Origin of the sequence: Erysipelothrix sp. strain 2 (EsS2-7-Brazil) (assembly GCF_016617655.1) — a bacterium.
In the GTDB taxonomy this organism is placed as follows: Bacteria; Bacillota_I; Bacilli_A; order Erysipelotrichales; family Erysipelotrichaceae; genus Erysipelothrix; species Erysipelothrix piscisicarius.
The window spans coordinates 57,672-115,342 of record NZ_SCFT01000002.1 but is presented as its reverse complement, the minus strand read 5'-3'; the positions used below and the strand labels follow the sequence as shown (position 1 = coordinate 115,342).

The window sequence follows — 57,671 nt, the reverse complement described above, 5'->3', positions numbered from 1 at the left end:
TACTCAAACCCGAAAAAAGCATCGCGAAATAATAAGAGACATCGTTACACAAACGATGTCTCTTATTACATTATGGAAACAAGGAACCCGCCTCGATTTATAATGTAGGAATTAAAGGAGGATTGAATATGAAAAAAATTGCGATCATTGGTGGTGGGAATGGTGCTCACGCAGCCGCCGCTGATTTAACACTCAAAGGGTACTCGGTTATTTTAATCGAAGATGCGCGGTTTAAACATAATATGCAAACGGTCTTTGATTCACTCCAAATTCATGTGACCGGTGTCGTGGAAGGCACCGCAACCCTGACATCCGTAACAACAGACTTACAAAAGGGTGTTGCGGACGCAGAGATTATTCTTGTTGCCGTGCCAGCCTTTGCCCACAAAGATTATGCATACCGCCTTGCACCATGCTTGCAAGAAGGGCAGATCGTTTTTATTGTTCCAGGGACATTTGGGAGTCTGATATTTAAGAAGGCAATGAATGATGTAGGCAATCATGCCAATATTGTATTTGCGGAATCACATACACTTCCTTATGCTACACGAATCATTGAGCCAGGTCATGTGATGATTATGAGTCGCTTCGATCCACTTAAAGTTGGTGTCTTACCAGCAAAAGAAACAATGCGCGTCTGTCAGATATTATCGGAACTTTATGATGGCATTCAACCTGTGGAAAGTATTGTTGCTTGTGGATTAAACAGCTTAAATCCTATTATCCATGTTCCAGGATGTATCCTTAATGCAGGACGGATTGAAAAGGCCCGTGGGGATTTTTACTTTTACACAGAAGGATTTACTTCTTGTGTTGTGCGTACTACTGAAGGGCTGGATCAAGAACGGATCCGTCTTCTTGAAGCTTTTGAATACAATTTTGAAACGGTAAATAAAGGGGTAGGTGGTCCGGATGCATCGGATGATCTTCATCAAGTAATTTCAGAGAATCCGAGTTTTGCTTCCATTAAAGGTCCTGCTGATGTGAAGGGAAGATATTATTCGGAAGATATTCCCTTTGGACTCGCAACGTGGGCCAAATTAGCACAGCACATTCATGTGGAAACTTCGATAATGAACAGTCTTGTGACATTGGGTTCATCCATATTAAGGAAAGATTGTTGGACAATGGGGCCAAGCATGGCAGATTTAGGGATTCAAAACATGAGTATTCAAGAAATCAAACGTTTCATAGAATAAAAAGAGCTCAGTACTAAAGTACTGAACTCTTTTTATTTGAATAGTGAACCAATAATATTTCCACCGGCAATAAATGTGCCGATTGAACTAAAGAGTGATGTAATTACAAAAATTAGTAAAATACGTAAAACTTTGTTCTTAAACCACATTTTCGGTTGGGTTGCATGCGTGGATAAGGCATCAAAATCTTCGAATGTTGGTGGACGTTGATATGCTTCCATAAGACCTGCAAACATACCGACGCCTAAAACGGGTGAGAGTGTCCCAATCCATGCGGTAAGGGCTGTTGTGAGAATTGTAAGCGGGTGTGCTAGGCAAATGATTGCACCAAGGGTTGCAAGGCCACCGCTTAATGCAAACCACACCAAAAGATCGTTAAGAGCCATGTGTGGATTTTTAAGCGTGAGCGCAACCAGTAATAAAATAATTATTCCCGGTACGATCCAACCTGATAAATTCAATTTTTTCTTTGCGGGGATTTGATTTAGTTCATAAAGCGAATGGTCTTGATCCAGTACCTCAATGATACCTTCAGTATGAGCAGCCCCTACAACAATCACAATTTCTTTTTCAGGTAATGCTTTAATTTTTTCGGCCATAAAAGCATTTCGCTCATGGAGAAGACTTTTAGAAATTGCTGGAAGTTTTTCATCCATTTCACGAACAGACTCAAACAATAAATCACTCTCTTTTAAATTCTCAACATCAACTTCTGAAACCGAATCATCTTCGAAGACACTTAAAATGAGCGTGGAAAGCAAGGATATTTTTTTTAAGAAAGTGAGATTTCCCCAAATGCGTTTAAAGGTTACTTGGACATCACGATCAATATAATGAATCGAAGCGTTAAACGTTTTAGCGCTTTCAATTGCTTGCTTCATTTCTTGACCTACAGATGTATTAAGGTCATCTGCGAGTTTTTTCTGATAGGAAGAAAGGACCAAGGTGGCAATAAAAGCACCAACTCGTTTGGTTTTAATAATCTGCTTAATATCAACTTCTTTATATTTATCAGATTCCATAAGGTTACGAGCCCGGTTATCATCCAATTCGATACAAACAGCCTGTGGCTGAACGGAAGCAATTGCTTCTTGTACATCAAGGACGGATTGCTTGGATACATGAGCGGTGGATACAAAATGCAATGTTTTATCTTTAAATTCTACTGTTTTCATAAGATACCTCGTACCATCATCATATCAAATTCTAAATGTCATCCATAGTACTTGATTTGAATTGACCGCGAAACATTAAGATTACTTAAGAATATAGTCAATGAATGATATATTTTTTTCAAAACTTGTCGATTATAATCAATTTGAGGGGTGAGCACGATGTTAGACTCTAATCTAAAGAAAATACGTTTAAAACGAAAATTAACGCAGCGTGAGCTGGCGAAACGTGTAAATTATTCTCAACAAGCAGTCGCAAAGTGGGAAGTGGGGGTTTCGAATCCAGATATTTCAAATCTTGTAAAGATTTGCGAGGAACTGAATATTTCTGTGGAGTGTCTTCTCTGTCAAAAACCGAAACACATGCAAGATTTTGATGAATGGAGCTTACATTTAGCGTTTTATCATGTGCTAAATTTATGTGGGACGCATCATGAAGTCGGTTTAAATATTCGAGAGTTGGATGAAGAAAACAAAATAAAACTTATCAATGAACTGGTTCTTTTTTTACGAAAGAAAGCCCTTTTAATGAAGTCAGAATTGAAGTCAGAGTTATAGTCAAAATGTGATAAGCGGATACGTCATGTGTCCGCTTGTTTTACATCAAAAAGATGGGCGCTTTGTACATGCATGCCTTTAAATAATTATTCAATCATGAATCTAAACAGTCATGAAGGATAGCAGGGGCTATTTGTTGGAAATATTTAACACTGGAATAATAAAAATCTTGACTTTCTGAATAAAGTTGGTAGAATATCTATGTTATCAATTAACCAAAGACAGTAACGGGGCAACCTTAATAATGTTACCGAGGTGAAAGTATAAAACTTTTGAACCTGTCTTTTGGATGGGTTTATTTTTTTGGTTTAATTTGATTTCCGAGATCGAATGGAGGTGAATCATTTGCGTACAGAAATTTTAGAAAATAAAAAAGCTGTTGTTGCAGAGATTCAAGAAAAAGTAAAGAATGCCGGATCAACAGTTGTTGTTGAGTACCGTGGACTAACCGTAGATCAAATGACTGAACTACGTCGTCAACTTCGTGCAGAAAACGTTGAATTTAAAGTTTATAAAAACTCAATGTTCCAACGTGCTGTCGAAGGCACAGACTTTGAAGGTTTAAAATCCGAATTAACAGGACCTAACGGTGTTGCGTTTGGAGAAGATGCTGTTGCACCTGCTCGAGTATTAGCTAACTTCGCTAAGAAGAACAAAAAGTTAATCCTTAAAGCTGGTATCGTTGACGGTAACTTAGTAGACCAAGAAGAAATCAAAGAACTCTCAGCATTACCAAACCACGATGGCATGATTGCTATGTTGGCTGGAATGTTCCAATCACCAATTCGAAGCTTTGCTTACGCTGTATCACAAGTTGCTGAACAACGTGCAGAGGGCGGAGAAGTTGTTGAAGAAGCAGCAGTTGCTGAAGAAACACCTGTTGTAGAAGAAGTAAAAGAAGAAGCTACAGAAGCTTAATTAAATAGGAGGAAATATTAAGATGGCAAAATTAACATCAGAAGAACTAATCGCTTCCCTAAAGGAAATGACAATCTTAGAATTAAATGAATTAGTAAAAGCAATCGAAGAAGAATTCGGAGTTTCAGCAGCAGCACCAGTTGCAGTTGCAGCAGCATCAGATGCTGGTGAAGAAGAAGGACCAAGCGAAGTTTCAGTAATCTTGAAAGAAATCTCAGGTTCAAAAGTTGGAGTTATCAAAGCATTACGCGACATCACAGGTTTAGGTATGATGGAAGCTAAAGCATTAGTTGACGGCGCACCAACAGCAATTAAAGAAAACATCAAACCAGCAGAAGCAGAAGAAATCAAAGCTAAACTTGTTGAAGCTGGCGCAGTTGTAGAAGTTAAATAATTAACACGTTAAGAAGGATCTTCTGTGAGTCATTACTTTACAGACAATTCTAATTTGAATAAAAACCGGAGAGATATCCCTTTCCGGTTTTTAGACATTAGTTTTTCAGTTATCTCGGATGATGGGGTTTTCTCGAAAGATGGCCTGGATCGCGGTACCGAAGCACTGCTTAAAGTCTGTGTCAATCATCCCTTAAAAGGAAAGGTTGCAGACCTAGGATGCGGTATTGGGGTTGTGGGTGTGATTCTTTCGCATTTCTTTAGTGATATTGAAATGACGGGCGTCGATATTAATCCGCGTTCGGTTGAACTCGCCAATATAAACTATGAAAAATATAATGTGAATGGAATTAATAAAATTCAAGATGGGTTGGATGGCGTGTATGACTTTGTAATTAGCAATCCGCCGATTCGTGTTGGAAAAGAAAAAATGTATTCTTTATTTGATAATGCTTACGATGTTTTGACCAAGGATGGGATGTTTATCTTTGTAATTCGTAAGTCACATGGAGCGAAGTCTGCGCAAGCAAAATGTGAAGCATTATTTGGTAATTGCACGTTATTAAAAAAAGAAAAGGGATATTACATCTATTGTGCCTCAAAGCGTTGACTGTAACCCACATTAGTGATAATATATATAATTGCATAATAGTGGATTTATGCGCGTTTTTTTGGTTGTTATAAAAAGTACAGGAAAGGATGGCATAAATGGAGAAAAACCAAGTATATAGTGTAAAGAAATTTGGTAATAAGGCTACCCGTCGTGATTATTCTCAAGTTAGTGGAACCTTAGAATTGCCTAATTTGGTAGAAATTCAAACGGATGCGTATGAATGGTTTAAAAACGAGGGACTCTTTGAAGTTTTTAACGAAATCTATCCTATTCAAAGCTATAATGAAAATGTAAAACTAAAGTTCATTGATTATTCATTTGGTGAACCTAAATATAACGTAGACGAATGTCGATCACGCGAAGCAAACTATGCTGCGCCACTTCGAGCAACAATGCGTCTAGAAGTAATTAACAAACAAACTGGTGAAGTGATTGAAAAAGAAGAAGAGGTGTTCCTCGGTGATCTTCCTTTAATGACTGAAACAGGTACCTTTATTATTAATGGAGCGGAACGAGTTATTGTTTCGCAAATTGTGCGTTCTCCTGGAGCGTATTTTAAGTCTGAAAATGATGATAAAACGGGTCGTGACACGTTCATGTCCGAATTAATTCCAAGTCGTGGTACTTGGTTAGAATTTATGAGTGATGATCGTAAAGCGGCTAATGGTCGTGTTATCAACATGAAAGTTGACCGTAAGCGTACGATTGTATCCACAATTTTGTTCAAGTCTTTTGGTTTAAGTCTTGATTTACAAGAAGGTGAAGATGCATTTGATACACATTCATTTAAAACGTTCTTAAATGCTATGAATTTACCTGTTTATGATGAATGGGAAGAAATTGATAGTGAGAAACGTGAATTCTTAACTTTATATGCGTTACTCTATACAGCATTCTTTGGAAACTATCCTGAGATTGTGAACTCATTAGTATTAGATAAGACTGTTACGTTTGAAGATTCATTACGTGTAATGTATGAAAACCAACGTGCTGATGAAATCCCTACAACTGACGGTGCTATCAACTTGATGAACGCGAAGTTCTTAGATCCACGCCGTTATGACCTTAATAAAGCAGGTCGTTATAAAATTCATAAAAAACTTGAAGTTTACAATCGTGTAAATGGAACCGTTCTTACAAGTGATATAAAAGATATTAACGGTAATGTTGTTTTTGAAAAAGGAACACATATTACACGTCGTGATGATGTCTTAAAATTACGTGATGTATTACGCGAAGGCGGACACATGAATGTATTCCCACTTAAGAATATCTTCTCGGCACCCGATGTACGTGATATCACGGTTGATGGAACCGTGCATTTAGTTGGACGTATCTTATCGAAAGATGTTGATGGTGATGATTTTGAATTTGAACGCGGAACGGTTCTTACTGCACAAGATCTTGAGACCTTAAAAGGCGAAACGATTCAAATTTACACAGGTATCATGGGTAAAGAAGTTGTGGTAACAAAAGATAACGTATGGGCAGTGTTAAACTACTCACAACGTTTATATACTGTTGGACGTATTCTTGATGCTTCTGGAGCAGATATGATGTCTGCAAAAGGAAATCTAATCGCAGATCGTTTCACACCAAATTACAACGTACCTAAAATTAATAAAACAAATGAAAAACTAATTGTTGATTCATTAGAAGATGGCCCCGTAACAATGTGGTTAGTCGGAGCAGCAATGCAAGAATTGTTTGTTGCGCATGAAGATGATCATGAAGAAATTGTGAAGATTGTTGGTATTGATCCATTACTTGAAAAAACAACAATCGTAGCATCAGATATTTATGCTACATATTCATATTTCTTAAACTTCATTGATGGTGTTGGTAATGAAGACGATATTGACCAATTAGGTAACCGTCGTATTCGTACAGTTGGAGAATTAATCCAAAATCAATTCCGAATCGGTTTAAGCCGTATGGAACGTGTTGTTAAGGAACGTATGTCAATCTCTTCAGATTCATCGAACCTAACACCCAAAAATCTTACAAACGTTCGTCCATTGACCGCAATGGTTAAAGAGTTCTTCTCTTCATCCCAATTGTCACAATTTATGGACCAATTAAACCCACTTGCTGAACTTACAAACAAACGTCGTATTTCAGCTTTAGGACCGGGTGGACTTACACGTGACCGTGCTGGTTTCGAAGTTCGAGATGTTCATACATCACACTACGGTCGTATTTGTCCAATCGAAACACCTGAAGGACCAAATATCGGGTTGATTTCGAACTTAACGTCATATGGAAAAATTGACAAGTATGGTTTTATTCAAACACCATACCGAATCGTTACTCCAGATGGAACCGTTACTGAAGATATTATTTATCTATCTGCAGACGATGAGTTTGAATATGTTATTGCGCAAGCGAACGAAGTGCAAGATCACAAACTTGTGAACGAAGAAGTTGTTGTTCGTTACCGTGGTGAAAATATTCTTGCCCACCGTGACACTGTAGAACTTATTGACGTGAGTCCTAAACAAATTGTTTCTGTTGCGACTGCGGCGATTCCATTCTTGGAAAATGATGATGCTTCTCGTGCCCTCATGGGTGCCAACATGCAACGTCAAGCTGTTCCGCTTTTAAAACCGAACTCACCATTTGTTGGTACGGGTATTGAACACCGTATTGCAAAGGATTCAGGGAGTGCGGTAATCTGTCATGAAGACGGAATCGTTTCTTATGTTGATGCAAACCGCGTTATTGTAAACGGAGTATCAGGAAAAGAACGTACATATTTATTACAAAAATTCAGACGATCAAACCAAGGAACATGTATTAACCAAAAACCTTTAGTGGCTCTTGGTGAAAAAGTTTCAAATGGTGACATCCTTGCGGATGGTCCATCCATGCAAAATGGTGAGCTTGCTCTTGGTCAAAACGTTACAGTCGCATTTATGACTTGGAACGGATATAACTATGAAGATGCGATCATCATGAGTGAACGTCTTGTAAAAGAAGATGTCTATACATCAATTCATATTGAAGAATATACACTTGAAGTTCGTGAGACAAAACTTGGACCTGAAGAAATTACCCGTGATATACCAAACGTAAGTGAAGTTGCATGCCGTCATCTTGATGCACGCGGAATCGTTATGATTGGTGCTGAAGTTAAAGAAGGCGATATCCTAGTGGGTAAAGTAACACCTAAAGGACAAAGCGAAATTTCTCCAGAAGAAAAATTATTACTTGCAATCTTTGGTGAAAAATCCCGTGAAGTACGAGACAACTCACTTAAAGTTCCACACGGTGGATCAGGTATTGTTCAAGATATCAAGATCTTTAGCCGCGCGGAAGGACATGACTTGCCACCTGGAGTAAGTGAATCTGTTAAGGTTTACATCGTTCAAAAACGTAAAATCCATGAAGGTGACAAGATGGCTGGACGTCACGGTAATAAAGGGGTTATCTCTAAGATTCTTCCTGTAGAAGATATGCCATACATGGAAGATGGTACACCTGTTGATATTATGCTTAACCCTCTTGGGGTTCCAAGTCGTATGAACATTGGACAAATCTTAGAATTACATCTTGGTATTGCAGCGAAGAACTTAAATATTAAGTTTGCTACAAGTGTTTTCGATGGTATTGAAACAGATGAACTGTTTAATATCATGAAAGAAGGTAACGTTTCACCTGATGGTAAGATGGTACTTTATGATGGACAAACTGGTGAGCGTTATGATGAACGTATTTCAGTAGGTGTTATGTACATGCTTAAGTTATCACATATGATTGATGATAAACTTCATGCTCGTGCAACAGGACCTTACTCACTTGTTACCCAACAACCACTTGGTGGTAAAGCACAAAATGGTGGACAAAGATTTGGAGAGATGGAAGTTTGGGCACTCTATGCTTATGGAGCTGCAAACACACTTCAAGAAATCCTTACCATTAAGTCCGATGACGTAAATGGACGTACAAAGACTTATGCCGCTATTCAAAATGGTGAAGATATTCCAGAACCTGGAATTCCAGAATCATTCCGAGTACTTAAACATGAACTCCAAGCACTTGCACTTGATGTGAAATTCTTGGACGAAAACAAAGAAGAAATCAAAGAAAGTCTTGTAGATGGTGATGAAGAAGTTGCTTCAGCACCATCACAAGATGTTCCGCAACCAGAAATTGTTGTGGAAATCGAAGAAACTAATGAGGTTGAATCACTAAACCTTGATGAGCAAGCGTAGAAGGAGGCGGTAATCTCATGAGTATTAATAATTTTGACTCGATACAACTCGCTTTAGCGTCCCCTGAGCGCATTCTAGAATGGTCTCATGGAGAAGTTAAAAAACCAGAAACAATTAACTATCGTTCACAAAAACCGGAACGTGATGGATTGTTCTGTGAAAAGATTTTTGGTCCTACAAAGGATTGGGAATGTTACTGTGGTAAGTACAAGAAAGTACGTTACCGTGGTGTTATTTGTGATCGTTGTGGCGTTGAAGTAACGAAATCTGCTGTGCGTCGTGAACGTATGGGGCACATTACGTTAGCTGCACCTGTTGCACATATTTGGTATTTACGTGGTATTCCATCACGCATGAGTTTATTACTAAACATTACCCCTAAAATTTTAGAAGAAGTTGTGTACTTCGTAAAATGGGTTATTGTGGATCCTAAGAAATCAGGATTACAATACAAACAAATTATTGATGACCGCGAATATCGTGAATACATCAATCAATACGGACCGAATGGTTTCGTAGCTCAAGCAGGTGGAGAAGGTATTAAAACCTTGCTTGAAAATATGGATTTAGAAAAAGAACGTAATGAAATTCTTGAGTTATTAGAAAATGCTAAAGGTGACAAGCGTAAGAAGTTAATTCGCCGTCTTGAAACGGTTGAAGCATTTATTAATTCTGATAACATGCCAGAATGGATGGTACTGACTGAACTTCCAGTTATTCCACCAGATTTACGTCCGATGTTACAACTTGATGGTGGCCGTTTTGCTGCTTCAGATGCAAACGACTTATACCGTCGTGTAATCACACGTAATAACCGTCTGAAACGTTTACTTGAAATGGGTACACCACAAGTTATCGTTCAAAACGAAAAACGTATGCTTCAAGAAGCTGTTGACGCATTGATTGACAATGGACGTCGTTCAAAACCTGTTACAGGTGCTGGTGGACGTCCTCTAAAATCACTTTCACACAGTCTTAAAGGGAAACAAGGTCGTTTCCGTGCCAACTTACTTGGTAAACGTGTAGACTTCTCAGGTCGTTCAGTTATCGCTGTTGGACCAGATCTTAAGATGTATGAATGTGGTATTCCTAAAGAAATGGCAATTCAACTCTTTAAACCATTTGTTGTAAATGAGATGAAGGTTCGTGGAATTAGTAATAATGCTAAAGCTGCTGAAAAACTTATTGAACGTCAAGATCCACGTGTTTGGGATATTGTTGAAGAAGTAATTCAAGATCACCCTGTGCTCTTAAACCGTGCCCCTACACTTCACCGTCTTGGTATTCAAGCCTTTAAACCGAAAATGATTGAAGGTCGTGCAATTCGTCTTCACCCTCTTGTAACGCCTGCGTTTAACGCGGACTTTGATGGTGACCAAATGGCGGTTCACGTTCCATTATCCGAAATGGCTCAAGCAGAAGCAGAATTGCTCATGCTTGGTTCACGTAATATTCTTGGTCCTAAAGATGGAAAACCGATTGTTACACCATCTCAAGATATGGTTCTTGGAAACTTCTATCTAAACATGGAAGAATCTCCAGAAGAATTTGAAGAAAAAGCATTACAATGTGAAGCTCGTGGCGATATGGAAGAAGGCGCTAAATGGCGTCGCTTTGGTGAAAACCAAGGTAAAGCATTCCGTGACATCAATGAGGCACAACTTGCATATGAACATGAGTTGATTCACTTACATACACGTATTTGTGTTCGTGCATCATCACTTAAGAAATCAACGTTAAGTGCAAAACAAAACGAAATGTACCTTGTTACAACGCTTGGTAAACTTATCTTTAACGATATGTTCCCAAGTGACTTCCCATACTTAAACGAGGTTTCACCGGATAACTTTAAAGCGACACCGGATAAATTCTTTGTTGCGATGGGACAAGATGTTCGTGAAATTATTAGTGCAATGCCACTTAATAATGACTTCAAGAAAAAAGATCTCGAGAAAATTATCAAAGAAATCTTTGATCGTTACTCAATCGATAAAACAGCTGAAATCTTAGATAACATTAAAGACTTAGGTTTCCGCTATTCAACTGTTGCGGGTATGACTGTTGCGTTAAGTGACATCAATGTTGCCCCTAACAAAGAAAAATATGTTGATGAGGGTAAAGAACAAGCTGCGAAATTAATGAAACAATACAAACGTGGTCGTTTAACAGCTCAAGAGTGGGAAGGTAAACTGATGACTCTATGGGATGGTATTAAAGGACGCGTTGGTGCGGAATTAATGGACGAACTTGCTCGTAAAAACCCTATCAATATGATGGCGACATCGGGTGCTCGTGGTAACGTTTCTAACTTTACTCAGTTATCCGGTATGCGTGGTTTAATGGGTAAACCTACTCAATCAAAATCAAAAGCAGGCTATCAATCATCAATTATTGAAGTTCCAATCTATTCGTCATTCCGTGAAGGTCTAAACGTTAGTGAATTCTTCGTTTCTACTCACGGTGTGCGTAAGGGACTAACCGATACTGCTCTTAAAACAGCGGAATCAGGATATCTTACACGTCGTCTTGTTGACGTTGCGCAAGATGTCACAATCGTTGAAGATGACTGTTATAGCGACAACGGTTTCCTTGTAGAGGAAATTGTAGATCGTAAATCTAATACAATTGTTGAGTCACTCCATGACCGTCTTGTTGGACGTTATATTAAAGAAACAATTGTTGATCCAAAAACTAAAGAAGTTATTATCGAAGAAGACGAATATATCGATGAGTTTGCTGCAAAACGTATTGTGAATGCAGGAATCAAACAAGTTCGCATTCGTTCTGTATTCTCATGTGAATCAAAACATGGTATCTGTAAAAAATGTTACGGACGTAACATGGCAACAGGTGAAATTGTTGAGGTTGGAGAAGCAGTCGGTATCGTTGCCGCTCAATCAATCGGGGAACCGGGTACACAGCTAACCATGCGTACGTTCCATACCGGTGGGGTTGCGGTTGCTGGTGGGGAAGATATCACTCAAGGTCTTCCACGTGTTGAAGAACTCTTTGAAGCACGTTCACCAAAACTGGGTGCTGCGATTTCTGAAATTTCCGGACGTATTACGGATATCCGTAATGCCGAAGATGGTTTCGGTTATATCATCACCGTTGCAAACGATAAAACATCTGTTGAGCACCATACATTACCACATCAACCTGCTCGTGGTTGGTTAAAAGTTGGTTCTGAGGTTTCAGCCGGTGAAAAACTAACAGAAGGTTCTGTAGATCCTAAGAAACTTATGGAATATGCAGGACGTCTCGATGTTCAAAAATACATTTTAAAAGAAGTTAAAAAAGTTTACCAAAGTGGTGGTATCGAAATTTCTGATAAGCATATTGAAGTTATGATTAACCAAATGATGCGTAAAGTTATTGTAATTGATGGACAAGATACAGGAATTTCTCCTGGTGTTCAAATGCATGTTGATAACATGACTCAAATCAATGAAGATATCCTTATGGAAGGTAAGAACCCTGCACGTTATCGTCCAGTGTTACTCGGTATTTCTAAAGCTTCTGTTGAAACGGAATCATTCTTATCAGCTGCTTCATTCCAAGAAACTACAAAAGTTCTTACGGATGCAGCTATCAAGTCTAAGATTGATCCACTCATGGGTCTGAAAGAAAATGTTATCATTGGTAAGAAAATTCCAGCGGGAACAGGTTCTGAATTATACCGTGAATCAACTGAAATGGTTAAAGAAATGGCTGAACTCAAACGCCAAGAACGTATTGAACGAAATACAATTGAGGAAGAGGATTCCGTTATTAGCGAAATTATTCGTGGATAATTGAGGTTTATAAATCAATGCATTTCTAAAATTAAGGTCCTACACTCATCGATTTGAGTGTAGGACTTTTTTTATATGTACATATTTATTGATAAAGGTTTATAATGATAAGATGGAGGCGTTAAAATGAATAAAAAAGCAGAATTTACGACAAAACTTGTACGTCAAGCCGGAGAACGCATTAAAACGATGATGCAGGAATCGATTGATATTAGTCTTAAATCATCAAGATCAGATTTTGTAACGAATGTTGATAAACAAACAGAGATTTTTTTAGTTTCAGGAATCAAGGAAGCTTATTCAAACCAAAATTTCTTAACTGAAGAAAAAACCGTGGAAACGATGGGGAAAGACCATTTATGGATTATTGATCCGATTGATGGAACCACAAACTTTATCTATCAAAAACAAAATTTCAGTATTTCTGTGGGTTATTATCATCAAGGAATGCCTGTATTTGGTATTGTTTATGATGTCATGGCAGATGAGATGTTTGTTGGGATTGTTGGTGAAGGAGCATATCTGAACGGACAAAAATTAGCGATGCTCGACCAAGATATTCAGTTAAAAGATTCAATTATTTCCGGTGATGTCTACCGTCCTGGTTTATTTAAAATGACCCCTCAAGAACTTAAACCACTATTTATTACGCATCGATTTTTAGGGTCGGGAGCTCTAGAAGTATGTCATATTGCGGCAGGGCGATGGCAATCATATGTCTTTCCTAAACTCAAAGTATGGGATTTCGCAGCTGCGGTGATTGTCTTAACATGTGTTGGTGGTACTTACCACTTTGGGGATTTAGAGGATACGCTTTACTTTGATAATGAACCCCGTGTATTTATCGCGGCATCCAATCAAACGATTAAAGAAAGTTTAAAAGCACTACTATAAGGAGAAATGTATGCAATCAAAATTATCATTTGCGAAGCAATTAGTTTATGAAGCAGGAGACTATGTTCGCGAACATATGAAGCAAGAATTAAATATTGATACGAAATCAGCACGCAATGATTTTGTTACCAATGTCGATAAAGGGACTGAGCAATTTTTAGCCAAACGCATTAATGCAAAATATCCAAACCAAAATTTTATTACCGAAGAAAAAATGGTTGCATCGACTGGACTTGATGATTTGTGGATCATTGATCCAATTGATGGTACGTCAAATTTTATTTTTGAAAAACGTAATTTTGCGATATCTGTTGGTTATTATGAAGAACAAAAACCTGTTTTTGGGATTGTCTATGACGTGAGTCGTGATGAAATGTATGTCGGGATTGCAGGCGAAGGGGCTTACCTCAACGATCATAAGCTTCCAATGCTATCTCAAACCGTAACACTTCGTGATTCCGTTGTTTATTCGGATACTAAGACTTTAGAGGTTATGTTTGGGGATGCGGTTAAGGCGCATGATGATTTTATGTCGGTACGTTATATGGGAGCAGCGTCGCTTGAAATTTGTGGTGTCGCTGCAGGACGTCATCAGGTGTATCTCTCACGGCGCTTGAAGGTATGGGATATTGCAGCTGCAACAATCATTCTTGAGGCAGTTGGTGGTGCATTCACTTACGATACATGCGATAATAAGATTATATTTGAAGATAAGAATTTTGAATTTATGTGTGCTTCAAATCCCACAGTGATTCAGGAACTCAAAGATAGGAGATAGGAATATGGAATCTTATTTAAAGATTAATGATGAGGTTTCGCTGCGTTATGCAGCTGATTGTGTTGAAAAACCGAAGGCTATTGTTATTATTAACCATGGTTTTGCGGAGCATATTGGTCGCTATGATCATGTTACAGAGCATTTTAATAAAGCAGGATTAAGTGTGTATCGCTATGATTTACGTGGACACGGTCGTACCGACTCCCCTAAAGGACATATCGATTCGTATTTATCGTTTATCTCAGATTGTAATGAAATGGTTAAATTTGTTAAAGATGAGAATATCGGTGTTCCTGTATTTATGTTAGGTCATAGTATGGGTGGGCTTGTTACGACGATGTATGGTATAGCACATCCCTATGAACTAAAAGGCCAAATTCTATCAGGTCCTGCTGTGGCGCCACTTCCGCCGGTTGAAGGAAATATGGGTAAAGTATTAAATGTAGTCGGTAAATCATTTAAAAAGATAAACATTCGTAATGTTGTGGAAGATGACATTTGTTCGGTACCCGAGGTTGTGAGTGCTTATAAAAATGATCCGGATGTTTTACATAAAGCAACTGCAGGATTTATGCGTGAATTTTTAATTAAGGCACCGGAGTTTGTTGCGAAAAATGTATCCCGTTACCGCTATCCTGTTTTAATTTGTCATGGAGAAAAGGATAAGGTTGTTCCTATCGAAGTAGGTGAATGGCTTTATGAAAACATCAGTTCAAAAAACAAACGTTTTATTGCTTACCCAGACCTATACCATGAAATCCTTAATGAAACGATGTACCCTGAGATTCTAGATACTATGGTTGAGTGGATATTGCTTCAGTTGAGTAAGTAATATGTAATTCTAAAATGACGGTTTCTTATAAATGATAAAGTAAAAAAACATCTCAGTCTGACATCATGTCAGATTGAGATGTTTTTACGTTTTACTTGTTTCTTAGCAATTAAGAGTCTTTACGCTTAAAGAGTAAGCCAAGTCCAATAATCATAAACGCTGCAAAGGATCGTGGTTCTGAATGGATACCTGTTTTAGGAAGTGTATCGGATTCTTCACGGTTACTTTCTGGTTTTTCAGTTGGTTTTGAAGGATCAATGTTTGGCTCTATTTCCACATCTGGCTTTCCTTCTTCAGGCTTTGTTTCCGGCTTTGTTTCAGGTTCTTCTTGGATTTCTTTGAGTTCAAGATGATCGTAGGAGGTTTGAAGTTGATCGCGGCCGTCTTCGAGATCTTCGAGGGTACGATCGGGATTATCAACGGTTTCTTGTACGCGTGATCGTGTTTCAACTAGATCATTACTAGAATCTTCAGTATAGAGATCTAAATCAAGAGCATCAATTGTTTTAAAGAGCGTACGAATCTCTGACACGACAGCATTTTCAAGTGCCTCTGTATCAAGGCGTAATTCGATAATGCTGGAGGCCCCTTCAAGATCTTTGGTATTGATTGTGAATTGGTTTCCATTTTGAGTGATGTTTGAATCCATCTTGGTTACAGATTTGTAGGGACGGGTAATGGTTACCTGAATTTCTTCCTCTACATGTTTTGGATCACTCACTGCAATGGTTAACGTACGGTTGTTTGTAATGTGTGCAGTAACGGATGCGGAACGGTCAACACCAATTCCTTCGAGATTGGCACCATCAACACCCCACACGTTCATTGCAAAGGTTGTATCTGTTTTGATTGCTTGAATTAAGTTGTTATTTTCAAGGATTTCGAGTGTGTTATTTTTAGCGAAGTCTTGAATTTGTGTTTCGGAACTGTTTGGAAGCATGACATACTCATAAGCATCATTGTCTGCGACTGTTCCATGGTTGATGCCCAATTTAAAGAAGTTTGAGCTGTATTCAATTTTGTCATCAAACATTAGGTTTTGATCTACAAATTTTCCACTGTGAACGGTATTACTGATTTCAACATCTGTTTCTGTTGGGAAGTAGTATCCAAAAGTTCCTTTGTCGCCGTTGTTGAGGGTAATGGTATCCCCTTTTTCAAGGCTTAGTTTTGGAGCGCTAATGGATGTTTCGTTGTGCTTGATTTGAGCATTGGCATCAACTTTTCTATTTTCAATTGTTGTTTCAATGGATGATGGGGATGTTCCTGTGATATTTGTTCCGAGTGCAACAATTGCATCATCTAAGAAGAACCATGATTTTTGAGCACGAAGGTCCATACCATTATTAAACGTATTTGTGTTGTAGTACATTCCTGCACTTCCTATTTTACCAGTTGATGAACCACCAACCCATGCTTGTTTGGATAGTTTTCGGTGGAGAGCTTTATTAGCTAATGGACGTGTATCAACGGTTGTTCCTGGAAGACGATATTTATCGACTGCTGCCCAGTAGGTACCATCATATTGATCAATGTCGTTATCTGTGTAAAGATAGAGCATACCACTTCCTGTATGCCATCCTTGCATGTTTTCGTTGTTTATGGATTCATAGTTTGAAATTCGTTTTGAGAACATGCTGAGTGCTGCGGTATAGTCGTGGTTACGATTTACGACGCGATCCATTGATCCATATATTTTCACATGTTGCGTTGATTCCAAGGTTTGGATGGATTCATCTTCAAAAATTTGTTTGGCTTTAACTAATGATTCGAAATCACGAGTACGACTAAAGTAATCGTGGTAACGATCTGATGCGATAATCCACTCTTTGAGGTGTTGTTTGTAAGTAGATTTTAGTGGTTCCGGTGCTGCATCTGCGATCAACATAATATTTGCGATACTTTCTTTTCCTGTATCAAACTCTTGTGCGGTTGGACTCATGTAAGGAGCGCGAGAAATGCTTCGACCATTAACCATTGACATCATTTTCCCTTTATACATAAGTGGAATGTATCCCTCATCAATTAGTGTATAGATATTTTGCATTGTTGCAGGATCCATAGCCCAAGGTGTGTCCGCGACAATCGATGCGATTTTCCCAATTCCCTTTACGAGGTCATTTCCGTAGGTACCAAGGTATGCAATATCTTTATGCTGTACAAGTGATCCATCTTTGTAAAGACCATCACCTGATGATACATATTGAACGACTTCCGGCATCTCTTGGTTTACATAATCAAGAAGTGAAGCATCTTGCTTCATGATCCCAACCCCTAAGAAAATTAGACCAACATCTGTTTTATTTGCACCTGTTGCTGGAGCACCATTGAGGAGCGTGGTGAGGTTTGTATTGTAGACTTCAATTCCTTTTAAATAACGGGTTATGTCCTCTTGGTCGATATAATCATTTACAATCGAGAGGATATCAAGAAGGCGCATTGGGATTCCAATTTGCCAATCCCACCAGTTTCCGTGAGTCGGAACGGTGAATGGACTTCCATACATTTGATCGTTAATGAGAAAATCAAGTTGCGTCGAAATAAAGTTTAAGGTTGCTTCATCTTGATAATATTTACTTCCGTACGTTCCAAATGCAATCGCAATGGACTTTAGATTTGTAAATTGACGGGTGTTATGAGCAGCTACGGTTTTGTTGTCTTCATTAGCCCATGGGAATTCAGGATTTGGACTTTGGTCAAGTGTTGAGAATGCGTCATCTGCTTTTCCATCAACAACCTGAATATAATCTTGAATGTGTTTGTCATTGAGGTTGATGGATTCATCTCCAACAGCACGTTCTTGCCAGCGTGATTCCATCGTTATAAAGTGGGAATCAACCGCATCTTCAGTAATATCAATTGAGATGCTTTGAACGATTTCAGAAGTGTCTTTTGATTTAATGTTTACGGTTGTTTTCCCTTTTTTAAGGCCAAGGATAAGACCATTTTCTGATATCGATGCGATTGCGGCATCGGTAGTTTCAAATTGATAATGGCTATTTGGATCACTGAGAAGTGGCGTAACAAATTTACGATGTCCTTTTTGAATTGTAAGAGCCATTTCTTTTGAGTTTACCGGTTTACTTTCGGTATTAAAAAAAAGTGGTTGTTTCTCGATTAAAGATGTGGGTTCGTCTGCATGGATCAACAATGCATTGGAACTCATTACGAGCGCGAGCCCGGTACATAATAATGTTTTGGTGTGTTTCATGGTATCCTCCTTTTGAATACGCTTACAGATGAATTCTACATTTTACGGTGATGTTGGTCAATCGCTCCATTGAATTCTATAAGTGTTTGGTTGAAAAGTGAAAATGGGTTTTTAACGGTTTTTTTTAACTAAATCAAGGAATGTCTAAAGCTAAAGTTTAGTTAGAAGTGGATATGGATGAAAGAAAATGAGATAATTAAAGTCAAGAGTGAGGCAAGGAGATTGTGTATGATTAAATGGATTCAAAAACATAAATATGGGGTGATGGGCGCAGCGCTTGTGGTTACCGTTTTGGGTTTAGCAGTAATGGCATACATGATGTCTGGTGCTGCGATTCGCATCGTTGATGGCAATGAATTCGTGGTTGAAGCAGATAGTGATGTAGCTTTATCGGTTGTCCACGATAAGATTATCGTGGATCCGAAGACATCTGAGTATGAAATGGTTGTGGTTTCGGATAAAGGGGAATTATCCATTCAAGACCATAATGATGCGATAATTCAAAGGCGAAAGCTTGAATTACAGCCCAAAGGTATTTTAGTAGAAGAAAATCTAAAATTGCGTGTCTATTTAAAAGAAAATCCGAAACGTGACGTCCTTTTGAAGATTAAAACTGAAGATACGAAAGCTCCCGAAATTATTATTACACATGATGGAACTACGATTAAGGGGAACGAACAATCAATTTCGATAGGAGCATCAAAGATTACTGCAGTCGCAAAGGATTATGCTTTTGGATCGTTAAGCGAATCTTTAAAGGTAAATGTGAAAGGCTCGATTGATTATGATGAACCCGGAACCTATGACATGATCTATAGTGTCGATGATAAGACAAACCAAGTTGAACGTAAATTGACTGTTCATGTGTTGAAAGAGCATGCTAATGATGTGGAGGAAGGGAAACCACATGATGTTGAAAATCCTACGGATTATGATAGTGGAACATCTGCAGTGGTGGATTCTCATTCAGAACTTGTTTTGGTAAATAAGCATCGATCATTATCACGGGATTTTTATCCAAACCTCAGTTATATTCCTGCGGATTATGCTGTCAGCGAGGGTTATGAGGCAACCCCTAATACGGTTTCATCATTTGTTAAGATGGTAGATGCTCTTTATGATGAAACGGGTTTGTGGTTGCTTGCTACTTCATCCTACCGAGGTTATGACTTCCAAGAAGAACTGTATACCAATTACGTTGCATCTCACGGCCAAGTTCAAGCGGATTTAATGTCGGCAAGACCGGGACATTCGGAACATCAAACGGGGCTCGTTATTGATGTGGTGACACCAGGTGGGAATATGTTTGCTTTTTCTGAGACCGAACAATCCACATGGGTGAATCGCAATGCTCATCGCTTTGGTTTTATTGTTCGTTATCAAGCGGGCAAAGAACATATAACAGGATATCAACCCGAAGCATGGCATTTGCGCTATGTTGGCAGCAATGCTGCGACTGAAATCTATAACAGTGGTTTAACGCTTGATGAATATTTAAATCAATAAAAAAAAGCCTATCACATTTAAGTGATAGACTTTTTTATTTTAGACCGAGCTTTTGTTTATGCATCGTATCTTTTAACTGCATGCGTCCAGGATGTCGTCGACTCATGCTTTGTTTAATCTGATTTGTGAATGAGTCGATGCGTTTGTTTGCATCACGTAAGTCATAATATTCTGTAACCGTCTCGTCATAGTCGCGCATCGCATCGGTAATTGCATCCATGTTAGGATATGTATTTTCAAAATGCATGAGTTGTTGTGGCATTCGCGGTTTGAGCTGAGGCTTTTGATTCGGATAACCAAAACCAAGTCCCAGTACAGGGAAAACATATTCAGGCAACTCTAATAAGTCAATGATTGCTTGAGCATCATTGAGAATACTTCCTAAAAATACCCCACCCATGCCAAGGCTCTCAATAGCTACCATTGTGTTTTGTGCAGCGAGAATCGCATCGGTATATCCAATCATCATACGATCAAATGTTTCAAGGACTTCGATGTCGTCGATATTTCCTTCGTGTGCAATTTTCCCATTACGATGTTGATCAATCACAAAAATAAATAAGTGACCAACGTTTTCGATATAAGGTTGCGCGCCTATGGTTGCGATTGCTTTCTTCTTTGCTTTATCCGTTACGCTAATAATTGAATAAGATTGCATGTAATTACTTGTGGATGTCGCTTGAGCGACGGAAACCAACGTATCAATAATTTCTTGAGAAATGGGTTCATCCGTAAATTGACGAATGGTACGATGGTTGAGTTGTTGTTTAATTGTACTATTCATAATTCCTCCTTGGTCATATTATACCATGGGGGGCATATTGATGGCGCTCAAATCGCTTAGTCGATACAATATGTATCTAGAGGTGAATGTGATGAAAGTACAAGTATGGTCCGATTTTGTCTGCCCATTTTGCTATGTGGGAAAAAGACATTTGGAAGAAGCAATAAAGCAATTAGATAAAGAAATTGAAGTAGAGTTTATGAGTTTTGAATTAGATCAAAACTATGTTGATCAACCGGATTTAAACATTCATGAAATGTTGGCTCAAAAATATAACATATCCGTTGATGAAGCACGATTGAATAACGAACGTGTAGGGTCCATGGCTCAGACAGTTGGATTAAACTATGATTTTGATGCGATGAAATATACTAATACATTTAAAGCACATAAAGTATTTCAGTATGCAAAGTTTAAAGGTTTAGGAAATGAATACAGTGAAAAGTTAATGGATGCGTATTTTTCAAAAGGTGTTTACTTAAACGATCTTGAGGCCTTAATTGAACTTGGTGTCTCAGTTGGACTTGATGCAGAAGGCATCAAACATGCATTTGAATCTGATGAGTACGGATTAAGTGTTCGTCAAGACGAGCAATGGGCACAGATGATTGGTGCTCGAGGTGTTCCACACTTTGTAATTGATGACCAAGTATCCTTATCAGGAGCTCAACCTATTGAAACATTTAAGTCAGCGCTCCAACATGTTGAGACGCTTAATGCTCAAAAAAATGATGCAATGATGTGTACTGATGGGGTTTGTACTGTTGAATAAAAAAGCTAGGTTATCTAGCTTTTTTATTTGCACTGCGTGTGAGAAATCGTTAAGATATAAGGAGATGGAGGTTCTACTATGAATAAACGCAAATCAATACAAATCGGTATCGTTGTGATTGTATTTATCCTACTTGATATCTGGTTTGGCAATACATATCACTACATGGATATCGGCTCGATGCTCTATTTAAGTACATTTATCTTAGTGATTGCTGGAATACTGTTTATCGACCGTGAAAACTATAAAAAGTTCTTTAATACCTTCGGCATCATCGTAGGGATTTTTGCCATTGTTTTCTTAGTGGGTAGTGTGACATCATCACGTATGATTAATGCGAAACGTTATGCAAATGTATTGGGTCAAGTAAAACCAGTAGAGTTTAAAGATCTCTATGGTGAAAATCATAATATTGAAGTTTCTTATGTAGATAAGGACTCAGCGTTGTTATCGGCAGAGAAAAAAATGGGAGAACTCAGTGAGGTATCATCGCGTTTTGATATTAATACCAATGAATTTACCCAAATAAATTATCAAGGCAAAATGGCGCGTGTTGCACCGTTTGTTTATGCGGATACTTTTAAAAAATATACGAACTTCTCAAGTGGTGTGCCCTACTATGTTCTTGTAACTACAGGGGACGGAAATATGAATGCGAAATCAGAGATTGTAACGTTACCCGCACCCATTAAATATTACCCAGGTGCACCATTACAATATGATCTACGTCGTCATGTGGCTTTACACCATAAATTTAGTTATCTTGATGATTGGAACTTTGAAATTGACGATGCAGGACATCCCTATTGGATTGTTCAATCGATTACAAAACGTGTTGGGATTTGGGGCGCTAAAGACATGGATGCTGTGATTGTTGTGGATGCGGTCACTGGAGAAACTGCACGTTATGAACTCAGTGAAATCCCAGAGTGGGTGGATTCCGTTTATCCAACGGATATGATGTTATCGCATGCGAAAGATCATTTCACTTTAAAGGGAGGTTATTTTAACTCTTTCATGCAACAACAAGGTGTGATGGCTGTAGACCAGCAAGAAGGTTCTTATAACTATGTAAGTATCGACGATGAGATCTATATCTTTACTGGAATACGTCCCATAAAATTAGATTCAAGTTCAACAACAGGGCTCTTATTTATGAATAAGCGAACTGGAGAGACGCTTCAAATGGATTTACCAGGGGTTTCCATTACAGCGGCTGAAATGACTTCAGTTGGTTCGATCCAAGAAAAAGGATATACACCTACAACACCAATTCTACAAAACGTTGGAGGATTCCCTACATATGTGATGTCTCTCAAAGATACATCGAGTGTAGTTCGTGGTTTCTCAATGGTTAATTACCAAGATTACACCAAGTCAGCCGTAGGCGACACCTATCAACTATCTGAGAAGAATTATCTCAATGTTATGGGAAATCAAGTAGGTATTGTTCCAGAAGAAATTGTGGAGAAAACCGGGGTCGTTTCAGATGTTAAACAAGTTATCATTGATGGCAATACGCATTACCTCATTCGTCTTGAAGGGGATGAAGCCATTTATCAAGCAAATCTTATTCTAAATGATGAACTTGCATTCTTGACTAAAGGCACTCATGTAATCATAACAACCAATGGTTCTAAAATTGTGTCCTTTGAATTAGCAAAAGAAAAACCAGATCATTAAAAAAAACACCATCATTTGGAACTAGGTCAGTTCCTTTCACTATGATGGTGTTTTTCTTCGTTTCAATTGATCGATTAAGATTCAAACTCTAAAACAAATGCTTCTTCTTGCTTTTCTTCTTCCGCAAGATTTACGATCCATTTTTCTTTATTCACAAATCGTAATGCAAGCATCATTTTTAAGATATCTGTAGATTGCCCTACAATATAAAGCCAAAGAATGCTTAAGTCTGTTGTGTAGGTTGCAATGCCCACCGCAACCAAATTCACACACCACATATACCCTGAGTCCAGAAGTAATGTAGAACGTGTATCACCACCAGCACGAAGAATAAAGTAACATGTTGTATTAATCACATAGATACTAAATAATGGTGCTTGAATTCTCAAGAATGTTTGAGCGGTCCACATCGCTTCAGCCGATACTGAATAAATTTTCGGTATAAGGAACGTGGAACCTAAAAGCAGGGTGCCAAAGACTGCACTGAGTAATACACCAAATCCAATAAGGCGATACCCGTTTTCGCGCGCTTCGTCGAGTTTATTAGCTCCAAGTGGTTGAGAAACAAGAATGGTAATGGCGACAGACATACCGGCATTCATGGTGAAGAACATATCCGAAACCGTAGTCGCAATCGAGTAACCAGAAATAACTTCCGCTCCACGGGTTGCATAGAAACGAAGTAATAATGCCATTCCTGATGCCCACAATACTTCATTTAAAGCAAGGGGAAAGGCTTTGGCGGTAATTCGTTTTACGAGTGTTTTAGAGATATCAAACATATCACGAATGCGTGTCTTAAACGCATAATTTCCCGTAACAAGGAAATAACTGATAAATGTTAATTCAACACATCGTGCAATAAACGTTCCAATTGCACCACCTAGTACACCAAGACGTGGTGCACCGAAGTTACCATAAATCAAACAATAATTAAAACAAAAGTTTGTAATCATTGAAATAACACTTGCAACAAGAGGAGTTTTTGAATCTCCAGTTGCTCTCATTGAGCCCGCTATGGCCAATGTAAATAGGTTGGGAATAAACGCCAACGCACATACGTAAATATATCTCATACCTTGCTCAATTACTTTTGGATCCTTTACAAAGAACCGGATAATATTTCCTGGAAAAAGTAATGCGAGGATGACGAATGTACTCATTATCAACATTGATGTTAGAATTGAAAAACGGAATGTTTGCTTCATATGATCTTCGTCTCTTGCTCCGAAGAATTGAGCCATAAATACAGCTGATGCAGCAATCACGCCATTTGTTCCAAATACAGCGATAATAAAGTAACGATTTACGGTGGCAACACCCGATAATGCATGGTCCCCGAGCTGACCGATCATCAAGTTATCCAGTAAGTTTACGGATGTACTGATAAGCTGTTGGAGCATTAACGGAATTGCAATAAATAAAGCCTTTTTATAAAAGTCTTTATCGCCTACAAATCGCTTTAGATTCATCGATTCGACCTCCTTCTAAAAACGCTAAGACTATCATATAGAAAGAGCAAGATAATATCAATTAAAAAACACCATTTCGTCACATTAATTTAACATTTAATATAGATTTCAAATACGAGCCCTTAAAATCACGTATACTATAAATAAAAAGGAGCACATGCTATGATAAAAATTGTGATGATGGTTGGAAGTTTACGTAAAGGTTCTTACAATATGATGTTGGGAAAACATATACAAAAACGATATGCAGATCAGATGGAAATTGAAATCCTAGATATCGATGTTCCAAACTATAATGGTGATTTGGATAATCCAACGGATACACCTGAAAAGGTAAAGGTTATGAATCAAAAAATTCATGATGCGGATGCAGTGTTTATGATTACGCCAGAATATAATCATGGATTATCAGGCGTATTAAAAAATGCTATTGACTGGGCAAGCCGTACGCAACCAGGACTTAAGAATAAGCCGGGTTTAATTGCTTCTTGTTCGATGGGACAAACGGCTGGGGCACGAGGTTATCTAAACCTCTATACAGTGCTTGATACAATGCCTATGTGGCTTCTACCGGGCAATGATATCTTGATTGGTGCTGTACATACAAAATTTGATGAATCCGGGATGTTAATTGATGAAGGGACTGTAACCTTTATCGATGGGGTCATGAATCAATTTATAGAATATTACAATCAAGTCAAGCAATAACAGTAAGTGGTATTTTGTGGTCATTGCAATCGTAATTTTTAAATGATACGATTATTTTCGAGGTGTCTATGAAACCAATTAAAGTATTATTTGCCCACGGTGGAACGCTTGAAAAAGCGGGTACTGAAGCATATATGATGAGTGTATTTCGAAATATTGATCCAAAAAAAGTTCATATTGATTTTCTTGTTTTTGGATGCAAGGAAGGTTATTACGATAAGGAAGTCATTACGCATGGGGGTAAAATTTTTAGAATTCCATTAACCCCCCATGATTTTTTGGGGAAACATCCTTCACGTAAAACAATTCTGAAAATGTTAGAAAAAGAGCAATATGATATTATTCACAGTCATATGAACGCACTGAATCCACTCATATTCCAAGCTGCTCGTAAGATTGGAATTCCCTATATGATTTCACATTCCCATGGGAGTCGTCATTTTGTTGACAATGTTCTATTAATCAAATATAAGGATCAATTGATGAAGAAGATTCCTGATTATGCGGATGTGCTTTTAGCGTGTTCAAAAGAAGCAGGCGATTTTCTCTACCCTAATTTAGAATATACAATTATGAATAACGGAATTGATCTTGAACAATACGAGTATAATGAAACGAAACGAAAACGATTACGTAAAGCATTGAATGTGGATGACCAATTGGTATTTGGTCATATCGGTCGTTTTAACTTCCAAAAAAATCATAAATTTCTGATTGAAGTGTTTAATGAAGTCGTGAAAACAAAACCCAATGCAATCTTAGCACTAGCAGGCGAAGGGGAGTTGTTTGACGATGTGAAATTGCAAGTGAAAAATTTTGGAATTGAAGATCATGTTAAGTTTCTTGGATTAAGGGATGATATTCCGGATGTTTTACAAGTTCTCGATGTCTTTTTGCTCCCTTCCGTTTTTGAAGGGTTGCCATATGTGCTGGTAGAGGCTCAAGCGGCAGGACTCTTATGCTTTGCATCCGATACAATTGATCGTCAAAGTGCTCTCACAGATCACTTTCATTTTCTACCCATAGATAATCCCCATGAGTGGGCTGATTATATTGTGGGACATCTAGACTATGAGCGTCGAAGTACTCGGGAACAATTAATTGAAAAAGGATTTGACGAGCGGATAAATGTTCAAAAACTGGAAGATATCTATGAAAATTTAGTTAAATAATTAGAGCGTGAGTTACGCTCTTTTTTTCGCATTTGCAATCTTGAAAAGATACGCGATAGAATAGTAAGCAGTGGAAGGTCGTGGATTATGAAAAAATCAGAGGTATATTGGAAATTGTTTAAATCATCGTTTCACTTAAGTGCATTTACGTTTGGGGGCGGTTATGTCATCATCCCATTAATGCGAACGAAATTTGTGGAAGAATTAGGCTGGATTGATGAGGATGAAATGATGGATTTGATGGCACTTGCGCAATCCTCTCCAGGATCTTTAGCGGTGAATGCATCCATTTTAGTTGGATATAAAGTTGATGGGGTTATGGGCGCGATATTTTCCATTCTCGGCACCATTTTACCACCTTTATTTCTCCTCACAATAATTTCTCAATTTTATGCGGAGTTTAAATCCAATGTGTTTGTGAATGCAGCACTTCATGGGATGCAAGCGGGCGTTGCGGCAGTGATTGTGGATGTGGTTATGACGATGGCACGGCAAGTATTTAATCTTAAACGAACCTTACCAATCGTGATAATGGTTACATCATTTATTGCTGCATATTTCCTTAAGATTAATGTCCTTTATATTATCCTTGCGGCAGGGATTGTTGGGGCATTGTCTCGTGGTGGAAAGATAGAGGTGTCACAATGATTCTTTGGGAACTTTTTATTTCTTTTATGCAAATTGGTTTGGTAAGTTTTGGCGGTGGTTATGCAGCGCTTGCACCCATTCAAAGTCAAGTGGTCGTCGGTCATGGTTGGCTTACGATGACCGAGTTTACAGATTTAATTACAATATCGCAAATGACCCCTGGACCCATTGCGTTGAATGCAGCTACGTTTGTTGGATTAAGGGTAGCAGGGATTCCAGGTGCCGTTGCGGCCACCTTAGGTAATGTTTTTCCTTCAATTGTAATTGTCCTTCTTCTTGCGACAATCTATTACAAGTTTAGTGATATCACCATCATTCAAAAAGTTTTGGATGGACTAAGACCTACCGTGGTGGCTTTAATTGCTTCAGCGGGGCTTACAATCCTTATTACTGCGTTTTTTGGTGAAGGTGTCCGCGATATAAGTAATTTTGATGTTTCAAACGGTATTCTATTTGTATTCGCAACCCTTGGTTTACGAAAATTTAAGTTAGATCCTACGAAGATTATTGTTTTGACGGGACTTTTGGGAATTGGTGTTATGGTCCTTGAAAAACTTTGATGCAACAAAATGTGTCTTTACGATTCGGTGAAGCTACTTTAGAATGTGAGTTAGAGGAGGCTTTATGAAACTTAATGATAATTTAAAACGATTACGAGAAAAACGATCGCTTACACAAGATACGGTTGCGAAGGCCTTAAACGTTTCACGCCAAGCTGTCTCAAATTGGGAACAAGGGAAACGTTACCCCGATGCGAATATGCTGCTTCAAATTGCGAAGTATTATGGTGTGCGTGTGGATGACTTATTGAAGTCTGAGACCGAAGATAATCACGTGTTGATGATCAATAAAGAACGCTTTGAAGAAGTGTTGTTTATCGGATCACAAATAATAATGATGCTCGCTGTATTTTTTCTAGACGATTTTACGGGGTTGATTTTTATTTATATGGGTTGCATTTTTGTGGCTGCCTTTACCAAAGAAGTCTGTGAATCAATCGAATATGGTATAAATTTTCTCAAAAATAAAAAATGATTGGATTTCAATCATTTTTTTTATTTTTAATACAAAATTGCACGGTTTTTATGAATGGCTGCGTAATTTGGGACGAAGGCTTTGATATCTTGCCATTTCAATAAAAAGTTTCCCTAAAAGTGCAACCGTTTATACATAAAAAGTCGTTATAAATGTCCTACAACACCCAATAAAATTGATTACAATATGCTTAGCGTGAGTCCGTGAACTCACAAAAATATTAAAAGTAAAGGAAGGGGGATTGTAGCGGTTTAAGTATTGGATGTTCGTATATTTTTATTAATACTATGAGGAGAAAAAAATGGACAAAAGAAATGAACATAGAATCCTAAAATGCTTAACCATATTTGTACTATCGATTGGACTGGTATTCAGTCATGCGCGTCCAATTTATAGTGATACTCAACCGGTCATTGATTTTATAAATACTACGGGTGAGTCTGAAGTCATTTCCATGACAGAGTCAAAAGAATATAAAGCGACAGTAATGTTTGAGGGGAAAACGCCTGAGGAACTTAAAGTTTTGGCTGAGAATGCGTCTTGGACTTTGACGCGGGATGAAGGGGGTCAAAATGAGGAGGATTTCCCTTATCAGTATTTGGGTGGACCTTTGAATGAATGGACTGTCTTTAAAACTACTTTTACCACTGCAGGCGATACTCTATTTAAAGATATCAAAACGGAAGTCATTCCTGGAGGATTGCAGTTAACGTTTAAGAATGTGCTGATGTTTGGTGTGAATGGAATTGATGGTCGTGATCGCGCCTTAATCCGTAATGCACTTCTTGATTACACAGGGACCTATGATTTAAAACTGGTGGAAGGGGAACAGGTATTGGCAACAACGCCCGTGTCCTTTAAACCTTATAATAGCTACACACTTTATAATGAAATCGATCAACGTCTTGCAGATCTTGCAGCACTCGCATTATCCAAGGGAATTCATGCGGAAGTTCGCGAATTCGGACGTACGGCAATGGGAAGACCGATGAATGCAATCTTTATTGCGGATACGGCTGAGACGCTGTCGAATCACCTTGCGTTAAATGAACGCGCAGAGGCGGATCCACAATCTGTGATTCAAGATATTGAATCGGGATCAATTGATTATAAAGTTCCAATTCTCTACAATAACATTCACTCCGATGAAAATCCGGGAATTGATGCGATTATGGAATTTTTATCCGTGATGATCGAGAATGCTGATGGAAGTGTTGAATACCGTCGTATTAATGGATTAACGTCTGAAGGAAAAGCACAAGTCGAGGCAGAAAAAGCAAGCAGAGGTATTAAGTGGTCTGAACTCATTGCAAATGATGTCACCGGAGTGGGTTATATCCGGGATGGCGTTCAAAGTGAAGAACATCCTAACAGTACCGATGCAGCTGCAAATTTAAGTGAAGAACAACTTGCGAAATTTTATGAAATGGAGCAAGTAGACTTAAACATTAAAACGATGCTCGAGGATGTGTTCTTTATCGTTGTACCTGCAGAAAATGCGGATGCAGCCGCAACAAATGTTCGAACAAATGGTAATGGGTTCGATTTAAATCGTGATAACACTTACCAAACACAACCAGAAACACAAGCCATGGCGCGTCTTATTTCAACGTGGAATCCTGTGAACCTTTATGAAATTCATGGTTTCTATAATCAATTCCAAATTGAACCTTGCTCACCAACCCATGAGCCAAACGTGGAGTATGATTTGTTTATTGAGAATGCACTCGCACAAGGTGAGGAGTTTGGGGGTGTTGCGATTACAAATAATAAATCAATTAACAGTTTCCAAATGCCGATGCGTGATTATTTAAAAGCAAGCGATAAAGGTGGCTATGAATGGGAACCGTTTGACGATATGTCTTCAAGTTATACACCCCAATATTCGATGCTTCACGGTGTCGTTGCTTATACCGTTGAAGTTCCATATGGAAATGAGGATGCGACGCAAGCAGTTAAGTATGCACTACTCAACAATGGACGTTATGTGGGAATGCATAAAAAAGCATTTTATACCAACCAATTGAAAGGTTGGGACCGAGGTCATAAGAATATTGATGCCGATGAAATTCGCCCATACTACGTAAATCAACAAGATGAAAAAGGCGCAGAAGCAGATATCTTCCGTGCCCGTTATGAAGAAAATAATAACTTCTTCCCTGAGTATTATGTTATTCCAATGGAACCGGCAATGCAAAAAAACTTACACGCAGCATCCGAGATGATGGAATATCTTTTACGTAATGATGTTAAGGTAAAAGTGTTAGGAAATGAGATAGACGTTAAGGGCATCACGTATCCTAAAGGAACCATGATTGTTGATTTGCATCAGGCAAAACGAAATATGGCCAATGCAGCACTCTACAACAACATCGTTATTAAAAATTGGACCGACCTCTATTCAGAACCACTCACCTCATTCTCAGAGCTACGTGGCTTTGATATGGATGTGATCACCCAAGTTGGTGCCTTCGAAAGCGCAGAATTTACATGGCTTGATGCAGCACCTGAAACCACAACGCATGTTGATGGTAAGGGTGAAATTGTGATTGTTTCCAATAACAGTGTCGCTTCAATCCAAGCCATAAATGCATTACTTAAATCTGAAGAAGCAGTTGGGTTTATAACCGATGGCGATTATCGTGGAGACTTTGTAATGTCTGAAGCAACCTTTGATTTGATTGAAGACGATTATATTCTTCAAGCAACGCGAACCAATACAATGCCTAAAGCACAAGTTATCACAAAATCCGCACTGCTTTATGTGCCGGGTGCTGCACCAACATTCTCGGTGAAAAAAGACACGGGTGAGCCTTACGGTCATACAAATTATACAAATCGACTCAATACAAACCTCAATTGGGATTATTATGTTTGGGGACAAGAACTTGGATTTGATTTAACCCAGGATCTTGACGCAGCAGATATTGTGATTGGGAACCGTCCATTACGAGAGGATGAACGGAATGCCGTAAATGCTGGAAAGTCCTATATTGGATATGGTGGATACGCGTTGGATTCACTTGAAAAAATGGGGCTCGAAATTGAAGCGAATTATGATATGAGCTTTGATGCCCTCACAACGGTTACGTATCCTGAATCCAGTTATATAACATTAAAATATGCTCAAGAAAATGATTATATTATGTACGGTCACGGTGGAAACAGTATCGTAAAAGCACCTGAAGGATCAACAGTACTTATTAAAACGACTGATGATGAACCCATTGAAGGTTTTATGTCACAAGATCATATTGACACTTATAAAAATTCAATTCAGGCCATCGAGTTTAAAAATGATACACATGATCTTCTAATCTTCGCAAACTCGATTACAAACAAAGCACATCAAAAAGATGATTATCGCTATGTGACCAATGGAATTTTCACCAAATACTTAGGTGATACGATGGATATTGAGGTTAAACAACCGGAACCAGAACCAAAACCAGAACCAAAACCGGATCCCAAAGTAACTTTAAAACTTACAGGATTACCTGATAAAGTTCGGGTTGGCGATGTTTTCGTATTAACACCAAGCAACGATGACCAAGAAAAAGGCGAAGGATGGGTATACGATAAAGTATTCTTCTCTGCAACCTTCAACAGTCCTGCAACCTTTACTGCACTCAAAGCAGGAACAACAACCATCACCTATACGAATAAAAAAGGTGAAAAAACAGAGCTTCCCATTACTATCTTAGAAAAAGAAGCAGAGAAACCAGGTGGTAAATTACCAGGAACAGGTGTTACGCCAACTCAAACTGCACTTTATGTGGGAATTGGAGTTGTCCTCATAGGAGGCATCTTCTACTGGTTCTCAAAGAAGAAAAAATAAAGAAAAAACGAACATGTGGATTCATGTTCGTTTTTCTTTATTAAATATTTTTTGCGGCAGCAATTGCTGCTTCGTAATTGGGTTCTTGTGCCATTTCGGGAACAATCTCAGAATAAACAAGCATGCCCTTGCGATCAATCACAAATATAGATCGTGCCAGCACTTCAAATTCCGGAATCCAAATACCATAAGCATCGGCAAATGCATGATCCTCATCACGCAACATCTCACTATCAATGCCATTCGTTGCACACCAAGAAGCAAATTCTTCCTTGGTATTATTTGAAATATTCACAATCGTTACATCGTCAAGTTCGCTCGCAACTTGGAAGAAATGACGCGTCTGTAAATCACAGATACGCGTGTTGATGTCTGGGAAGACACTCAGCAATACAACGTTTCCGGCGAGTGTATCCGTTCCTACATAAACGTCTTCTAAATTTTTAAGTTTAAATGTCGGTGCTTTTTCTCCAACAACAGGTTGAGATCCTGCTAAAGCGGTTGGAACACCTTTTTTTGTTATTTCCATATTAATCACGCTCCTTATACCTATTATAGAATTAAAGGAGGATGGTTGCATCTTGTATGCTTTAAGTCGTGTCAATGGCCTGGATTTATGCTATTCTTAAAGGAAGAAAAGGTGATGGATATGAAGAAAATACCTGTAATAAAAAACGAACAATTAACACTGGAAGTAATGGACCTCACATTTGAAGGATTTGGTGTGGTTAAAAAAGAAGGATTTCCAATTTTTGTGGAAAATTCAATTCCAGGGGAAATCATTACTCTAAGGGTCACGAAGGTGACCAAACGCTATGCTTACGGACGTATATTAAGCATTGAAAATCCATCACCCAAACGTGTAGAGTTGGTTGATAAAGTCGGAACACGCATTGGAACCATGCCCCTTCAACACATGGCATATGACCTTCAATGTGAGTTTAAACAAAATCAAGTTAAGGCAACCTTAGGTCGTGTAATTAATCTTGATGGTGTTCCGGTTCTACCAACACTTGGAATGAAAAATCCATGGCACTACCGTAATAAAGCAACCATACCGGTCCAATCCGTTAACGGTGTCATAGAGACAGGATTCTTTAAGCGTGGAACTCATGATCTTATTCCAATCGAAGATTACTATATTCAAGAAGAAGCTTTGGACAAAGCAATCTTAGTGATTCGGGATTTACTTCGTCAATATAAAATTTCAGCCTATGATGAAACAAATCACACCGGATTAATTCGAAATATTATGGTGCGTCAAGGCCATTACACGCAAGAATTAATGGTGGTTTTGGTAACAAATGGTTCAAAACTTCCTTTCGAAAAAGAAATTGTGAATGCCATTGTGGAAGCTTTACCCAAAACGGTCAGTATCGTTCAAAATATTAATCCAAAACAAACAAATGTTATTTTGGGAAGAGAACAGAACGTTCTTTATGGAGAAGATATTTATCAGGATCAACTTTTAGGAAAAACATTTAAGATTTCTTCGAAGTCCTTTTTCCAAATCAACACAAAACAAACGGAACTTCTTTATCAACAAGCCATTGAAATGGCAGAAGTTACAAACGATGATGTTGTCGTAGATGCTTATTGTGGAATTGGATCGATTACCTTAAACCTTGCCGATAAAGCGAAGTTTGTTTATGGTGTTGAGATTGTCGAAGATGCAATTACTATGGCGAAAGAAAACGCGAAACTCAATCACATTGAGAATGTGCAGTTTGAGGCGGGTGAAGCTGAAAAAATTATGCCTGCATGGGTTAAGCAAGGCATTGAAATTGATGTGTTGGTGGTGGATCCCCCACGTAAGGGGCTTGATCCTGTATTTATTGAAGCCGCATTGACATCACATCCGCGTCGTATTGTTTACGTAAGTTGCAATCCGATTTCACTTGCGAAAGATTTAAGATCGTTCATAGATGGTGGTTATCGTGTTGAAAAGGTGCAACCTGTAGACATGTTCCCTCAAACGACACACGTTGAGACGGTAGTGTTGCTGTCAAAGGCTGATAAGTAAGACTGTAAAAAGATAAGTAAATAAAGGCTTTCCGTGATTTGATGTCTGGTTTTCAGTAGGTAGAATAATCACGGATTTTTGCTTTGAGGGAAGTTATCCAAGATTGGTGAATAAGAAAAATCATCAGCGACATTCGCTGATGATTGGGTGAGTTGATAAGGTAGTTGGCAAAATTGTGGTGAGGTGACAAGATAGCTATATTAAATTGTAGTGAAAATAGATAAAAAATCGAATGAGAAATCAAAATCAGATTTACTCATTCGATTTTTTATTGTAAGTGACTAGCTAGATAAAATCGAAGAGAGTAATTTGATCATTAGCATTGTCATCTGTTTTAGAAGCATTACTTTTTATTTGATTTAAAATATCGCTAACTTTCATTTGAGAACTAAATCGTCCCCGTTGTTGAACTCTTGACCTTTTTTCAATTTCTTCAGGAGTCATTTGAGATGAAATTCTTAATAATGTTTTTTCAAGACGCGGATTAATATTTGAATTTCTCTCCATGGTTCTTCGGACTATTCCAAAACAGCCTACAGGTGATATATAGATATCCTCAGGTGCATCAGGCGATACGATATCTCTCATATTTCCGAATTTACAGATTTCTGGTTGTGCTGTGCCGTTTAATAGCAAATCTAAATCAACCATAACAGGGTCTTTTCCGAGAGGAATCAAAAAGCAGTCATTGCTTATTTTTTCAGCAATTCCCAAATTATATAATTCTCCTGGTTTTAGACCTAAACTGTATTGTTCAGCATTTATTAATCGAGCTCCCAACCAACTTATAACTGGTACGGCCCAAGAATTTCCGGTAGCTTGATAACGATTTGTTTTTTTGGCTTTTGGTAAAGCTGTATAATTATCAGGAAAACCCATTAAGCGCTCTGTTTCAAGAGGGGAGAGCCTTCTAATTCGTTCGTTTTGCACCACAAATAGCGAACCGTTTGTTGCAGCCGCATTACCATTCCATTTAGTCCCGTAGGCGGCATAAAGACAATCGGTGTATTCTCTAAATATCTCAAAATTAAATCCATCTTTTTCAAAAACTAACTCATGCGAAGGGTATTCCTTAAAATGATTAGTATGTTTCTCAAACAAAATATCCTCGGGATGGAAATTTTTATCTCCAGCAATCAAATACAATCTTCTTCTTTGCTGAGGGAGCCCAAAAAATTTGGCATCTAGTACTCTCCAAGCAACATTTCTTACTGGCCCATCTATAAATCCAGAGGTTGGCCAACGCTTCTTTTCTATTGGGTAATCTAGTCCTGCTAGTGAAGAAACTAAACACCCAAAAGCATTAGTTTTGTCGGTTAGGACACCCTCTACATTTTCCCAAAAGACTATGGTTCTAGATTTGCCGTTGTTTATCCGGACCTCATCATTCGCGTTGATAATATCAACAAATTTCAAAGTTAAGTTGCCCCTGTCATCCTCAAGGCCATTTTTCCATCCGGCAAGTGAAAATGCTTGACAAGGAGTGCCACCACAAATAATATCTGGTGGCGTTATTTCATTATTTACTATTTTATTAGGTATATCTACCATATCGCCCAAATTAGGGGTATCAGGATATTTGTCTGCTAAAACAGCTGAAGGGAAATCAGCTATTTCAGAAAACCATTCGAAATTTAATCCCAAAGGCTCCCAGGCAACCGATGCGGCTTCAATACCGGAACATATGCTACCTACTGTTTTAAGTTTCAAAATTTAGTAACTCCTTTCTTAAAGTTTCTAATACGTTACCGTATTCAAATGATTATATCAAGATAATAATAGTCACTGACACGATATTTACTTCTCTATTTCATTTAGAAGATTTTTTCTCCATTCTGCAATGTCATACCATGCGCAGCCTATACATCCTTTTTCGGCATCTCTTCCCTTGGTTGGAATTGTCGAATCCCATTCGCTTCCGCCTTCATAAAAATAAGGAATACCATATATCGTAGCTCGCTTTCCAGTTTGAAAGCAATTTCTACACATTTCACGTTTTTGTAGGTTACGTTGATTCGTCATCAACTGAAATTTTTGACGAATTTCTTCATCGGTCATTGTATCTGGATTTTCAGCTTTAGTTTCATGATCCCAACGAATCTCTGAAAACTTATGATCAGGTAGACAATGTTGTGAATATGTGCATTCGTAGACATCAAAGTTACCGAGAACGTTAATTATTCTTTTTCTTAATGCGGGTGTCCAGGTTTCGTAACCATTACCTATTTGTCCACCCCGAGCAATAGGCAACAATATTCGTTGACTCGTATTTCTACCACAATTATCACAATACCTAGCTAAATCTGTAGCAATGGTGTAGCCAAATTCTTTCAAATCTTGGATTCTTCGTTGTGGATTAGGGTTTCTTGGCATTTCACAAGCACCACATTTCCAGCCTCCTTCGGCAAGTTTGTCAAAGAATTCCTTTGTCGTTTGTGCCCTTGGTTTTGTTTTCCAAAATTCATCCTGGTCGTTAATCCAACTCGTTAATTTTGATGGTTGCATTTCATCATAAATTGAATTTAGGTAAGTATAGAGTGATTCTTTATCCTCGTAATCAATCGACATACCTGTTCGCCTATATTCAATAGGAATATATCCACTCCATATATTATCATCATAGTTAAATGTAACCGAAACATAAACTTCTGATGCTTTCGAGTTAATAATAGGATTATTTTCATGCAATTGAATAGACATATTTAATTCTACGCTCATAATATTTATAACCTCCGTATACTCTTGTTTATTTTGTTTGAAATTAACCTGTTCATGATTAACAAATATAATTAACTATTCACCTATATGATTTTGTAATCTCGATAACAAGTAAATTTTATCTGTGTACCGTTTCTACAATATCGTGTAAATTACAGTTTAGAGCACTGCATATTCTGATTAAGACATCAGTATTAACATTTTGCCCTTTACCTAACTTTGCAATTGAAGCAGAGCTAAGACCAGTAGTCTTTCTAAGATCTTGTTTTGTCATTCCTCTGTCTATCAACAGTTTCCATAATCGGTTGTAGCTTAGGGAAATATCCATAATTTTCACTCCTTGATATTCCATGAGCGTCCAAATAATTCATCGCCATTTTCGTTCAATCGAATAACAGCAGTGTTATTAAGAATTTGACTCGTTTCTTCTGAGTAAGATTCGTCCTTGTCAAAAGCAATGAATATTTGTTTATCAAATTCTGTATAAAGCTGAATTATTTTATTCAGTGGCTCATCACCAATGTTTTTAAACAGAAGGGAATCATGCGCCAGTGCAGGAAGCATAGTTGTTTCTAAAACACTTAAGTCAAATACAATGAGACTCTTGTAAGATGTTCCAGTACCACTATCATCAGGTGTATAAAATTCATACGTTGTTCCACCGTCTAAATTTAATACAGGAGCTTTTCTTTTTTTCTCGTAGATTCTGTCGTTAAAGCGGACCATCTGCTCGTTGATGCTACTTTCAATTCTACGTAATTCAGCATCTTCTACTTTCTGGAGCTGTTCTTTAACACCTTTCTTTGAAGCGTTCAACTCCTCAACTAAAAGATAGTCTCGATTTTGTGCTTCCAGTCTTTCTATCGCAAGATTTAACTCTTTATACTTGTTAAGATAAGTCGTTGAATAATTTGCTGGTTCACCATGTTTAGAAAGCTGATTTTTCAAACTATCAATTTCACGATTTAACCGTTCAAGATTTTTGCTTAGCTCTATCTTTTGTTGTTCATATTCAGACATAAGTATTTCACTTAATTTTTCATGAAAAGATTCAATTTCAGATATTCTACGAATATTGACTCCAGGAAAAAACTGCTCTAACTCTTCATATGGTCCGTGATGGACCTCTGGGTTTGAGGAGAGATTGTCCTCAACAAGACTTAATTGAGTTTTAGTCGAAGTTCTATTCCGCATTAAAACGTTCAACTGTGTCTTAATCTGGCTTATCTGATTGGCCTGTTCCAAATCAAGATTCACATAATTTGAGTTATTAGAGGCTGTGTGGTTTATCAAGTCATCTCTAAGTTTTTCTAACTCATTAAGATTTTCGATATATCGCTTCTTTGTTGTGATAGAGCCATAAGATATAACATCCTGTTTTTTTGCTTTCTTGAGAGCGTCTAGTCGATCAGATACTTTTTTAAATTCTGTTCGATATGATTCAATAACCTCAAATGAGTTAAATAACTTTTCTAATGCTGTAATAGCTGCTATATTTTTCTCTCTTGGATCGCTATGCAACGGTTTCTTTTCATCATGGTTGTTCTTTCCATAGATTCTAAAATATCGACTAATTAGTTCTCTAAAGGAACTCCCATAAAAATCAACATTGTATTGCACTTGTAAAAAAGATAAAAATTCTTTAAGGCTAATTTCCTCCACGAAACTAAATGATTCATCACATTTATTAATCGTAGTTCTCTGCGTAGTACTTCTAGAAAAGTAGTAGGGGGTATTATTGAATTCGAATTCAAAATTAATCGTGTGAAGACCAACTTGGTTTACAGCATCGCTATCAAGGTAGGTGTTTCCGCCGTATGCAAAGTCAATAATAAGAAGCAAGGTTGACTTTCCAATGGAGTTATTAGCGTTCACCCCTCCGAGAATGGTATTAAGTCCTCTCTTAAATTCTATTGGTGGACGAACTTGCCCTTTGGAAATGAATTTATCACATTGAATCTTCTTCAGCATAGAAAATCACGCCCCTTTCTTCATCGAGTTCGATTTTTCTTAATGCGTATAGACAGCACAAGGTCTCTGTATAATCTTCTATATCTAAAAACAGCTTTCTATTTGTGTTATACAATTCTTCTACCGAGTAAGGTCTATTATTCAAGCACTTTATAAGCATAGGAAACGTAGCTAAGGTACTTTCTTTATAACTAAACAGTTTGTTTGGAAGGAGCATCGAATACCTCACATTTCTGTACAAAAAACGAAAAAACAATTTCACAGGCTTCTCTTGGTTTTTTTGTAATATCCATAAGCCATTCAACCAAAGATATGTATATTTCGTCTTGTAGACTTGTTTTTTCTGCAGCTGTCAAATAAGCAGATCTTATCTGCATAGATAGCCGTTCATAATTCATCTTTTTTTCTCTAGAAAAAGATTTAAACTGGGTTTCAATAAATGGATAATATTGTGTTACGTTAGAAATATTACTTCTAGCTAACAGATAGTTTTTCTTATAAATCTTATCTCTTACAGACTTAGGCTCGTAACTTAAACTGGTAATCTCTTTCGGATCAGTTGTACATATAATTTCTAATATATCAGAGACGGATTCTTCGACTTTTATATCAGTTAGTGATTTCCTCGCCATTAAAAGATCATACATAGTAACTTTTAAATCATACAATTCCTCTTGATCTTCTTCTGAATGCGATAACAGATATTTTCCAGTACATTCAGGGCAAAGAGCAATAAGATTATCAATTTGTTCACCATCATCACTATTTATCATAACCACATCAAAATACGCTTTGGTTAATTCATTATTGCTTAACACAAGAGGTTTACCACATCCTTTAAAAGGGCAACTACCTTTGTTTTCCACTAGCAACTGGTTTCCATATCTATGCCTTAAATAGTACTTTGAAGGCATTATGGACTTTTGTAAACTAATGTTTTCGCCAGCTGCTTCATATAGAATATCTAAGAAAATTTTCCCTGCTACTGTGCCAACTGTATCAGGGGTAATTGTTGAGTCGTACCTTTTAAAGGCATCTGACAATCTTTCAATTACTACCTCATCATTTGAATTCACAGAATCTACAAAATTTTGAAATTCAATCTCTGTGATTATTCCTCTAGCAAATTCTGGAGACAGAACTCTTTTCCCATTTGCATAAGATTTCAAAGTGTCATCTGACTGATCCTGAGAAGGGTCAACATCGCCATCAGTTTTGGTAATCATAGCTATTAGATTTCGCACCAACTTAGAATTTGCTCTTTCTTTACCTAAGACCGGTTTCATTAGATTGAAAAAATCCTTAAATTCCATTACGTTAACTCCTTTCAAGATAGTTGTCCCACTTTGTACCCACCTTCGTCCTGGAACGTACCCAGTTCGAAAGGTGGGTTTTTATATTATGTAGATAGGATTTAAGCAGCATCATTTAATTAAAGACATAACAAAGATATTCTATCACGATTCTTTGCGAAAAGATACATTATATTTACGAAAATGAACGTTTGAATCCAATTCGTGAAAGGAGGAAATACAAATGGCAAATCGTAATACGAAACAAACATCTAAAAGAGTTGCATCAAAAGCAAGCAAAATTCTTAGTGATGGACGTTACAGTAAGAAATCAAAATCAGTTGCTGGCAGTGCTTTAAGTCAAACTAGACACAGCAAGAAGAAGTAAGTTTCTATTTATTTGATAGGTAGTGACAGATTTGAATAATCAGCCTACCTAGCCTCTTTGAGGGAGAATTTTATCTAGAGCGGTTATAGCTCATCAAAATCAATCTCAAAGTCCTAGTGCGCATACGGACGGCGGGATGCATCGTACTTTCGTGTGCCCATTTTTAGGACAAGCGGGGTCTGTGGTCATCTTCACCATAGGCTCTTTTTGTATTCCGCCGCCAATGCCTAGGCGGAAAGGAATACTTTATGAAGATTCGAGTTTTATATGAAGATGACATCAAAAATGGTCACAAGAACTTCACCACAATTGAAATCCCAGATGGAGATTACAGCGTCATGCTGGATATCGACTATGAACAGCGTCTTGCAGAGGCAAAGCCAGGATATCAATCTCCCGTAAATTATCGGTTGACTTCGTCCTAACTTGGTTTTTTTCTTTAGTCCCATGGAACTAGGTCAGTTCCGTGCGTTCTACTCTGTTTTTTTATTTCAAGATATCGTTTAATGACTCAGTGATTGTAGGGTGAGTATAAATACGGTCTCGCAAGATACTATAATCGAGTTTTAAATCCATGGCAAGTGTTATTAAGTTAATCATTTCGTGGGATTCAATGCCAAAGAGTGAGGCACCGATAAGATGATTTGTGGTGCGGTCAATTATGATTTTAAAGAGTCCCGTTGTATTGCCACTTACATGTGCTTTAGGAATGGTGCTGAGGGGTTGTTTAAACACTTGGATGTCAATGTTTTGATCAAGGGCTTGTTGTTCCGTAAGGCCAACTCGTGATAGAGGAGGAGTGATAAAGAGCGTATAAGGTACGGTTGTTCGATTATCCGTTGTGCGTTGATGATTACCAAAGAGATCATCTTCCACAATGCGGAAATCATCGAGAGAAATATACGTAAACTGAGGTCCACCTTTCACATCTCCCAAAGCCCAAATATTAGGGACATTGGTTTTAAGGTGTGAATCGACAAGAATGGCACCTCGATCATCAACGTTTATATCGGTATGTTCTAATCCAAGATTTTCGGTATTTGGCTTACGACCGATTGCACCGAGAATCTTCGAGGCACGAGTACTGTGCAGTTCGTCTTGTGTGATATAGCTTACTAATGCATGGTCTTGATAATCATCCACACCGCTCAAGGAAACACCCATATTAATCGCGATTCCTCGATCGGTAAAGGCATCGTAGATCGCATTGGCGATGTCACGATCTTCCCGAGGCAAGAAAACCGCTTTTTCATCAAGAATGGTTACCTTGGAACCATAAGCGTTAAACATCGAAGCAAACTCCAAACCAATATAGCCTGCTCCAATAATAATTAACTCTTCGGGTAATTTTGAAAGGTTCATGGCCTGTGTGGAGTCGATTAAATATTTACTGTTTTGAAGCATTGAAGCTTGGGGTGGAATTGGAACAGATCCTGTATTAATAAAAATCCGTTCAGCTTCGATTTGATACGTTTCCGTTGTGTCATTTGTGATTTCAAGGACTGTATTTGAAACAAAACGTGCAGTCCCATCTACAACCGTGATAAGCGGATTGTCCTGAAGCATGTGATAATTCTTATGTCGAAGCAGCGAAACCGTTTGATCTTTTGAACGAACTGCATCGGTAAAAGGAATATGCGTTTCACTATTATGAATTAAGGACTTCGAAGGGATGCACCCAATATTAATGCAGGTACCGCCATACATTTCCGATGACGTCTCAATAACGAAGACTTCTTCTTGTTCTGAAGCGAGTCGTTTAGCGAGTGTTTTCCCAGCTTTTCCAAAACCAATAATAACATTTTTTACTTTCTTCATTGTATGCCTTCTTTCTATTTTTATGCTGTTTAGAGCATGTAACTGCGATGCTTTTAAATCACTTTGTACACTAAATATAACAAATTCCCCACTAAAAATTCCAATCATTTGCGCACCTTAATTGGATTCAATGCGCCAATGCGGTATTTTTAGTAAACTTCAGTATTGTTACCGCCTAATCTTTACTGGATTAAAGTTGATAGTCATCATCGATTTATCTATAATGATTAATGAAAGCGTATACAGGAGGGGAATATGAAAAAAAGTAAATATCGCATGGTGATGACACTTTTATCACTTAGCCTAGCGATACCATTGTTACCAATTACAAAAATTAGCGGGGATAACTCAATGAAAATCATCTCAGTGAATGATTATGGTGCGGATGCATCGGGAATGAAAGAAAGTGGACCGGCTGTTGCACGAGCACTTGAAGTAGCGAAAGCGTTTGAAGGTCCAGTCGAAGTCCAATTTAATCCGGGAACTTACCGGATAACCAAAGAATTTGCGCAAACACGTGATATTCATACATCAAACACAGATAGTGTTGATTTTCCAACCAAACACATTGGGATTCTGATTGAAGACAATCATAATTTAACGCTAAATGGTCAAGGAGCCCAAATACTGTTTGAGGGGAATATGATGGCTTTGGCGGTCGTCCAATCTTCAAACACTACCATACAAAACTTATCGTGGGATTTCTTAGTTCCCACAACATCTGAAATGACGGTTTTTGATTTCGATACTGAAAATAGAACGGTGGATTTTTTTATTCCATCATATTTTAATTATGAAATTCAAGGGAATTCGATCTTATGGAAATCCGAGTTAGACACAAGTGGGAAACCGTATTGGACTGAACGTAATGGTCATAGGAACTATGGAATTCAAGTTAAATATCCTACTGAAATGATGGGACGAAGCTATTATGCGAATCAAGACCCATTTCATGGTGTTTCAAATATTGAAACCTTACCCAGCGGACTCCTACGGTTCACCTACAACTCAAAACCTCAGATTGATCCGGTACTGGGAATGAATTATCAATTGCTGTCCAATACCGAACGCAGTACTGCGGGAGCGCTTGTGTGGGAGAGTAAAGATGTAACGTTTGAGGATGTTAAGATTTCATACATGCATGGTTTTGGACTGCTGGTTCAAATGTCTGAGAATGTTTATTTTAATCGTTTAAGAATGGAAACAGATATTGAAACAGGGAAAAATACTTCAAGTTATGCAGATGGAATTCATGTATCGGGATCAAAAGGGAAGATTGAAATTACCAATTCGTTTTTTAATAATACCCATGATGATCCCATAAATATTCACGGAACATTTACCCGTGTGGAAAAAAGAATCTCCGACACCACACTTCAATTAAACTATATTCATAAACAACAAGGAGGGTTTCCACAATTTTACCCTGGAGACAAGGTAATCTTCTATTCACGCGATACGTTGGAATCTAAGGATTTAGAAACGGAATATACCGTTAAAAATGTTCAAGGTCCTGATGCATCCAATCCTCGTACGATGGTCGTCGAATTTGAAGAACGGATTCCCGATTATGTTGATGAGAAAATTGGAAACGAGCCCAAATATGTTGCGGAAAACATTACCTACACACCGGAAATTTTGATTAAAAATAATGATTTCAAAAATGTATTTACTCGGATGATTCTTGTAACTTCAAGAAAAAAGGTAATCATTGAAGACAATCGTTTTGATGCACCGACAATGCCAACTTTATTTTTCTCGAATGACTCGGATGAATGGTATGAATCCGGTCCAATCCGTGATTTAGAGATTCGAAACAATACATTTAAAATTCGATCACTAGGAAGGACCTGGTGGAAATATGCACCGGCTATCTACTTCCATCCTGTAACCAAAGGCGGCCATCTACCATTCGCAGAGCATCCAATTCATAAAAATATTCTTATAGAGGATAATACCTTTTATCTCGAAAGTGATGGTGTCTTACGTGCAGAAAGTGTCGAGAACCTCACCTTTAGAAATAATAAGGTATTACGTCTTAACCCAGAAATAAGTCTGCACCTGGACGGGGATGAAACATTGGCAGTTGGGCGTGAATACCCCCTCCGCTTGGAAGCGAATGGTAATCAAGTTCAAGGACTAGGTGTCTTGCCCAACGGTCCAGAAAACAATTCGGGTTCAGTTGCGAATGTCTTAGAATTTAAGAATAGTAAGAATGTAATTGTCGAAGGAAATAATTATGATGATGGACTCAAGAAAAATGTTCTTATTGAGGGGATGGAACCTCACCATTATCAGATTAACGATGTCGATCTCGATGTTTTAACCAAGCGTGAAAATCGAAAACCGACTGAACCTGTGGGGGCCATTTACTATGTATCGACGCATCCCGACATCGCAAGTGTGGATGCTGAAGGTGTGATTCAAACACATCGAAAAGGAAAAACAGACATTTATGCCTATACCGTTTGGAATGATACACTCATCAAATCAAACATGAAATCAATTACCGTTGATGAGATACAGACCGAAAGACTTGTATTTGATGAACCCATTATCCATATAGACCCTTCAATGGATTCCATATCGGTGCTTATTGGTGGTGAGACTTTTGACATGAGCGCGTTAACCATTCAAAGTTTTGATGAAGCGATAGTATCTTTTGAAGGTGGAATTCCAACTATTAGAAAGAGCGGAATCGCCAAGGCATTGATAACTTACAATGAAAAAGAAGGCATTGTGTACTTTGTTGTGGATCAACCTGAAGACCAGCTGGTTCTAAATCCTCAAGTTCAAATTGAAGACCGAAATCATGCGCTAAACCTTAACACGACATCCTTTACAATCGATCGTGAAAATGGCCAAGATTTATGGGAAAACGATAATCGATTATCGAATCTTGTACGCGTCGATCTCGAACCAACATCCGATGAAGCTCGCGTATACATTGCGACAATGGATGGCTTGCCTTTACGTGCTCAGAACAGTTGGGATTCAAGTTATATGTTATTAATGAAGCAAAAGGAAGATGGAACCTTAGATCGCGATAACTATATCTCGATGGGTAAACGGGCTCATGCTGATGGTATTGGGTTTGTTCAGGAGATTAATGGACAGGGGAAAGAAGCCGCAACAAACACGATAGAGGATAATCCGACGACCAAGCAAACCTTTGCGTTGGAACATCGCAATAACAAAGTGCATGCTTATGTTCTAAATGATGAGGGCTTCAAACACATTCATACATTTGAAAATATTGAGCATCTTGGAGATCATCCAGTTTTCGCGTTTGCAGGCTGGGGCAATACACAAAAGAATCGCACACTTGAAGTGAGTGATATTAAAGCATATCGTGGCTCTCTCTTTGAAAGTAGTGATATAGAACCGCTAAAAATACAAATTCCAGACTCGAATACGTATCATCTCGAAACATTCGAGATAATGAATGCTGAAGCAAACATGTATCACGTTAAAACGAATTATGAAGGGAAAACACATGTATTTGTTCGAAACCAAGAGCAAATCAACTATGTGGACCAGGGTCGATTCCCCTTACAAGATGGGAAGACCTATGACATCGATGTGATCCATCAAGCATCAAGTGGAAAATTTTCGAACCGTATCCACCAAACCTATACAACCCAAGACAGAGAAGCTTATGCTTTAATACACAACCAAAAACTTGAAGATCAGATGATTCTCACAGTTCCAGCAGATCTTCTTAAATTATCTTACATTGATTTGAATGGAACATTGCAGGCGGTATCGATTGCAGACCGTGACTCAATTACACTTGATAACAAACACGTCTATCTTAATAAAATTCAGTCGAATGAAGTTGAGATTCAAGCAATTGAACCATCTTTTGGAAACATTGACTTAAGCCAGCATGACACATTTGTTTTTACGGATACTGAGAATACACTTGACTTAAAAATCAAAACCAGTGTTCCTCATGAAAATGTGACGGTTGTGAATGAAGATCACGGCATAATCAAAACGGTTGATGAAACTGGAAGCGTGTGTCTCGATATTTTTAATGGCGTAACAAGTTATCATATAAAAGCCGTTGCGGAAGATGGGGTTACGACCGCTACACATGTCATCCACATTTTGCGCAATGCGCCGATTACGCCAAATAGAGTGGAAATACGATTGGGGAATGAAACGATTGCGTCCGATGCCAACACGATTGATTTTAGACACAAATTTCAGTTGGAAGATTTAAGCGTCGATGCGGGTCAATCAAATATTAAAACAACATTCTACGATGTGCCTAAAGAAAATCGTAGTCACAGTGGAATTGCCTCTCGACATGTAATTATGAAGGTTTCATTTGAAGATAAACGTACGGTCATCCATCGTGAATTTGAAGCCGTAAATCTTGCACAGAAACTAAATTTAGAAGAAATCAAGAGACTGATTGAAACCGTTGAAGGGCTGTCGGAACGTCGATATACGGTTGGAAGTTGGCGTAATCTTCAAAAGGTCTTGAACGAAGTGAAAGACCAACTTAGTCTTCAAGCGTTAAGCCAAGATGTTGTGGATGAGGGGTACATCCGATTGGCAAATGCCTATCAAAACCTTGAAGAATATAAAGAGGAAAACCCAACTGATAAACCAATAGAGAACCCGACCGATAAACCGATTGAAAAACCATCAGAGCGTCCGAATAGAAAACCCGAAACCGAGTCACTGGATCATGATTCAAACGAGAATTATTTACCGCTTACGGGTGTGTCATCAAAATTTGATTCGATTTTCCTGGTCGGATTGGGAATGGCGCTCATCGTCATAAATCGACGAAGAGGATAAAGGTTAGTTAATGACATGAATTTCAAAGCTTTATTTGATATGATTAAGGTAACGTATCTTAATATCAGATATAAAAGGAGTTTATTATGGGAATGAATAAAGAATTTAATGCCGTTAAAGAATTTCATGAGAAGTTTGGACATCCTGTCAAAGAATCACCAGTAATGATGGATGCGGATCGTGCAGCAAAGCGTTATGCATGGATGCTTGAAGAAATCAATGAGTTCATTGAAGCAGAAGATCTTGTTGAACAAGCAGACGCGATGATTGATACAATTTATTTTGCGTTAGGAACGCTTGTTGAGATGGGGATTGAACCAGAACCACTTTTTGAAATTGTCCAACATGCAAATATGAGCAAACTTTGGGAAGATGGAAAACCTCATTACAATGAAGATGGGAAAACAATTAAACCAAAGGGTTGGGAAGACCCTCATTTGAAACTCGAACAAGCAATTGAAGCAATGAAAAAATAACACAGATATCTGTGTTATTTTTGTAGGAGGCCATGATGACAAAACGTATCAAAACAACGAAAAAAGAAATTGCGGATTATTGGGCAGATCGTATCGATACGATGAATTTGACCGTATCTTCAAGTCAAGCAAGCACCCATTGTTGGCGTTGCGGTGTCAAAAAGCGATTAGATCGATGTCATATACTTGCGGATGCACTTGGAGGTGCGGATACCCCTTCAAACTTTGTTTTACTTTGTAAACATTGTCATATTGATAATCCAAATGTCAGTGATTCAGAGATAATTTGGGATTGGCTGAGCGCGTATGCGGTGTCATCAGATCAGGTTTATTGGTTTGAACAAGGACTTCGCGAATATGCATATATTTATCATGAATCCATCAACCGTGAAGTTATTGATACCAAATTATTTCAAGAAACTTTTTTAAAACAAATGGAACATGTATCGCATCACTTTGGGCAGCCTCGTAATAATCCCGCTACAATTGCAGGTGCGTTGCGATTAACGTTGAATGAAATCAATAAGGACCGCTAATAGCGGTCCTTACTCTTGAAATAAATTGTGTTCGTTCTGCGATAAAATTGCATCGCGTAGTCGAATCTGCGCAGCTTCCATTTTATTTAGGTTATTATCTTTTGCAAGTGTTCGTATTTCTTCCTTAATCGTATCAGGACTCTCGCCCGTTATTCGTGCAATTTCTTCCACAAATACTCTTAACTCCGATTTATAGGGAACAGGTTGTGACTGTTTCCACCCAATGTAGCTTAATGCACATAGGTTTGTGATAATTAGAAATATAATTAAATAATTTTTTTTCATACTTACAACATCCTCTCGGGATAAGTTTATAGATTTTCACTTAATTTGAAAAGGTCTTAAACGATAGTTTTGAAAAAATATGACTGAATTTACGAAGAAGCAAAAGATTTATTAGTAATAAGAAGAATGAGGAACGACTTTCACAATTTTCAATTTAGAGAAGACAAAACATCTTTGTAAATACGGTCAAAAGGTGTTGCCGCTTTTAAATCTTCAATTACTTTTTGTGCAGCTTCCACGTGGTCCGTAATAATACCCGTAACTTCCATTGTGAGATATAAATCCATACGATCTTCTTCGTTTACCGTCCATACAAAGAGATCTTTATTATAACGCGCAATATCATTAAGGGTGCGAGAGGAAATTGATGAATCTTCAATCGAATAAAAATCAACATCTAACCGTTCCAAACCACCGATATTCAACCCTAAGATATAACCGGTATACGTGTCAGGGTACATGGCTTTAAGTTTTAGTATTGCGGTCTTATCAAGGGATTGGAACGCTGTCACAGAGCGCATGTCATATTTATCCAGCGTCTCGATCATTTTATCAATAAACGTATGATCATCATACTTTGATGTTTTGAGTTCAACCATAAGCGGTTGATTGAGGCGTTTTGCTTCAGCAACGTATTCATCAAATGTGGGAATACGACTTTCATATCCATTGTGTACTAATGTTACATTTTGAACTTCCTCAAGTGTGAGGAGATGAATGTTGTCCGTTTGATCACTCAGTCGTTTCAACGTATTATCATGAAACACAACCAGATGTCCATCTCCTGTCATTTGGATATCCATTTCAACATAATCAGGCTTGTAAGTACTTGCTATTTGTAAAGACTCCAATGTATTTTCAATGGCTCTTACAGACTCACCACGGTGAGATACGACTTTTGTCGATGAAGTTAAAGCATCACTGGGTGTACTTAAATAAACATTGATACCAAACAAGGAAAAGACTGCCACCATAATAATATTGATGCGAAGATGATGTTTTTTGGGGGCGAAGTTCTTTTCAGTAAGAATTGGCTTTTCATCTAGAATCTCGTGATAGGCGACAACCGTAGCTTGCAAGGTAAAGATATTCGAGTATGAAATGGTAAAAGCTAGAAAAAAGAAAATCATAGAAACAGACAAAGCACCCGTAATCTTTGTGACTTGCATGTTTGATTCGGGAACTATGGCCATAGGTATTGAGAGAATAAAAACACCTGCAACCGTAACCGCAGTGGTTAGCAAGGCAATGACTGTGACGAGCTGAAATATTTTAAATGTACGGCGTTTTGTTAGGGCCCAACTTTCCTTTGCAGCTTCTATAAAACTCAGTTCGTCTCGCGTAATAAAAATTACCGGTGTAAAGAAAAGACGAATATTAAGAATAAATGCAGTAACAATCGCAATAGTATAAGCAACTAATCCAGCAGGGTTCTCCAAGACCGCATCAACCACAAATCGAGGTAAGTGTACATTAGAGGTAATATTGGTGGTCATACCAATGTTTGCGTTAGGCATAATTAAAAATATATAAACCAGGATGAGTAGAATCTGTGACGAAAATATTTTGCGAAGTGGTTTAATAAAATCATTTTTAACCAATTTTTGCTTTTCATAAGGTCGGTTCGCAAACTTAATGATGACGGTGAGTTGAAATAAAATAAAAATGGCAATGAGAATGATGCTTAGAATAAGAAAAAAGAGCGCCGTGGGACTGCTAAGTAATTCCCAAAAGTTTTCATTGGTAATTCCAATTATATTTGCTCTAAAAAGCGCAATCTTAAACACACGATCTGCAATTTGTTTAATTAAAAGTAGTGACATGGATTCCGCGAGGATTATGATTAATACGTAACGAAATGTGTCATCTTTAATTTGAATAAAACTTTTCTTGAGTGTTTCAAGTATTTTAAATGTTTTCATAAAGTCCCCTTTCGTTTCTATTATATGAGAGAACGATATAAAAACCTATTAAGACTCTCTTAAGAATAAAAAAGAAAGCAGATTATGCTTTCTTACAAGTACAAGTATCTTGACCGCAGTTACATGAAACGACACAATTACATTTAACAACATCGACTGACGTTTTTTGATTCAACGCCTCCAAAAGTAGGTGTTTATCATGATGCGAGAGTTCATAGTGCTCGATGATATTTTTTAAGGTACTACCAACTTCTTGGGCGCAAATTGAATCAAATGCCTCCATGATTCGGCTTTGTGTTCCTTGCTTTTCAGATAGTGTGGGCCGATAAACATATGCCTTACCCTCAGTATCTGCTTTCACATAACCTTTTTTAACCAATCGACTAATTAAAGTTTTCGTCGTTGCGGGTTCCCAATTTTTTGACAGTTTAAAATGATCAGCAACTTCACGGCTTGTAGCATGGTTCAATGTCCATAAAACACGTAAAACTTCCCATTCTGAATCGGAAACTAATTTTGTGTCTTTCATTCAATCACCTCTACTAGTAGATTACAGTTGTAGTCGGTATAAGTCAAGGTAAATGCTTAGGCGAGATTGATGAAAAAGTTTAATTAAAAAATGCCACTTATGCATATAAATACCACTTAAGCAAACTACATTTACAAGCGTTTATACATTCGATAAATTTGTGGAGAAAGATATGAGGTGATTGAAGTGATATTTATTGCCATGTGTATTAAAGCAGAAAAAAATCGAGAACTTGTGAAAAAGGTAGTGACTCAATGTAGTGAGTTGTTGCTGTTGCCCATTGTTGCGGACTGTGTTCGTAAAGCGGACCAGCATTATCAAATTGTGATTACTGATCATTGCATGTCGCAGTCAAAGCATGTTGGTATGGATCAGCATGTTGTCTATCTAGATGTTCCTCTTACAGATGATGTTTTGAGGTATACATACCATATTCCATTTTGTCCGCAAAAACTGTACAAGTGCTTAGTGACGATTATTCAGGAGCACCGTCCTTGGTCTGATAATATTGTAATCGATGGGAAGCCGTCCCAGTGTATTCGGGCAGAGGATATCTACTATGTAGAGACAGAAGGGAGAAAAATTGCGGTTGTGACTAAGAACGGAAGATTTTATAGTAATCGCATTTTCTCAATTTGGGAACGACTTTTGTCACGATTTACATTTGAACATTGTTATCGGGGCATAATGGTTAATCTAAAATATGTTCGCGCTGTGTCATCGAGCTTACTTTTTTTAAATGATGGAACACGTTTGCCGATATCACGGCGACGTTATCAACGTTTCTATAGAAACTATAATCGCCTACGAAAATAATAAGAAAGATGAAAATATTTTAGAAATCGTTTAAAATAGAGTTAAAGGAAGTGAGGCGTGAGCTCATGGATATTTTAATTCTAGGACTGGGCACGATTGGAACTCTATACGGGTCCTTGTTTTTCCGTGCGGGCCATAATGTTGAACATTTCCTTCGAGAAGGAAAAGACCATGTCGATTGTGTTCATGTGAAATTACTTGATGGAAGACTCAATCCTAAGGGGAAAGAGCTTTCTTTTGACTATAAAATTAAACCTTCTACAAAAAAAGAGTATGATTTTATTTTTGTTAGTGTATCATCAGGGAATCTAAAAGAAGCAATGGATTGCCTACGGGAAGCGAAGATTCATGGAACGGTATTACTCTTTACGGGGGTTTGGACCGATCACAAACGTCTCGATGAAATCATGGGATTCTACAATTATATTTTAGGATATCCTGTTGGAGGCGGTTCGATGGATGAAGAAGGCGTTCTTACAGCCGTCGTAAATGAGTATGTCATGATTGAGTCAAAGTCGAATGCTCGAATTCCAAACTACAATCTTATGATGTCGCTTTTTAAAAGTTGTGACATTACCTTTGAGATACCACATGACATGTTAGAATGGATGTGGGTAAGAATGTCAGTAAGTGCTGCAATTGTATCAACTGTAGCTTTGTATGGAAATCTTAGTTTCCCAGGACCCTCTGTTGAGTATGTCATGACAAACAGTAAGGCATTAGCTCATTGTATACGTACAATTCGTGAAACACTCTTAATTGCTCGAGGACGAGGCATCAATATGAATCACTTCAAGCAAGAAATTTTACCTTATAAATTTCCAGCGGGTATTTCGGGCTGGGGAATGAAAGTTAAATTTAAAACGAGTCGAATTGCACGTGAATCGATGAAGCGACACAATAATATCGATGATTTGATGTATATATGCTATGAAGTGTTTCATGAAGGAAAGCGACAATGTGTCCCAATGCCCCATTTTACCGAGAACATGCAAGCGATGCTCGTAAAACTTGAAGAACAAGAGCACATTGATCCATCTTTATATAATCACATTAAAAAATTCTAAAAAAAGACCACCTTTTACCAAGTGTGGTCTTTTACGTTGTATTAATGAAAAAAAGCAATCAATGAATGGTATAAGAAATCAATGTTATCTTCTTTCGAAAACGGATAGTTTTCAATTAAAAATGAAAGATTGGATAATAATGAATAGATTAACTTTGTGATAATCTCAGTATCAAATACCCAAGGATTCGCAATCGGCATGTCTTTGAAGACTTCTTTAATATTGGTAAGGACAAAGCCTTGAAGATCTTCCAAGCTCTCAGCGTTCATTCCTCGAACACGTTTAAAATGTACTCCAAGGCCATGTCTTTTCTCGGAGTCGTAGTATAAAACTTCCAAACGCTTCCTAAATTTTGCATTAAAGTCAACTTCAGTTGTAATGCAATTTTTTAAACGAGCAAATGTGTCGGCCCAACTTTTATGCACAACTGCAGCATAGAGAGATGCTTTATCACGATAATAATTATAAAGCGTCCCCACAGCGATGTTTGTCTCCTTCGCAATCATCTTCATACTTACGTCTTCATAGTCATGTAAATAAAAAAGGTGTTCTGCGCTGGCAAAAATTTCTTCTTCAATGTTATGTATAATCTTTGGCATACGTTTCCTCAATCCTTATAAATGTAAGATAAGCATACCATAAATCCTTAGAGAATATCACTGGATTAAGTTGACAATGATAATCACTATCACTATAATGAATGTATAAGGCAGGTGCCCTATACTAGGAGGATATATATGGAAAACAACAGTACATTCCCATTGTTGGGAGAAAAATTTCCTACATTAAATGTAAAAACGACACAAGGTCAAATGACCTTACCGGATGCATATGCAGGGAAATGGTTCGTTCTATTTAGTCACCCAAGTGACTTTACACCCGTGTGTACAACAGAATTTATAGGATTTGCGAAAGCAGCAGATGAATTTAATGCAATTGGGGCAGACCTCATTGGTCTATCAATTGATGGGGTTCATGCACATATGAAATGGATTGAATGGATCGATGAACATGCAAATGTTAAGATTCCATTCCCAATTATTGCGGATGAACTTGGACGTGCAGCATCGCAACTCGGCATGCTTCATTCTGCAATGGGTACAAATACAGTTCGTGCAGTATTCATCGTAGATGATAAAGGTGTGCTAAGATTAACAATGTATTATCCACAAGAAGTTGGACGTAGTATTGATGAAATTCTTCGTGCTACAAAGGCGCTTCAAACAGCGGATAAATACAGTGTTGCAATCCCTGAAAATTGGCCAAATAATGAATTTATCGGTGATCATGGAATTGTTCCACCAGCATCAACAATCGCAGATGCTGAGAAACGCAAAGCGCAAGCAAATGAAGGCGATACAGAGTACCTTGACTGGTGGTTTGTTCATAAACCCATTAAATAAGTTCTAATAAAAAACGAATCCCAATGCTTCGAGCAAGCATTGGGATTCGTTTTTTATTGATTCATAATGTGCTAAATAGAATTGAACCTTAGGCTCTAATTTCTATGTGCATCGATACCGTCAAACATATTTTTAAGGCGTAAATGCAAGAACTTAACTTGAGTTTCAGTGAGTGCCACTGGAGGTTTGTGTCCATCAACCGTACCTAAATGTGTTTGAATTTTTCCATCTTTATCAATCGCTACAACAAAAGGTACATATCCATTTGATCGGAGTGCTTCAGGAAGTTGTTTATCCCAATCAGACAACCGTTTTTTCAAGTCATCGCTATTACTGTATTCTGAATTTTGAACATCCAACATCATAATTTCAGGCTTAATTTCGATTCCTTGTTCTTTGTAGCTTGCTTCTAAGTCTGTTATCACTGTTTCCATTTCGGGAACAAGGGCAACACACCATGGACAATCAGCATAACCGATATAGTAAATACCTTCCTTAGAATCTTCTAAGTTTTTGATGATCGTTTCAGAATCAGTTGTTACGTAGTGATGATCTTTCTTAGTGAATCCTTTATAATCTTTCATGAGATTATTTGAGGTGCAACCTGTTAATACGAAAATTGAAACGAGTAGGACGAGTAATGTTTTTTTCATAATGACCTCCTTAGTCTCTTAAATTATAAAACTTTTTTCTAAAATTGCAAGATAAACATAGTCGATATATATGTTAAGTATGTTGGTAGAAAAGAGAATGAGGTGTGTTATAATTATTACTAAGTAAGGCAGGGATTTATATGACATATTTTAAGTGTCCTAATTGTGGACAAGCATTGGAAGAACAGGAACGATCTTACGTTTGTTCTAAGGGTCATCAGTTTGATCGAGCCAAGAGTGGTTATGTAAATTTACTCATGTCCCAAAAAGATAAAATGAAGCAACATGGTGATGATAAGCTGATGGTTCGTGCTCGGAGAGAATTTTTAGATAAAGGATACTACGGATTATTGCTCGATCAAATCAAGAATGTCTTTGATAGGTTCTCGAGTAATCACATTTTGGATGCGGGTTGCGGTGAGTGTTGGTATACGGAATCGTTACTCAAGTCAGGACGAACGGTTTATGGTGTTGATATTTCAAAGAATGCCGTTGATTTGGGATCAAAACGAAATTCAGATTTGATGCTTGCAGTAGGAAGTACCTTTGATTTACCGATCATTGATGATTCATTCGATGCATGCTTATCTGTTTTTGCTCCTTTTAAGATTGAAGAAATCTTTCGGGTTTTAAAAGACGATGGGATCTTTGTTCAGGTATTTCCACTTGCGAATCATTTGATGGAACTCAAAGAAATCGTCTATGATCAGCCTTATGCAAACGATGTTGACGTGAAAATGTATGAAGGATTCCAATTACTCGATGTGATGCAAATTAAGGGACCCATAGAAATAACCTCAACCGAGGATATTTTAAATGTTTTCAAGATGACTCCTTATGCCCATCGTACACCCAAAGAAAATATTGAAAGACTGACGAAGTATTCACACTTAAATGTAGGCTTAGAATTTGGTCTTGCAATCTATAGAAAAGAGAAATTATGAAAAGACCTCAGTTTATCGAAGAGTTGGTAGTGAGCAATGCTCGTGTACTCTTTTCGGAATTAAAGCGTAATACACGTTATGAATCATGTTTAATTTATCAAGATCACGCATTAGTAAAGTGTGAACAAGTCTGTTTTAGTAAATGTGAATTTGAAATGGATGCGTGTGATCGTGCCGAATTTCTGGATGTTGTGTTTGATCGTTGTGATCTAAGTAATCATTCTTTACAAAAAAGTTATCTTTACCGCTGTGAATTTTTGTCCTGTAAGTTAATGGCGAGTGAAATTTACGATAGCAAAGTTAAGGATGTGTTATTTAAAGATACACTGATGAATTTTATGAATTTGTCACAATCAAGTTTTGAAAATGTCGTGTTTGAAGGATGCCGACTTAATGAGACATCCTTGATGATGGCAAAATATAAGAATATGAAGTTTAATGATTGCGAGCTTACAGGGTTAAATCTCTCGGATACGCGCTGTAACGCTTTAGATTTAACGACTTGCACCTTTGATACGATTGTATATTCTCCCTCACTTATAAAAGGAATGCGCATTCGTGCTGATCAAGCAAGTGCGTTGATTGGTTATCTCGGTTTAATTATTGATTAACGAAAGGTGGTATTAAATATGAATTTTATTGCTTCTCTTTTTAAAACTAAAACTCCTAAACACATATTAGAGGTCCGTAATCAGAAGGCATTTGAAAATTATTTCTTAAATCTGTTACCGCTGTTGGGTTATGATTCGATTCAAGTTCCTGAGGCGAAGTATGCCCATGGCGTTCATGTTGTTGCAAAGAAAGATGGGATGCGTTGTGCATTTAAAATCGTATTTAATCCTAAGGAAGTAGGGACCGATCCGATTTCAGAGCTCGCGGCTGCTTTGGTGTTTCATAAGGCGAAGATTGGTATTGTTGTTACCAATGGTGTTTTCACTGAAAAAGCTGAACAGTATTCAAACATAAAACGCATTAATCTGTGGGATGTTTATCACTTAGATAAATTAGAATCGCGATTAAATCTTTAGGAGGCTCATTTGAAAAAAATTATAAATAAAGCGGTTAAAAAGGCGAATCGGAAGCCCTCAATGTTATTGGCTGCGGGTTTAGTCGTAACCAATATTGTTCTCATGGCAATTGTTAAAGAAGGAACTAAAAATGAAGAGGCGTAAGACGCCTTTTTTAATGACTTGGTTTATTGACTTTTGGTGATGTTTCCACTATTATTTAAGAAAGCGATGATAAGAAATAGTAGAAAATTAAAATAGCGAAGAGAACTGATGGTTGGTGTGAATCAGTGTATTAAGATTTTTGAACTCATCTTTGAGCATAATTTCTGAATCAGTAGGAAATTACGTCCCCTGCGTTAAAGGATTGAGAGTCTATCGAATATCGATAGGAATTAAGGTGGTACCGCGAGCAATTCGTCCTTTAGAGGTACTTTTTTTTATGTTATAGGAGGATAAAAAATGTATAACCATTTAAAAATTGAGAAAAAATGGCAAAAATATTGGGATGAACATGAAACGTTTAAGACAGATGTTCATAACTTTGATTTACCAAAATATTATGTTTTAGACATGTTCCCATATCCATCAGGAAATGGACTTCATGTAGGGCATCCACGTGGGTATACTGCGACGGATGTAATTGCACGTTATAAACGCATGAATGGTTTTAATGTCTTACACCCTATGGGATGGGATGCTTTTGGTCTACCTGCAGAGCAATTTGCCTTGAAAACTGGAAATCATCCAAATGAATTTACAAAACAAAATATCGCGCACTTTACTGATCAAATTAAAAGTCTTGGTCTTTCTT

General features: G+C 37.7%; 51 protein-coding genes and 2 other annotated features (2 of these 53 cut by a window edge). Of the genes, 34 read left to right on the top strand and 17 right to left on the bottom strand.

Annotated elements, in window-relative coordinates; all coding sequences use genetic code 11:
* Positions 1 to 32, top strand: the 3' end of a protein-coding gene (locus EPJ90_RS01570) for an MFS transporter (protein WP_161637195.1). It extends 1,168 nt beyond the left edge of the window; the window shows 32 of its 1,200 coding nt (coding positions 1,169–1,200); the start codon falls outside the window, past its left edge; the stop codon is at positions 30 to 32.
* A 96-nt stretch (positions 33 to 128) separates the two neighbouring features.
* Positions 129 to 1,199 (top strand): NAD/NADP octopine/nopaline dehydrogenase family protein, encoded by a 1,071-nt coding sequence (locus tag EPJ90_RS01565; protein WP_200542490.1) that lies wholly within the window; start codon positions 129 to 131, stop codon positions 1,197 to 1,199.
* A gap of 32 nt (positions 1,200 to 1,231) precedes the next feature.
* Here the strand turns inward: EPJ90_RS01565 and EPJ90_RS01560 are convergent, their stop codons facing one another.
* Entirely contained in the window at positions 1,232 to 2,374 is a 1,143-nt protein-coding gene (locus EPJ90_RS01560) for a TraB/GumN family protein (RefSeq protein WP_200542489.1), read from the bottom strand.
* Positions 2,375 to 2,533: 159 nt separating this feature from the next.
* Here EPJ90_RS01560 and EPJ90_RS01555 point away from each other — a divergent pair, with 159 nt between their 5' ends.
* From EPJ90_RS01555 to EPJ90_RS01515, 9 genes are all read left to right on the top strand, one after another.
* Positions 2,534 to 2,929, top strand: coding sequence for a helix-turn-helix domain-containing protein (locus tag EPJ90_RS01555; protein ID WP_200542488.1), 396 nt, complete (start codon positions 2,534 to 2,536; stop codon positions 2,927 to 2,929).
* A 197-nt stretch (positions 2,930 to 3,126) separates the two neighbouring features.
* Positions 3,127 to 3,240: a sequence feature (ribosomal protein L10 leader region), on the top strand.
* 34 nt (positions 3,241 to 3,274) lie between these two features.
* The gene (rplJ, locus tag EPJ90_RS01550; protein ID WP_200542487.1) at positions 3,275 to 3,847 is read left to right on the top strand and encodes a 50S ribosomal protein L10; all 573 of its coding nucleotides are present in this window, start codon (positions 3,275 to 3,277) and stop codon (positions 3,845 to 3,847) included.
* A 22-nt stretch (positions 3,848 to 3,869) separates the two neighbouring features.
* Positions 3,870 to 4,241, top strand: a complete 372-nt coding sequence (gene rplL, locus EPJ90_RS01545; RefSeq protein ID WP_125163718.1) for a 50S ribosomal protein L7/L12 — start codon at positions 3,870 to 3,872, stop codon at positions 4,239 to 4,241.
* Between the two features lie 54 nt (positions 4,242 to 4,295).
* Entirely contained in the window at positions 4,296 to 4,850 is a 555-nt protein-coding gene (locus tag EPJ90_RS01540; RefSeq protein ID WP_207106259.1) for a class I SAM-dependent methyltransferase, read from the top strand.
* A gap of 98 nt (positions 4,851 to 4,948) precedes the next feature.
* Positions 4,949 to 9,067, top strand: coding sequence for a DNA-directed RNA polymerase subunit beta (locus tag EPJ90_RS01535; RefSeq protein WP_200542486.1), 4,119 nt, complete (start codon positions 4,949 to 4,951; stop codon positions 9,065 to 9,067).
* Positions 9,068 to 9,084: 17 nt separating this feature from the next.
* Positions 9,085 to 12,861, top strand: coding sequence for a DNA-directed RNA polymerase subunit beta' (rpoC, locus tag EPJ90_RS01530; protein WP_161637183.1), 3,777 nt, complete (start codon positions 9,085 to 9,087; stop codon positions 12,859 to 12,861).
* A 126-nt stretch (positions 12,862 to 12,987) separates the two neighbouring features.
* Positions 12,988 to 13,755 (top strand): inositol monophosphatase family protein, encoded by a 768-nt coding sequence (locus EPJ90_RS01525; protein WP_161637181.1) that lies wholly within the window; start codon positions 12,988 to 12,990, stop codon positions 13,753 to 13,755.
* 10 nt (positions 13,756 to 13,765) lie between these two features.
* On the top strand, positions 13,766 to 14,533 hold the full coding sequence (locus EPJ90_RS01520; RefSeq protein WP_161637179.1) for an inositol monophosphatase family protein: 768 nt from the start codon (positions 13,766 to 13,768) through the stop codon (positions 14,531 to 14,533).
* Between the two features lie 4 nt (positions 14,534 to 14,537).
* On the top strand, positions 14,538 to 15,365 hold the full coding sequence (locus EPJ90_RS01515; RefSeq protein ID WP_200542485.1) for an alpha/beta hydrolase: 828 nt from the start codon (positions 14,538 to 14,540) through the stop codon (positions 15,363 to 15,365).
* Positions 15,366 to 15,474: 109 nt separating this feature from the next.
* On the opposite strand, the gene EPJ90_RS01510 is transcribed toward EPJ90_RS01515, so the two are convergent.
* Entirely contained in the window at positions 15,475 to 18,576 is a 3,102-nt protein-coding gene (locus EPJ90_RS01510; RefSeq protein WP_200542484.1) for a polysaccharide lyase 8 family protein, read from the bottom strand.
* A gap of 228 nt (positions 18,577 to 18,804) precedes the next feature.
* Between EPJ90_RS01510 and EPJ90_RS01505 the strand changes: the two genes are divergently transcribed.
* Positions 18,805 to 20,082, top strand: a complete 1,278-nt coding sequence (locus EPJ90_RS01505; RefSeq protein ID WP_161637173.1) for a M15 family metallopeptidase — start codon at positions 18,805 to 18,807, stop codon at positions 20,080 to 20,082.
* Between the two features lie 34 nt (positions 20,083 to 20,116).
* Here the strand turns inward: EPJ90_RS01505 and nfsA are convergent, their stop codons facing one another.
* Positions 20,117 to 20,866, bottom strand: coding sequence for an oxygen-insensitive NADPH nitroreductase (gene nfsA / locus EPJ90_RS01500; RefSeq protein ID WP_161637172.1), 750 nt, complete (start codon positions 20,864 to 20,866; stop codon positions 20,117 to 20,119).
* Positions 20,867 to 20,957: 91 nt separating this feature from the next.
* Here nfsA and EPJ90_RS01495 point away from each other — a divergent pair, with 91 nt between their 5' ends.
* Positions 20,958 to 21,638: a DsbA family oxidoreductase gene (locus EPJ90_RS01495; RefSeq protein WP_125164885.1), complete on the top strand. Its 681-nt coding sequence runs from the start codon at positions 20,958 to 20,960 to the stop codon at positions 21,636 to 21,638.
* 78 nt (positions 21,639 to 21,716) lie between these two features.
* Positions 21,717 to 23,321 (top strand): hypothetical protein, encoded by a 1,605-nt coding sequence (locus tag EPJ90_RS01490; protein ID WP_200542483.1) that lies wholly within the window; start codon positions 21,717 to 21,719, stop codon positions 23,319 to 23,321.
* Between the two features lie 74 nt (positions 23,322 to 23,395).
* Here the strand turns inward: EPJ90_RS01490 and EPJ90_RS01485 are convergent, their stop codons facing one another.
* The gene (locus EPJ90_RS01485; RefSeq protein ID WP_161637168.1) at positions 23,396 to 24,793 is read right to left on the bottom strand and encodes an MATE family efflux transporter; all 1,398 of its coding nucleotides are present in this window, start codon (positions 24,791 to 24,793) and stop codon (positions 23,396 to 23,398) included.
* Positions 24,794 to 24,955: 162 nt separating this feature from the next.
* Here EPJ90_RS01485 and EPJ90_RS01480 point away from each other — a divergent pair, with 162 nt between their 5' ends.
* The 6 genes from EPJ90_RS01480 (at position 24,956) to EPJ90_RS01455 (ending at position 32,194) form a co-directional block, all read left to right on the top strand.
* Positions 24,956 to 25,501, top strand: coding sequence for an NADPH-dependent FMN reductase (locus EPJ90_RS01480; RefSeq protein ID WP_161637166.1), 546 nt, complete (start codon positions 24,956 to 24,958; stop codon positions 25,499 to 25,501).
* A 68-nt stretch (positions 25,502 to 25,569) separates the two neighbouring features.
* Entirely contained in the window at positions 25,570 to 26,673 is a 1,104-nt protein-coding gene (locus EPJ90_RS01475) for a glycosyltransferase (RefSeq protein ID WP_200542482.1), read from the top strand.
* Between the two features lie 87 nt (positions 26,674 to 26,760).
* Entirely contained in the window at positions 26,761 to 27,321 is a 561-nt protein-coding gene (locus tag EPJ90_RS01470; protein WP_161637163.1) for a chromate transporter, read from the top strand.
* Positions 27,318 to 27,881, top strand: a complete 564-nt coding sequence (locus EPJ90_RS01465) for a chromate transporter (RefSeq protein WP_161637161.1) — start codon at positions 27,318 to 27,320, stop codon at positions 27,879 to 27,881. The genes EPJ90_RS01470 and EPJ90_RS01465 overlap by 4 nt, the downstream gene beginning before the upstream one ends.
* A 64-nt stretch (positions 27,882 to 27,945) precedes the next feature.
* On the top strand, positions 27,946 to 28,356 hold the full coding sequence (locus tag EPJ90_RS01460) for a helix-turn-helix domain-containing protein (protein ID WP_200542481.1): 411 nt from the start codon (positions 27,946 to 27,948) through the stop codon (positions 28,354 to 28,356).
* A 301-nt stretch (positions 28,357 to 28,657) separates the two neighbouring features.
* Positions 28,658 to 32,194 (top strand): LPXTG cell wall anchor domain-containing protein, encoded by a 3,537-nt coding sequence (locus tag EPJ90_RS01455; RefSeq protein WP_200542480.1) that lies wholly within the window; start codon positions 28,658 to 28,660, stop codon positions 32,192 to 32,194.
* Between the two features lie 40 nt (positions 32,195 to 32,234).
* Here EPJ90_RS01455 and tpx read toward each other — a convergent pair whose 3' ends face one another.
* On the bottom strand, positions 32,235 to 32,723 hold the full coding sequence (tpx, locus tag EPJ90_RS01450) for a thiol peroxidase (protein ID WP_125164879.1): 489 nt from the start codon (positions 32,721 to 32,723) through the stop codon (positions 32,235 to 32,237).
* Between the two features lie 45 nt (positions 32,724 to 32,768).
* On the opposite strand from tpx, the gene rlmD reads away from it, so the two are divergent.
* A complete protein-coding gene (rlmD, locus tag EPJ90_RS01445; RefSeq protein ID WP_244660363.1) occupies positions 32,769 to 34,217 on the top strand; it encodes a 23S rRNA (uracil(1939)-C(5))-methyltransferase RlmD in 1,449 nt (482 codons plus the stop codon).
* Between the two features lie 285 nt (positions 34,218 to 34,502).
* Here the strand turns inward: rlmD and dcm are convergent, their stop codons facing one another.
* The 6 genes from dcm to EPJ90_RS01420 form a co-directional block, all read right to left on the bottom strand.
* The gene (gene dcm, locus EPJ90_RS01440; protein ID WP_200542479.1) at positions 34,503 to 35,927 is read right to left on the bottom strand and encodes a DNA (cytosine-5-)-methyltransferase; all 1,425 of its coding nucleotides are present in this window, start codon (positions 35,925 to 35,927) and stop codon (positions 34,503 to 34,505) included.
* An 87-nt stretch (positions 35,928 to 36,014) separates the two neighbouring features.
* Complete coding sequence (locus tag EPJ90_RS01435) at positions 36,015 to 36,935, bottom strand: hypothetical protein (protein WP_200542478.1); 921 nt, start codon at positions 36,933 to 36,935, stop codon at positions 36,015 to 36,017.
* 118 nt (positions 36,936 to 37,053) lie between these two features.
* A complete protein-coding gene (locus tag EPJ90_RS01430; RefSeq protein WP_200542505.1) occupies positions 37,054 to 37,257 on the bottom strand; it encodes a helix-turn-helix domain-containing protein in 204 nt (67 codons plus the stop codon).
* A gap of 11 nt (positions 37,258 to 37,268) precedes the next feature.
* Positions 37,269 to 38,906 (bottom strand): DUF2326 domain-containing protein, encoded by a 1,638-nt coding sequence (locus tag EPJ90_RS01425; RefSeq protein ID WP_200542477.1) that lies wholly within the window; start codon positions 38,904 to 38,906, stop codon positions 37,269 to 37,271.
* Positions 38,884 to 39,066: an ABC-three component system middle component 7 gene (locus tag EPJ90_RS08710; RefSeq protein ID WP_414650429.1), complete on the bottom strand. Its 183-nt coding sequence runs from the start codon at positions 39,064 to 39,066 to the stop codon at positions 38,884 to 38,886. The genes EPJ90_RS01425 and EPJ90_RS08710 overlap by 23 nt, the downstream gene beginning before the upstream one ends.
* 31 nt (positions 39,067 to 39,097) lie before the next feature.
* Positions 39,098 to 40,219 carry an ABC-three component system protein gene (locus tag EPJ90_RS01420; protein ID WP_200542476.1) on the bottom strand — a complete coding sequence of 374 codons (1,122 nt, stop codon included), beginning with the start codon at positions 40,217 to 40,219 and terminating at the stop codon, positions 39,098 to 39,100.
* A 223-nt stretch (positions 40,220 to 40,442) separates the two neighbouring features.
* Here EPJ90_RS01420 and EPJ90_RS01415 point away from each other — a divergent pair, with 223 nt between their 5' ends.
* Positions 40,443 to 40,586 carry a hypothetical protein gene (locus EPJ90_RS01415; protein WP_200542475.1) on the top strand — a complete coding sequence of 48 codons (144 nt, stop codon included), beginning with the start codon at positions 40,443 to 40,445 and terminating at the stop codon, positions 40,584 to 40,586.
* A 248-nt stretch (positions 40,587 to 40,834) separates the two neighbouring features.
* Positions 40,835 to 41,011 carry a hypothetical protein gene (locus tag EPJ90_RS01410; RefSeq protein ID WP_200542474.1) on the top strand — a complete coding sequence of 59 codons (177 nt, stop codon included), beginning with the start codon at positions 40,835 to 40,837 and terminating at the stop codon, positions 41,009 to 41,011.
* A 61-nt stretch (positions 41,012 to 41,072) separates the two neighbouring features.
* Here the strand turns inward: EPJ90_RS01410 and EPJ90_RS01405 are convergent, their stop codons facing one another.
* Positions 41,073 to 42,404 (bottom strand): FAD-dependent oxidoreductase, encoded by a 1,332-nt coding sequence (locus EPJ90_RS01405; RefSeq protein ID WP_200542473.1) that lies wholly within the window; start codon positions 42,402 to 42,404, stop codon positions 41,073 to 41,075.
* 255 nt (positions 42,405 to 42,659) lie between these two features.
* On the opposite strand from EPJ90_RS01405, the gene EPJ90_RS01400 reads away from it, so the two are divergent.
* From EPJ90_RS01400 to EPJ90_RS01390, 3 genes are all read left to right on the top strand, one after another.
* The gene (locus EPJ90_RS01400; RefSeq protein ID WP_200542472.1) at positions 42,660 to 47,219 is read left to right on the top strand and encodes an alpha-1,3-galactosidase-related protein; all 4,560 of its coding nucleotides are present in this window, start codon (positions 42,660 to 42,662) and stop codon (positions 47,217 to 47,219) included.
* Between the two features lie 86 nt (positions 47,220 to 47,305).
* Positions 47,306 to 47,695 (top strand): HAD family hydrolase, encoded by a 390-nt coding sequence (locus tag EPJ90_RS01395; RefSeq protein ID WP_125164871.1) that lies wholly within the window; start codon positions 47,306 to 47,308, stop codon positions 47,693 to 47,695.
* 35 nt (positions 47,696 to 47,730) lie between these two features.
* A complete protein-coding gene (locus EPJ90_RS01390; protein ID WP_161637147.1) occupies positions 47,731 to 48,231 on the top strand; it encodes an HNH endonuclease in 501 nt (166 codons plus the stop codon).
* A 9-nt stretch (positions 48,232 to 48,240) separates the two neighbouring features.
* On the opposite strand, the gene EPJ90_RS01385 is transcribed toward EPJ90_RS01390, so the two are convergent.
* The 3 genes from EPJ90_RS01385 to EPJ90_RS01375 all read right to left on the bottom strand — a co-directional run bounded on the left by EPJ90_RS01385 (position 48,241) and on the right by EPJ90_RS01375 (position 50,967).
* Positions 48,241 to 48,516, bottom strand: coding sequence for a hypothetical protein (locus EPJ90_RS01385; RefSeq protein WP_125164869.1), 276 nt, complete (start codon positions 48,514 to 48,516; stop codon positions 48,241 to 48,243).
* Positions 48,517 to 48,665: 149 nt separating this feature from the next.
* Positions 48,666 to 50,438, bottom strand: coding sequence for a glycerophosphoryl diester phosphodiesterase membrane domain-containing protein (locus EPJ90_RS01380; RefSeq protein WP_200542471.1), 1,773 nt, complete (start codon positions 50,436 to 50,438; stop codon positions 48,666 to 48,668).
* Positions 50,439 to 50,520: 82 nt separating this feature from the next.
* Positions 50,521 to 50,967 (bottom strand): CopY/TcrY family copper transport repressor, encoded by a 447-nt coding sequence (locus EPJ90_RS01375; protein ID WP_125164867.1) that lies wholly within the window; start codon positions 50,965 to 50,967, stop codon positions 50,521 to 50,523.
* A 177-nt stretch (positions 50,968 to 51,144) separates the two neighbouring features.
* Here EPJ90_RS01375 and EPJ90_RS01370 point away from each other — a divergent pair, with 177 nt between their 5' ends.
* Positions 51,145 to 51,783, top strand: coding sequence for a LytTR family transcriptional regulator DNA-binding domain-containing protein (locus EPJ90_RS01370; RefSeq protein ID WP_161637144.1), 639 nt, complete (start codon positions 51,145 to 51,147; stop codon positions 51,781 to 51,783).
* 65 nt (positions 51,784 to 51,848) lie between these two features.
* Entirely contained in the window at positions 51,849 to 52,850 is a 1,002-nt protein-coding gene (locus EPJ90_RS01365; protein WP_200542470.1) for a ketopantoate reductase family protein, read from the top strand.
* A gap of 41 nt (positions 52,851 to 52,891) precedes the next feature.
* On the opposite strand, the gene EPJ90_RS01360 is transcribed toward EPJ90_RS01365, so the two are convergent.
* Positions 52,892 to 53,449 (bottom strand): TetR/AcrR family transcriptional regulator, encoded by a 558-nt coding sequence (locus EPJ90_RS01360; RefSeq protein WP_161637141.1) that lies wholly within the window; start codon positions 53,447 to 53,449, stop codon positions 52,892 to 52,894.
* Between the two features lie 138 nt (positions 53,450 to 53,587).
* Here EPJ90_RS01360 and EPJ90_RS01355 point away from each other — a divergent pair, with 138 nt between their 5' ends.
* Positions 53,588 to 54,253: a peroxiredoxin gene (locus tag EPJ90_RS01355; RefSeq protein WP_125164863.1), complete on the top strand. Its 666-nt coding sequence runs from the start codon at positions 53,588 to 53,590 to the stop codon at positions 54,251 to 54,253.
* 95 nt (positions 54,254 to 54,348) lie between these two features.
* Here the strand turns inward: EPJ90_RS01355 and EPJ90_RS01350 are convergent, their stop codons facing one another.
* Positions 54,349 to 54,906, bottom strand: coding sequence for a thioredoxin (locus tag EPJ90_RS01350; RefSeq protein WP_161637139.1), 558 nt, complete (start codon positions 54,904 to 54,906; stop codon positions 54,349 to 54,351).
* Between the two features lie 140 nt (positions 54,907 to 55,046).
* On the opposite strand from EPJ90_RS01350, the gene EPJ90_RS01345 reads away from it, so the two are divergent.
* The 5 genes from EPJ90_RS01345 to leuS form a co-directional block, all read left to right on the top strand.
* Positions 55,047 to 55,850 (top strand): putative RNA methyltransferase, encoded by an 804-nt coding sequence (locus tag EPJ90_RS01345; RefSeq protein ID WP_125164861.1) that lies wholly within the window; start codon positions 55,047 to 55,049, stop codon positions 55,848 to 55,850.
* The gene (locus EPJ90_RS01340; RefSeq protein WP_161637136.1) at positions 55,847 to 56,461 is read left to right on the top strand and encodes a pentapeptide repeat-containing protein; all 615 of its coding nucleotides are present in this window, start codon (positions 55,847 to 55,849) and stop codon (positions 56,459 to 56,461) included. The genes EPJ90_RS01345 and EPJ90_RS01340 overlap by 4 nt, the downstream gene beginning before the upstream one ends.
* An 18-nt stretch (positions 56,462 to 56,479) precedes the next feature.
* On the top strand, positions 56,480 to 56,878 hold the full coding sequence (locus EPJ90_RS01335) for a restriction endonuclease (RefSeq protein WP_161637135.1): 399 nt from the start codon (positions 56,480 to 56,482) through the stop codon (positions 56,876 to 56,878).
* Positions 56,879 to 56,887: 9 nt separating this feature from the next.
* The gene (locus EPJ90_RS08630; RefSeq protein WP_272926458.1) at positions 56,888 to 57,022 is read left to right on the top strand and encodes a hypothetical protein; all 135 of its coding nucleotides are present in this window, start codon (positions 56,888 to 56,890) and stop codon (positions 57,020 to 57,022) included.
* 57 nt (positions 57,023 to 57,079) lie between these two features.
* Positions 57,080 to 57,285: a binding site (T-box leader), on the top strand.
* 34 nt (positions 57,286 to 57,319) lie between these two features.
* A protein-coding gene (leuS, locus tag EPJ90_RS01330; protein ID WP_200542469.1) for a leucine--tRNA ligase crosses the window boundary here: on the top strand, positions 57,320 to 57,671 show its 5' end (the start). 2,051 nt of this gene lie beyond the right edge of the window; 352 of the gene's 2,403 nt are visible here — the first part of the coding sequence; its start codon is at positions 57,320 to 57,322; its stop codon lies off the right edge, out of view.

Coding starts and splice junctions, on each gene's coding strand:
- EPJ90_RS01495 (WP_125164885.1), top strand. CDS start 20,958: ATGAAAGTACAAGTATGGTCCGATTTTGTCTGCCCATTTTGCTATGTG.
- EPJ90_RS01455 (WP_200542480.1), top strand. CDS start 28,658: ATGGACAAAAGAAATGAACATAGAATCCTAAAATGCTTAACCATATTT.
- EPJ90_RS01385 (WP_125164869.1), bottom strand. CDS start 48,516: ATGAAAAAAAATTATTTAATTATATTTCTAATTATCACAAACCTATGT.
- EPJ90_RS01465 (WP_161637161.1), top strand. CDS start 27,318: ATGATTCTTTGGGAACTTTTTATTTCTTTTATGCAAATTGGTTTGGTA.
- EPJ90_RS08710 (WP_414650429.1), bottom strand. CDS start 39,066: ATGCTTATAAAGTGCTTGAATAATAGACCTTACTCGGTAGAAGAATTG.
- EPJ90_RS01565 (WP_200542490.1), top strand. CDS start 129: ATGAAAAAAATTGCGATCATTGGTGGTGGGAATGGTGCTCACGCAGCC.
- EPJ90_RS01380 (WP_200542471.1), bottom strand. CDS start 50,438: ATGAAAACATTTAAAATACTTGAAACACTCAAGAAAAGTTTTATTCAA.
- EPJ90_RS01420 (WP_200542476.1), bottom strand. CDS start 40,219: ATGGAATTTAAGGATTTTTTCAATCTAATGAAACCGGTCTTAGGTAAA.
- EPJ90_RS01415 (WP_200542475.1), top strand. CDS start 40,443: ATGGCAAATCGTAATACGAAACAAACATCTAAAAGAGTTGCATCAAAA.
- EPJ90_RS01485 (WP_161637168.1), bottom strand. CDS start 24,793: ATGAATCTAAAGCGATTTGTAGGCGATAAAGACTTTTATAAAAAGGCT.
- EPJ90_RS01355 (WP_125164863.1), top strand. CDS start 53,588: ATGGAAAACAACAGTACATTCCCATTGTTGGGAGAAAAATTTCCTACA.
- EPJ90_RS01505 (WP_161637173.1), top strand. CDS start 18,805: ATGATTAAATGGATTCAAAAACATAAATATGGGGTGATGGGCGCAGCG.
- EPJ90_RS01510 (WP_200542484.1), bottom strand. CDS start 18,576: ATGAAACACACCAAAACATTATTATGTACCGGGCTCGCGCTCGTAATG.
- EPJ90_RS01335 (WP_161637135.1), top strand. CDS start 56,480: ATGAATTTTATTGCTTCTCTTTTTAAAACTAAAACTCCTAAACACATA.
- EPJ90_RS01460 (WP_200542481.1), top strand. CDS start 27,946: ATGAAACTTAATGATAATTTAAAACGATTACGAGAAAAACGATCGCTT.
- rplL (WP_125163718.1), top strand. CDS start 3,870: ATGGCAAAATTAACATCAGAAGAACTAATCGCTTCCCTAAAGGAAATG.
- EPJ90_RS01435 (WP_200542478.1), bottom strand. CDS start 36,935: ATGAGCGTAGAATTAAATATGTCTATTCAATTGCATGAAAATAATCCT.
- EPJ90_RS01515 (WP_200542485.1), top strand. CDS start 14,538: ATGGAATCTTATTTAAAGATTAATGATGAGGTTTCGCTGCGTTATGCA.
- EPJ90_RS01350 (WP_161637139.1), bottom strand. CDS start 54,906: ATGAAAAAAACATTACTCGTCCTACTCGTTTCAATTTTCGTATTAACA.
- EPJ90_RS01365 (WP_200542470.1), top strand. CDS start 51,849: ATGGATATTTTAATTCTAGGACTGGGCACGATTGGAACTCTATACGGG.
- EPJ90_RS01525 (WP_161637181.1), top strand. CDS start 12,988: ATGAATAAAAAAGCAGAATTTACGACAAAACTTGTACGTCAAGCCGGA.
- EPJ90_RS01400 (WP_200542472.1), top strand. CDS start 42,660: ATGAAAAAAAGTAAATATCGCATGGTGATGACACTTTTATCACTTAGC.
- rpoC (WP_161637183.1), top strand. CDS start 9,085: ATGAGTATTAATAATTTTGACTCGATACAACTCGCTTTAGCGTCCCCT.
- tpx (WP_125164879.1), bottom strand. CDS start 32,723: ATGGAAATAACAAAAAAAGGTGTTCCAACCGCTTTAGCAGGATCTCAA.
- EPJ90_RS01360 (WP_161637141.1), bottom strand. CDS start 53,449: ATGCCAAAGATTATACATAACATTGAAGAAGAAATTTTTGCCAGCGCA.
- EPJ90_RS01410 (WP_200542474.1), top strand. CDS start 40,835: ATGAAGATTCGAGTTTTATATGAAGATGACATCAAAAATGGTCACAAG.
- EPJ90_RS01405 (WP_200542473.1), bottom strand. CDS start 42,404: ATGAAGAAAGTAAAAAATGTTATTATTGGTTTTGGAAAAGCTGGGAAA.
- EPJ90_RS01340 (WP_161637136.1), top strand. CDS start 55,847: ATGAAAAGACCTCAGTTTATCGAAGAGTTGGTAGTGAGCAATGCTCGT.
- EPJ90_RS01470 (WP_161637163.1), top strand. CDS start 26,761: ATGAAAAAATCAGAGGTATATTGGAAATTGTTTAAATCATCGTTTCAC.
- EPJ90_RS01520 (WP_161637179.1), top strand. CDS start 13,766: ATGCAATCAAAATTATCATTTGCGAAGCAATTAGTTTATGAAGCAGGA.
- EPJ90_RS01560 (WP_200542489.1), bottom strand. CDS start 2,374: ATGAAAACAGTAGAATTTAAAGATAAAACATTGCATTTTGTATCCACC.
- EPJ90_RS01345 (WP_125164861.1), top strand. CDS start 55,047: ATGACATATTTTAAGTGTCCTAATTGTGGACAAGCATTGGAAGAACAG.
- EPJ90_RS01425 (WP_200542477.1), bottom strand. CDS start 38,906: ATGCTGAAGAAGATTCAATGTGATAAATTCATTTCCAAAGGGCAAGTT.
- EPJ90_RS01555 (WP_200542488.1), top strand. CDS start 2,534: ATGTTAGACTCTAATCTAAAGAAAATACGTTTAAAACGAAAATTAACG.
- EPJ90_RS01490 (WP_200542483.1), top strand. CDS start 21,717: ATGAATAAACGCAAATCAATACAAATCGGTATCGTTGTGATTGTATTT.
- EPJ90_RS01375 (WP_125164867.1), bottom strand. CDS start 50,967: ATGAAAGACACAAAATTAGTTTCCGATTCAGAATGGGAAGTTTTACGT.
- EPJ90_RS01390 (WP_161637147.1), top strand. CDS start 47,731: ATGACAAAACGTATCAAAACAACGAAAAAAGAAATTGCGGATTATTGG.
- EPJ90_RS01535 (WP_200542486.1), top strand. CDS start 4,949: ATGGAGAAAAACCAAGTATATAGTGTAAAGAAATTTGGTAATAAGGCT.
- EPJ90_RS01475 (WP_200542482.1), top strand. CDS start 25,570: ATGAAACCAATTAAAGTATTATTTGCCCACGGTGGAACGCTTGAAAAA.
- nfsA (WP_161637172.1), bottom strand. CDS start 20,866: ATGAATAGTACAATTAAACAACAACTCAACCATCGTACCATTCGTCAA.
- EPJ90_RS01395 (WP_125164871.1), top strand. CDS start 47,306: ATGGGAATGAATAAAGAATTTAATGCCGTTAAAGAATTTCATGAGAAG.
- EPJ90_RS01480 (WP_161637166.1), top strand. CDS start 24,956: ATGATAAAAATTGTGATGATGGTTGGAAGTTTACGTAAAGGTTCTTAC.